Below are 56,193 nucleotides of genomic sequence, written 5' to 3' on the forward strand. Positions count from 1 at the left end.
GCAGCCCGTCTGCCATGGAACAAGGATCAACTACGTTATCGCGGGCGCGTATCTTATCTGCGCGAGACGGCAGGCAAGGAATGGCCGGATCTGAGTGACAAGGGTCTGGATGCTGACTTTGAATGGCTGCGTCCGTTCCTTGCAGGGAAGACGGCTTTGTCTCAAGTGAGTGCGGGGACGTTGGGGGACGCGCTTGCAACGCTGGTTCCCTGGGAGTTGAGTTCGGAACTGGACAATCTGGCGCCATCGCACTTTGTCGTACCCACCGGGTCACGCATTCCGATTGATTATGACGGCGAACAAGGGCCGATGCTTTCCGTTCGTGTACAGGAACTGTTTGGCCTTGCCGATCACCCAAGCATTTGCGGTGGAAGAGTTCAGTTGGTGCTGCAACTGCTCTCCCCTGCCCAGCGGCCTATTCAGATCACCAAGGACCTACCTGGGTTCTGGCAAGGATCCTGGGCGGATGTGAAGGCTGATATGAAGGGGCAGTATCCTAAACACCCGTGGCCGGATAATCCGCTGGATGCGGAAGCCACGCGCCGGGTGAAGCCGCGCAAATAAAAAGCCGAAGAGCAAAATGCTCTCCGGCCTTCTAAAACTCATACGTGAAAAGCTTATTCGCCTTCGTTTGCAGGAGTTGCCTGCAACAAGCCGTAGCGCTCGACGCCGATCTTTTCCAGAAGTTCCAGCTGGGTTTCGAGGAAGTCGATGTGACCTTCTTCGTCTGCCATCAGGTCTTCAAAAAGCTTCATGGTGACGTAATCACCTTCGTCGCGGCAAACTTCGCGTGCTTCTTTGTAAAGTGCACGAGCGGAGTATTCACCTGCCAGATCGCATTCAAGGCATTCCTTGAGGTCCTGACCGATGCGCAGCGGATCGAGTGTCTGCAGATTCGGGTGGCCTTCGAGGAAAATGATACGCTCGATAAGCTTATCGGCGTGTTCCATTTCCTCAATGGATTCTTCACGTTCTTTCTTTGCAAGCTTTGTGAAGCCCCAGTCTTCAAGGAGACGGAAGTGCAGCCAGTATTGATTTACTGCGGTCAGCTCATGGCGTAGAGCCTTGTTGAGATATTCCAGTACTTTAGGTTCACCCTTCATGTCACTCTCTCCTTGACAAATTGAGGTATTGACCTTTTTTAGAATAATTCCAAGTTACTGTCCAGAGTCATCTTTAACTTGTTCAGCCTCAGCGTATACAACTTCGATGATGCTTTTAAAGCAACCACCACATTTTGGCCTGTACCCAAGGTGACGAAATACCGCGCCCGGAGTGGGGACTCCCCCCTCAGGATTCTCGCAAAGCTCACGTGCAGCTTGTTTTATTTGTTTGTCATTAATGACGTTGCAGTGACAAATGATCATTGTTGGTTGCTTTCGGGCTCCCAATTTCGCTTGCAAAGCATTATATAAACAGTAGATCTTTTAAAACTAGAGAATAATACTCCAGTTTCCTGCAGTCCTATCACGAGCAAAGCCCCTATGAACACCAACCAAACGACGAAGGATCTCCGCAAGACAATCGTCTTAACGGGCGCAAGCCGTGGAATCGGCCACGCAACCGTAAAGAAATTTTCTTCAGCGGGTTATCGGGTCATTAGCTGTTCCAGACAACCGTTTTCTGACAAATGCCCTTGGCCATCCGGGCCGGAAGACCACATTGAAGTGGATTTGGGCGATGCAGATAATCTGGAAAACGCCGTTCTCCAGATCAAAGAGCGTCTGAAAGACAATGGCTCCATGCTTCATGCCCTCGTTAACAATGCGGGTATCAGCCCGAAGGACGAGGAAGGCCAACGCCTCGATTCCCTAACGACCCCAATGCAAACATGGCGAGATGTGTTTCAGGTAAACTTCTTCGCGCCAATTATGCTGGCCCGTGGTTTGTTTGAAGAGCTGAAGGCTGCCAGAGGCTCCGTTGTGAATGTCACGTCTATCGCTGGTAGTCGTGTGCACCCGTTCGCCGGAACAGCTTATGCGACCTCCAAGGCGGCTCTTGCTTCCCTGACGCGCGAGATGGCTGCTGACTTTGGGCCGCACGGCGTTCGTGTGAATGCGATTGCTCCGGGTGAAATCGATACTTCGATTCTCTCACCTGGTACCGAGAAAATCGTCGAGACCATTCCGATGCGCCGTCTGGGCAGCACCACAGAAGTTGCAGACACCATCTACTTCCTGTGCTCTGCTCCATCTTCTTACGTGACAGGCGCTGAAATACATATCAACGGCGGTCAGCACGTATAAACGCGTTCTTATGTGAAACGTGAAAGGGGCGCTTTGGGCGCCCTTTTTTGTTGCCAGCTTGCGTGCTGAAGAGCGCCAATCATTGGCAATATTCCTTAGCTCTTTTTTATTGATCCTCTGATTTAATTAGCTGGTTGCATCAAGAAGTGTTGGGGGATCAAACACATGCCAGCGGTCAACTTAAAGAGGGTGCCCGTCGTTTTGTACGGCATGGTATTTCTGATTGTGCTGCTCGGCATTGTTCAGCAGGTGTTCGTTGATACCATTGGCATTGAAACGCCTTTGAAAGACCTGCGGCATATTTCTCTCGATGAAGAACTCAACCTCGGCGCATGGTTCTCTTCCATGGTGATGGTTTGTATTGCTGGTCTAACTGCTGTGATCGGCATCATTGAACGACATTCCAAGAAACCACAAAATTGGCCCTACTGGATGGTGCTCGCCTTTGGTTTTCTCTACATGTCCGTTGATGAGAACATCGCAATCCATGAAGTCACAATCGATCCACTACGCAATGCGTTTGACCTGAGTGGTGCCTTTTACTTTGCGTGGGTGCTGCCTGCTGTGGTTCTGGTTGGAACGCTAGGCCTCGTTTATCTGCGCTTTCTCATAAGGTTACCACAACGGTTCGCTGTTCTGTTTGTTGTGTCAGGCAGCGTTTATCTTGCAGGCGCGATTGGCTTTGAGATGCTGGGAGCCATGTTTGCTGGCAGCGAAGGCTATGATGCGCTTGGCTACAAGATCTTCTACATTTTGGAAGAGACGTTTGAACTGATCGGTCTGACGACTTTTCTCTCTGCCCTGCTCGCCTATCTAGGTGAGATTCACCAGTATGCAGCGATTACATTCCAGCGGACGATCCAGGCTGGTTATGTAAAAGCAGGGGAATGAGGAGAAGGGACAAAGCCCCTTCTCCCAATGCGTTAGCTGGATGCCGCGACAGCACGCTTTGCCATGACCGTCACCAGATTGGCGCGATAGGCAGCGGTGCCATGAAGGTCTGAGAGCATGTTGTCAGCAGATGGTGCCATGCCAGCAACAGCATCAGCAGACCAGTTGCCATCCAGAGCTTTTTCCATGTCAGGCATGCGGAAAACACCATCCTGACCTGCACCTGTCACAGCTACGCGAGCACCCGCTCCCGTCTTTGCTACAAAGACGCCAGCCATTGCATAGCGAGAGGCTGGATTTGGGAACTTCGCGTATGCAGTGTTCGATGCGACCGGGAAAACAACTGCTGTCACGATCTCATCTTCATCCAGCGCTGTTTCGAACATACCGGTGAAGAAGTCCTGCGCAGAAAACTCACGCTTGTTGGTCTCAATGGTAGCCCCAAGAGCCAGCAAAGCTGCGGGATAATCCGCTGCCGGGTCATTGTTGGCGACGGAGCCACCAATGGTGCCCATATGGCGGACATGCGGATCACCGATGGTGCCTGCCAGATCAGCCAGTCCAGGAAGGACAGCCTTGATATCCTCACTGGCAGCGACATCTGCATGACAAGTTGCTGCACCGATGCGGATTGAACCATCAGCCTGCTTCACAATACCGGAGATCTCCCCGATATGGCGCAGATCGATCAGATCACTTGGTGCAGCAAGACGTTGCTTCATGGTTGGGATCAAGGTCTGACCACCAGAGAGCAATTTGCCGTCATCAGCGTTTTTCAGCATTGCCGCTGCATCTGACACCGTCGATGCGCGATGATATTTGGTCTCGTACATTTTTAGCCTCCCATCCCCTAAAAGGGTCTTTGGCAGAGTTGCTATGAGTTTAATTCGGATAATTCAGTTTTCGGGTACGGAATAGCTTCCAGATCAGAAAAGAAAATCTTGCGATTTTGCTCACCGTGGATCAGTTGGCCAAGCCTTGCAGCTCTTTCAAACAGAACTGAGGCTTCACCCTCTTCCCCTGCCAGTAGTGTGGCGCGTGCCAGAAGTTCAGAGGCATAGGCGTGGTCAAAGTCTGCCATATCCTCTTGATGAACCTCTGTCAGATCCATGGTCTGCCGAGCGTAACGCATTGCTGCTTCACGGTTTCCGAGCAGAACATGGACACGACCCACGAGCCACAAGCCACGTTGGTGATGGACTTTAGTTCCGGCCTGGAGCCAGTGCCATAGGCTGGCGTGCGCAACATGGAGCATCTCGTCATTTTCCTCGGGCGAGCGGCTCTCATTTTCCAAGAGAGCCCATGCACGCTGATTGAGTTCGATGGCGATGAACTTGTGATCCAATGTCGATTTAGCGCCAGCCTGTGCCATTGACTACTCCGCTGCCTCCTTCATGCCGTTGTCCTGAATGAGCTGCCAGACGCGGTTTGGCGAGGCAGGCATATTCATGTCACGAATGCCAAGGGCGTCCGTCACGGCGTTGATGACAGCAGGTGGAGACCCGATCGCGCCAGCCTCACCGCACCCCTTCATGCCGAGCGGATTGCCCGGGCATTCCGTGACTGTGGTTTCCAACGTGAAGGATGGTACATCATCCGCACGCGGCATGGTGTAATCCATGTAGGATGCTGTAAGCAGCTGACCATCTTCGTCATACTGGGTGTGTTCCAGCATGGCCTGACCAATGCCCTGTACCAAACCACCGTGCACCTGACCTTCCACAATCATCGGGTTGATGATGGTGCCGAAGTCATCAGCTGCAACAAAGTTCTCAATGGAAACAACGCCCGTATCCGGATCAACTTCGACCTCACAGATGTAACACCCTGCAGGGAACGTGAAGTTGGTTGGATCGTAGAACGCGCCTTCTTTCAGGCCCGGCTCCATGCCTTCTGGCAGGTTGTGGGCTGTGTAAGCTGCCAGAGAAACTTCGGTGAAGGTGAGTTTCTTATCGGTTCCGGTGACTTTCAGTTCACCGTTCTCGATTTCAATATCGCCTTCCGACGCTTCCATCAGGTGTGCAGCGATCTTCTTTGCCTTGGCTTCGACCTTGTCGAGTGCCTTAGCAATTGCGGACATGCCAACGGCGCCAGAGCGGGAGCCATATGTACCCATGCCCATCTGCACTTTGTCGGTGTCACCATGCACAATGGAGATGCTCTCCGTTGGCAAGCCAAGACGGTCGGAGACCAATTGAGCAAATGTGGTTTCGTGACCCTGACCATGGCTGTGCGACCCAGTCAGAACCTCAATGGTTCCAACGGCATTCACACGAACCTCGGCAGATTCCCAAAGCCCCACACCAGCGCCAAGTGAGCCGACAGCCTGAGATGGCGCGATACCGCAAGCCTCAATATAACAAGACATGCCTATGCCGCGAAGCTTGCCAGCAGCTTCAGACTGAGTGCGACGCTGAGCAAAACCGTCATAATCAATGGCCTTCATGGCTGCATCAAGAGAGGCTTCGTAATCACCTGCATCATAAGCCATGATCACTGGTGTTTGATGCGGGAACTCACGCACAAAGTTGATGCGGCGGAATTCAGCTGGCGCCATGCCAACTTCTTTCGCAGCCGTTTCCATCATGCGTTCAACCACATAGGTTGCTTCTGGACGCCCTGCACCGCGATACGCATCCACCGGAGTGGTGTTGGTGTAGACCGCTTTCACATTCGCGTAGATGTTTGGAATGTTGTACTGACCCGACAATAGCGTCGCGTACAGATAGGTTGGTACAGAAGATGAGAACAGAGACATGTAAGCGCCAAGGTTGGCGACTGTCTTCACGCGGAAACCGGTGATTTTGTTGTTCGCATCAAGAGCCAGTTCTGCGGTGCTGTGGTGATCACGACCATGGGCATCTGTCAGGAAGGCTTCTGTGCGGTCAGAGGTCCACTTGACTGGACGGCCAACACGCTTTGTTGCCCAAAGACAAGCGATCTCTTCTGGGTAGATGAAGATCTTGGAGCCAAAGCCGCCGCCAACATCCGGCGCAATCACACGTAGCTTGTTCTCAGGAGCCACGTTGTAAAACGCGGAGAGTACCAAGCGTGCCACATGCGGGTTCTGAGATGTGGTGTAAAGCGTGTAATGCTCTTCTGACGGGTCAAAATGCGCCAGAGCAGAGCGTGGTTCCATCGGATTTGGAACAAGACGGTTGTTGTCAATGTCCATCCGAGTGACGTGCGCAGCGTTTGCAAACGCTTCGTCCGTCGGAGCTTCCTCACCGATCTCCCAATCGTAGATGAGGTTGCCAGCGGCTTCCGGATGGAGCTGTGGTGCGCCATCTTTCAGAGCATCAAGGCTGTCAACGACAGCTGGCAGGTCTTCATATTCCACCACAACAGCTTCTGCTGCATCACGGGCCTGCTGCTGAGTATCAGCAACAACAACTGCGATGGCCTGACCGACATAACGGACTGTTTCCGACTCCAAAGCACGGTAGGCGCCCATGTTCATTGGAGAGCCATCTTTGGAATGGATCATCCATCCGCAAATGATGTTACCGATGCCGTCTGCAACCAGCTGATGTCCATTCAAAACCGCATCAACACCCGGCATTTTCATCGCATCATCTGTGTTGATGGACTTGATACGAGCATGAGCGTGTGTTGAGCGGACGAACGCAGCGTGACCCATGCGTTGCATGGTCATGTCATCTGTGTAGCGGCCATTTCCGGTAATAAATCTTTTGTCTTCTTTGCGCAGCACTCGTGCGCCGATTCCTTCTGCTGTCATTTCCATCCCCTCTCGGAAGGTTGACTTCAGCAACTGTTCATAGGCTCCAGCAGTGCAACGCACCTGAAATAAGGTGCAGCTGGATCAATGATCAGTTGAATTTCCGAATTATTCTGCGGCTTCGAGAACTTCGGCCATTTCGTCAGCAGCAGCTTTGATTGCCTTGACGATGTTGTGGTAGCCGGTGCAGCGACAGATGTTGCCTTCCAGCTCATGGCGGATTGTTTTCTCGTCCAGATCTGTACCCAGGCGATCAATCATATCGATTGCAGACATGATCATGCCAGGGGTGCAGAAACCGCACTGAAGGCCGTGGTTTTCCTTGAAGGCTTTCTGCATGATGTGCAGTTGGCCATTTTGGGAAACGCCTTCAATTGTGGTGACAGCAGAACCAGTTGCCTGAACAGCAAGCATACTGCAGGACTTAACCGCTTTACCGTCCATGTGCACAAGACATGCACCACACTGTGAGGTGTCACAGCCTACGTGTGTTCCGGTCAGTCCCTGATTTTCGCGCAGAAATGTAGACAAAAGAGTGCGGTCTTCGACCTCACCAGAAATCTGCTTTCCATTCACCGTCATAGAGACAGTCGTCATGGTTTTCCTCCCTCAAGAAAGCCTGCAATTTCGCGTCCGCAGACTATGAAGCCAACAGCCTTGGTCAGGATCTCCCGTCCTATCAAGGCAGTTGGTTGTAATTTAGGCCGTTGGCCTTGTTATTCGGCGGGGCCGTTAGCTTACAAAACGCCCTCTCGCACCTTGCAATCTCCGGCCGCCAAATTTCTAGTTTCAAAGCAACCAATAAAGAGCAATCAAAACAACCAGAGCCAGAAGGCCCCAACCCAGCGGACCACCTAAGAATCCTTTGCCCGCTGCAACTTCTACCTTCTCCTCAACGTCTTTGACCGCATCTTCCAACGCATGTTCAGCATCAGCCATGGCTTCAACTGATCCTTCGATGGCGTGCTCGTTTGCGATAGACTTGGCTTCCTCAATCAGTCCCTGATCCAGCTCGACAGCTTCTAGTGGCTCGTCCGTACCTGCCACTGGAGTCCCGCCTAATTCACGGTTCAGATTCGAGAAGAATTCCTCAGCCATCTTTTTGGCAGTCGAGTCGATCAACCGGTTTCCCAATTGGGCAAGTTTACCGCCGACCTTTGCATTAACCTCATAACTCAGAAGAGTGCCATCCCCACTCTCTGACAGGGTTACATCTGCTGAGCCCTTCGCAAACCCTGCAACACCACCCTTGCCTTCGCCGGAGATTTTGTAGGAGTTTGGCGGGTTCAGTTCGGAGAGAGTTACTTCTCCTTTGAACTTGGCTTTAACTGGTCCCACTTTCGCTGTGACCGTGGCATTCATCTCAGTGTCGGAGGTTTTTTCCAGACTATCGCAACCGGGAATACACTTTTTCAGCAATTCAGGATCATTGAGAGCTTCCCAAACCTTTTCCTGACTCGCAGGTATTTGCTGCTCTCCAGACATTTCCATGGATTGGCCCCCTCGTTCTTTTCAGTGCTTCCTTTAGGTAGGCTCCACGCCTTAAAGTCACTTTTGCATTCCACATCATGTAGATTGGACTTAAATCGAGGGAAAAGACAAGTACCTCTCGTGTTAAAATTGTCATGGATGCTCAAAACTTCTTTTCAGAACACAACGACGTTTTATACGTCCTGCGTTATGCTGGTGTTTCCACGCTGTGGATACTCACTTAACGGTAAAGAGCTTGTTTTGCGCTAAAGCGTTGACCCGAGGCCCGCATCGCCTTAATGCCTTTTCATTAAATAAACGAATTCAGCGTGAGGCATTGTCTCGCGTTTGTGCGCAGAAAATCAAAGGCAACATCCTTGAGCAAATCACCCAAAGGCGGTGCTCCACGAGCCCGCAATGCGCAATCCAAAAAAGGCGGGGCACGGAAGGACAATGGTCCAAAGCGTGGTTTTTCTGCCAAACGCGATACCCGAGATAATCGGGACCAGAGAGAGGCGCGTAACCCCCGCGACACTCGTGGTGGCAAGAAAGACAGCGTAGCTGCAGCTCGCCCGAACCGACGCGAGCAAATGCGCAGTGCTCCAGCCACGACAGTTGTTGAGCCAATCGTGCGCGAACACAAGCCAACATCTGCCCGCTTTACAACACCTGCCAGCGTTCTGCCTGTGATGGTGGAAATGAACGGTTGGGACGATTATGCCCTACTGGATATGGGACATGGACAAAAGCTTGAACGCTATGGCCGCTATAAGCTTATCCGTCCTGAAGCACAGGCCATGGGCGCTCCTCGCCTGCCTGAAAGCGAATGGAAAAGCGCGGACGCGATCTTTACTGGTGATGTAGAGGAAGAAGGTCCGGGTCGCTGGAAGTTTGCCAATCAGGTTGATGAGATCTGGCAGATGAAATACGGCCCTGCCACGTTTAACGGGCAGTTCATGTCTTTCCGTCATGTGGGCGTGTTCCCTGAACAGGCTGCACACTGGGACTGGGTTGGTGAGCAGATCAAAAAAGTAGATCGCCCGCTCAAAATTCTCAACCTGTTTGGATACACAGGAATGGCTTCGCTGCTGCCTGCTGCTCTTGGCGCACAAGTCACTCATGTCGATGCTTCTAAAAAGGCCATCGTCTGGGCACGTGAGAACCAGGAATTATCCGGTCTGGAAGATAAGCCAATTCGCTGGATCTGTGACGACGCCATGAAGTTTGTGGAGCGGGAAGTGCGCCGCGGAAACACCTATGACGGCATTATCCTCGATCCGCCGAAATATGGCCGCGGCCCGAATGGAGAGGTCTGGGACTTCTTTGAGAGCGTGCCGCACATGTTGGCGTGCGTGCGAAAGCTGCTCTCACCCAATGCACAGTTTCTGCTGATGTCTAGCTATGCTATTCGCGCCAGCTTCCTGTCTTCTCATGAGTTGATGAGGGAATGCCTTGACGGCCTGCCGGGCACGATTGAATCTGGCGAACTGGCTATTCGCGAACTTGATGGACCACGATTGCTCTCAACCTCCCTATTCAGCCGGTGGAGCGCACCTGATAACAATAAGGCTGAGGGAGCATAACCCGATGGAAACCAGAGAAAATCACCGTGCCGGTGCAGTAAAACAGATCACTTCGCATTCAAATCCGATTGTGAAGGAGATCAAGGGTCTTGTTGCTCAGCGTAAGAATCGCAAACAGTCCGGGTTGTTCGTCGCCGAAGGCCTGAAGCTGGCAACTGATGCTTTGGAAGCAGGCTGGGGTGTACGTTATCTGGCACTTGGCCCTGAAGCTCGCGAAAACAAGATTGCGTTAGAAGCGGCTGCAAAAGCAAAAGCCCGCGGCGCCCTCATTCTTGAGGTGAACACGGCTGTGCTTGGAGCGATCACCCGCCGTGATAATCCGCAAATGGTTGTTGGTGTTTATGAGCAGCAGACACTGAAGCTCAGTGACATTGACCCAAGAAGTGCCACCACATGGATCGCGCTTGATCGTGTGCGAGATCCCGGCAATCTGGGAACCATCATCCGCACTGGCGATGCGGTTGGTGCAACTGGCGTCATTCTGATTGACGAAACGACTGATCCATTTGCCGTTGAGACTGTGCGTGCGACAATGGGCTCTCTGTTCCATATGCCACTTGTGCGTTGTACTGCTGATGAGTTCATTGAATTCCGCAAGAAGTGGTCCGGACCTGTAGTTGGTACCCATTTGCGGGGCACAAAGGACTATCGTGCTGTAGATTATAAAGAACCTGTCATTTTGCTGATGGGCAATGAGCAGGCTGGCCTGAGTGATAAACTGGCTGATACTTGCTCTGATCTGGTGAAGATTCCGCAGGCGGGTCAGGCTGATTCAATGAATTTGGCCGTTGCAACGGCTGTGATGCTTTATGAAGTGCGCAGGAACTATCTGAAGCTGTAAACGTAAGCCGGGGGGCTTGGAATGCGCTTGTTGATTTTGGGGGCTGGATATTCAGCTCGCCACTTTGTGAAAATGTACGGGACCGAATTTTCCTGGATTGGCGGAACGACCCGCTCACCTGAGAAAATGGAGGAACTGCAATCCAAAGGGGTTCAGCCGATCCTGTTTGACGGACAAACAGCAAGCGATGAGTTGTTGGAGGCGATTGCCACTGCAACTCATATTCTGGTTTCTGCCGCGCCAACGGACGATGGTGACCCTCTGCTGAATGCTGCGCGTGACGCAGTTGCGAAAGCAAAGCCAACGGCAATCTGCTATCTCTCTACCATCGGGGTATATGGCGACCACGAAGGTCGCTGGGTAACAGAAACAGCAGAGTGCAATCCAACCTCCAAGCGCTCCAAACAGCGTCTGGAAGCCGAGCGCGAGTGGCTTGCATTCTCAAAAGAAACCAGCATCCCAGTCAGCATTTTACGTCTTGCAGGCATTTATGGCCGTGGCCAGAATGCACTTTGCAATCTGGACAAGGGTAAAGCTCGTCGGATTATCAAGGAAGGTCAGGTCTTCAACCGGATTCACGTGAGTGATATTGCTGGGGCTGTACAGCATGCATTTGAAGACAACGCGTCCGGTATTTTCAACGTGTGTGATGATGCACCGTGTCCGCCAGAAGACGTGGTGGAATATGCAGCACGCCTGATGGGTGTGGAGCCACCGCCAGCAGTCGCTTTTGAAGATGCTGATCTTTCGCCTATGGCAATTTCGTTTTACGGCGAAGTGAAGCGCGCGAGCAATGCCAAGCTGAAAGGCGCTTTGGGGTATAAGTTCAAGTTCCCGAACTACCGGGAAGCGTTGGATTATATGTGGGAGAACGGCTGGAGCTAAAGCGTGTGAAGAACACGCCCTGATCCAACCGCTCACCTTGCACCGGTTTTGACCGCAGAGCGGATTTTTATACTGTTTCGTGTTGAGGCAGGTCTCCTTCTATCTCGTAGTAATCGCCTTTGCTGGCGCAGAAGATGTGACCTGCCAGTTTCGAGCCTGTCGGTTCTTCCAAAAGCCCAGCGCTGAAGTAAACCTCATGAGAAATCTCGGGGATTTTGTCTCCATGATAAAACAGGCTACTGCCGCAATTCTTGCAAAATGCGCGCTTGGCATAGTCGGAGGAACGGTAATAAGAGATGTTCTCTTCACCGCTCTCAACCTTCAAAGCATCAAATGGAATCGCGATTGCATGGAACGGCCCGCTGTTACAACGGCGGCACATTGTGCAGTGGCATAAACCAATATCTTTTTGGGGCGCTTCAGCCTTGAATGAGACTTCGCCACAAAGGCATTTCGCTTTATAAATTCTTAAATCTGACATTTCTTTCTCCCTAAGAGCTTATTGCGCAACCTTAGCCGAGGGCCACGGTTCGGGATAAGATCAATTTTCTCATTAATCTTCGTGAGCGTATTGAGGGCGGCCATCCTCAATCTCGTAGTAGTCTCCCTTCGTGGCACAAAAGATATGATTGCCTGCTGTGAGACCGGTTGGTTGCTCCAACGTACCAACGGCAATCGCAATTCGGTCTTTCCATTGAGGATGGCGATCAGCATGCCAAAACAGGTTTGAACCGCATTTTGAACAGAAACCGCGCCGGGCAAACTCAGAGGATTCATAGTATTTGACGGTGTCTTCGCCTGAGGTGAACATCAGATCTGCCAGCGGCACACTATACGCCTCAAACGGGCCACTGCCCCATTGGCGACATTGCTTGCAATGGCAGCTACTGACCGGTTCATTTGGCGCTTCACCTTCAAAAGTGACCGCTCCACACAGGCAACACCCTTTAAATTCTATGGTCTTCGTCATCTGACTTTCCAATACCTACTGCAATGAGATGGCCTCTCGAATCGAGGGCTATGCGATTCCTTAAAAAAGAACATATAGCGAACATTTGTATTCAGCAAGCGTTCAGGTTAAGTCTCGTATCTGGGTTTCATAGATTCAATTTTTGTCCAATCAGATGTGCGGGGCACTACAAGGTGATTGGATTTCAGGGAAGGCATGTTGGGGATGCGGGTACTTTTTACTGTTGTGGGGTTGGGGCTGGCGCTTAGCGGTTGCGCCTCTCTCTCCGAGGAAGATTGCAAGGTCGGCGACTGGCAAGGCATTGGCGTTGTTGATGGCCGTGCTGGTTACACCTCTGACAAGCTGAATGAACATACTAAAGCTTGCGGCAAGTACGGCGTCACACCGGATGTGGGGGCCTATATGGCTGGGCGAACCATTGGCCTGCAAAGCTACTGCACGCCAATTTCTGGCTTTGAGCAGGGCCGCGAGGGCAAGAGCTACCGTGGTGTATGCCCAATCGCCACAGAAGAGAGCTTCAAAGTCGGCTACTCTCTGGGCAACCAGCTTTATTCGGCAAACGAGTCTGCCAGTGAAGCTCAGGAAGCTGTCTGGGAGATTCAACGCCGCATTGACCGGCTTGAAGAAGAGGCACGTGGTGAGGATTGCAAGTCTGGCAAGGAAGGCAAGGCCTGCCGGAAAGCTGCAGATGCCGCCCGTACAGACTCGTATCTGGCACGTGCAGACTTGTTGCTTGCACAAAATCGGTTATTCTCGCGCGAACGCCAGCGCGATCGTGTCCGAAAAGAAGTCACCAATAAGCTGCTTGACCTTGAACCGAGCTACAACCCCTCCTAAAATTTGTAGGCAAATGCAGATTCTTAGGGGAAGGCGAGCCGATGAAAACGTGGCGTGTTTATCTTTCAGGTGAAATCCACACCGACTGGAGAGAGCGTATTGAACATGGTGCGGCTGATGCAGGCCTACCTGTTCATTTCGACAGTGCTGTGACTGATCACGAAGCCAGTGATGATTGCGGTGTCGAAATTCTAGGTCCAGAAGAAAACAACTTCTGGCGAGATCACAAGGGAGCAAAAGTGAACGCTATGCGCACCCGCACATTGCTCTCCGAGGCAGATATCGTTGTGGTTCGCTTTGGCGACAAATACCGGCAATGGAATGCAGCATTCGATGCAGGTTTCGCCTCGGCACTAGGCAAAAGCATCATCGTGTTGCACGAACCAGCTCTGACGCATCCACTGAAGGAAGTGGATGCCGCGGCTCTGGCTGTTGCAGAAGACCCAGACCAGGTGGTTGACCTGCTTCGTTACGTGATCCGCGGCGAGCTGTAAGCCCCTCCCAATTCAAGGGAAGACGCTGTTTCACCACGGCCCTACACTCTCACCTCGTTATGAGGGATGAGTGTAGGGCCTTTTGTTTTTTGGGGCTTTAATATCAAGCAAGGTGGCAACCTTGAACTGGGCTGCCTGCTTCCGGTCAAGCATTGAATGCGATGAGGGTGTTGCCCCAGTGGCGGCCTTGGACCCAGATTGGGGCCGAAACCAGTTTGATCATCATTACTTTGCCACCACCCATATCTCGGCGATACGTTTGCAGGCTGTATTCCTTGGTGTTCTTGCTTGCATTTAGGCCAGCATGGTCATCGAACATTCTGCGGTTACGACAGTTTGCTGCATTCCAGACCGGATCATTGCCTTGCGGTTTGGAATAGTCTTTGCTGTGTGTTGGCAGATAAGCGTTCTTGTCCAGTGCTGCGCAGAAGACGATGTGGTCATCAAGATCTTTGACTGGCTCTTGAATAGCTGGAAGCACCCGATCAGTCATTTGGGTGAAAAGTGCCATGAACTGCGCTGGATTGGAGCCTTCAATTGGCGTGTAGTTGAAATCGAAGAGGTCATTCACTGAGATCCGGCCTGCGTCCACTTCAGCTTCAAACGCTTCCATGGTCTTTCCAGCGGTCTCTTTTGCCACCTCGATCATCTGCTGATTGAGGTTATCGCCATGTTCGACAGCCACTTCGGCGAGAAGCGCGTCGGCAGTTTGAGAGGTGCCCAGCATCTGGCCCGAAACCTGTTCGATGCTTTCCGCATTTGTTGAGACAACACCGATCATTTCATCACGGTTGCGCAAAAGCTCTTCGGTATCGGCATCGTTGTTTGCACAAGCGGTTCGTATGGAGTCCGTATTTGCGGATATGTTGTCAACCATCGCTTCCAACTCATGGAAGAGGTCGTTGATGGATTGAGTGCTGCTTTCAGCGGTTCCGACGGTACCAAGCGCGCTCTTACCCAAGTCAACCAAGGTGTCAGCTTCTTTGCCGAGTTGGAGAATGGTCTGGTCGATCTGCTCCGTTGCAACAGTCGTTTGTGTTGCAAGGGCTTTCACTTCACTGGCAACAACCGCAAAGCCCTTCCCTGCTTCACCGGCACGGGCTGCTTCAATGGTTGCGTTGAGCGCCAGCAGGTTAGTTTGGCGGGCAATGGCATCGATAGAGCTGGAGAATTGGCGGACGTTGGCAAATGAAGCCTGAAGACCTTCCAGTTGTCGGTTGATACTGCTGATGGCTGTTGACAGGCTGTTGATGTTGGCAAGCGCGTCGGTCACCACCTCCTGAGACTTAGACATGGTATCACGGGCGTTAGACGTCTGCTCAGCAGTTTGTTCAACCGCTGCACTCACTTCCCGGTTACTTTCGACAACGCGCCCAGACGCGTCCTGGAGGCTTTCCATGGCCACTTTCAAAGCGCCTGCGGTGTTATTCACGGCGTCCAGCTCTCCCGCAGCTGATGCCATGTCCAACGCGAGCGCATCCAATTCGCCAAACAAGCGTGCACTATCAATGGAATTCTTAGGTTCTGTAAATTCCACCACTGCAGACTGACCGATTACTTCTCCTTGGTCGTTTGCAGCGGCTTCAGCAAGCATTTGTGTATTACGCTTAAAAAAAGCCATGTCGAAAACCTCTCAATCGCGCAAAGATTTTCATATTTTTACTTATAGATTATTAACCCTGTTATTATTCCTATTCTCAATTGCAAGTTACTGTATTAAAAAGGATAATCACAAAACATCCTGTGATTACTTTTCTATTTTCAAACTACTATGTGCGGTGCATATGATTTATCGTGAAATGTGCTTATCAGATCAGGATGCAGTTATTGCTCTCTGGAAAGCTGCCGGGGTCTTCCGTGAATGGAATAATCCGGTTCGGGATATCGAGAAAGCACTCGAGGGCGAACACTCTACGATTTTGATTGGTGAGCTGGATGGGATTGTTGTTGCCAGCATTATGTGCGGTGAAGACGGGCATCGCGGTTGGTTTTATTATGTCAGCACACACCCGAACCATCGGGGAAAAGGGCTTGGTAAGGCAATTACAGCAGCAGCAGAGGATTGGTTGCGAGCACGAGGCATCTGGAAAGTTAACCTGCTTGTACGCGGAGATAACGCGCAGGCTGTTAGCTTCTATGAGGGACAAGGATACATGGATACCCACTCCGTCTGTTTGCAAAAGGTGATTGAACCAGTGTGAGGTGACGTTTTTGCGCAGATTTCACAGGGGCCTTGGAAACAGTTGAAAGCTTACAAGTACAATCCGAGGCATTCTGAAATTTTGCTAGCAGTACCACCTTGTTAGGCGTCAACTCTTATTTCCTCATGAGCAATATGTTGTTATCATAGCATTTATTGAATAAATTTAAGTAATCCACAAAGCCGCACCAGGCGAAATAGACAATAACAATGAACTACAACAGTTTAATGTGACGTCCAGAAGATATTCTTATTCTCGTATGCGGCAGATTATAACTTGAATACATTACTCATATTACATTTGCAGATTTTTTATACCCCAATTGCTTCGTGAAGATGTCATGTTAGCACCGTAGTATGCATTCACCTTCTTCTACGGGATATTTCCAATGACGAACGAATTTATGAATGAACTCACAGCAGATGAGTGGGATGAGCAGAATTTCCCTCGTGCTGAAGAAAATGAATTTGACCGCGTTGTTGAGCGTGCGATTTCACGCCGCGGATTTCTGGGTGGCGTGTTGGCATTTGGTTCCGGCGCTGCTGTGATGGGTACTGGTGTACTTGGCCTCTCCATGTCTGAAGCCAAGGCGTCTACTTCACGCTTTGCGTTCAAACCTATTCCAACTTACACAGATGCGACCGTGCATGTGCCTGAAGGCTACAGCTGGGAAATTCTGGCGCGCTGGGGCGATGCTCTGGTGGATGGTGCTGAAGCTTTCAACCATGAGACGGGTGGTTCAGCTGCTGGTGCTGATAAGGTGTTTGGCGAGAACACTGATGGCATGGAGAGCTTTCAGTTTCAGGGCAAGCAGCTGCTGGCGATCAACCATGAATACGCTAACCGCAAGATCAACCTGCCTCAAAACGAAGATGGCGCACCGAAGAGCGCTGACGATGTTCTGAAACTGCAACATCTGCAAGGTGTGGTTGTTATTGAAGTGGAAGACAGGGACGATGGCTGGGCTATCGTGAAGAACAGTCCGTTCAACCGCCGCCTCACACACAACACACCGATGACGCTGGCAGGACCTGCTGCTGGTCATCCCTTGCTACAGACGGCTGCTGATCCTTCTGGCACGCAGTCACTTGGAACCTTCAACAACTGCGGATCTGGCAAAACGCCCTGGGGCACGTATCTGACTTGCGAAGAGAACTTCAACGGGTACTTTGGCGCGACTGAAGCGGCTCCAACTGCACGTCTGGACGGTGTTGATGCTGGCTATCAGCGTTATGGCATCAACGAGACAGGCTTCAATTATGACTACCACAAGTTCGATGAGCGCTTTGACATCGCGAAGAACCCAAACGAGCCACACCGCGCCGGCTGGATTGTAGAGATCGACCCGACAGATCCGACTTCTACGCCTGTGAAACACACCGCCCTCGGTCGCTTCAAGCATGAGAATGCGGAAGCTGTTCTGGCACCAGATGGCCGCGTGGTCGTTTACATGGGGGATGATGAGCGCGGCGAGTTCATGTACCGCTTTGTCTCCAATGGCGTTTACGCTCCAGGGCAGTCGACTGATGGCTTATTGGATGAGGGTACGCTCTATGTTGCCAAGTTCAACGATGACCAGACCGGTGAGTGGCTGGCACTGACTCCAGAGACTACTGGCATGGATGCCGCGAGCATCGCGATCTTCAGCCGTATTGCTGGCTCCGTTGTTGGTGCGACCACCATGGATCGTCCTGAATGGATTTCAGCCAATCCGAATGCAGTGGAAGCCTATTGCTGTTTGACCAACAATAAGAACCGCGGTGTGAAGCCAAACGCTGGTGGTGATGACACTTCGATCAACGGCCCGAACCCACGCGAAACCAACAAGTATGGTCAGATTGTACGTTGGCGCCCTCATAATGAGGATCATGCGGCTGCCACGTTCGACTGGGATCTTTACGTGATGGCTGGCAATCCGGCTGTTCACGAAGGCCCGAAGGCCGGGTCTGCAAACGTCAATACTGGCAACATGTTCAACTCACCGGATGGCATGGCATTTGATGAGCGCGGTCTTATCTGGATCCAGACAGATGGCAGTGACAGCAACGAAGGCGACTTTGCTGGCATGGGCAATAATCAGATGCTGGTTGGTGACCCTGTAACCGGAGAAATCCAACGCTTCATGACCGGGCCAACCGGTAGTGAAGTCACTGGCCTGACCTGGTCTGCTGATCGCCGCAGTATGTTTGTGGGCATTCAGCACCCGGGCGGCAACTGGCCAGACGGTGGCAAGCTGCCACGCTCTTCCGTCATCGTCATTAAGCGTGATGATAATGGTGTGATTGGGTAAGTCTCAAGCCATTGTTAAATGCAAGATTCGCTCCTCCGGGCTCCACCCGGGGGAGTTTACATCACTCCAAAGAGCATCGTGGATCAGAACTTTTCAATCTGTGGAGCGCCATCGGTGATCTCGTAGTAGTCACCTTTGTCTTTCACAAAGATATGCTTGCCGATTCCGAGGTTTGTTGGTGCATCAATGCAGCCTGCAGCGATAGCGATACTGTTCTTGTCATTCATTTTGTAGAACAAACTGGAGCCGCAGAATTTGCAAAAACCTCGCTTTGCGAAGTCTGAAGAACCATACAGGTCAGCCCCTCATCCGATGTGAAAGTCAGGTTTTCGTAGGAAGCGTACGTCGAGGCCCAAACGTGACCACTTGTGCGCCTGCATTGGCTGCAGTGGCAGACTGTAACGGTGTCTCTCACCTCTTCCACCTGAAAGCTCACTTTACCGCAGTCGCATTTCCCATTGACCATGCTCACCCCCCAATACAGCAAAGCGCTGAATGCAAATTTTCTGTCGTTTTGCTATTTCTTCACATACTGCAGCAGAAGAACAGGCCTCTTTCGTCGAGTATGGGAGCGAACACAAAAAAAGCAGGCTCCTTGCGGAACCTGCCTTTTTCAAAAAAGCTTCTGCTTTCTACTATAGCAATTAAGCTACAGCAGCCTGCGCCTTTTCAACCAATGCTTTGAATGCATCTGGCTGATTGATCGCGAGGTCAGAAAGAACCTTACGGTCAACTTCGATGCCAGCTTTGTTCAAGCCATCGATGAAGCGGCCGTAGGTCATGCCGTGTTCACGGGTCGCTGCGTTGATACGCTGGATCCAGAGTGCACGGAAGTTCCGCTTGCGAGCTTTACGGTCGCGGTAAGCGTACTGTGCCGCTTTCTCGACTGCCTGCTTAGCAACGCGGATGGTGTTCTTACGACGGCCATAGTAACCTTTGGCTGCCTTAATAACTTTTTTGTGACGAGCGTGGGCGGTGACGCCTCTTTTTACACGTGACATGGTAGTCTCCTAGTGTCAGGTTTTAAGGCTTAGCCGTAAGGCAGATATTTTTTCACGATACGTGCATCTGCATCGCACAGAGTGGTCGTACCACGTGCGTTACGGATGAACTTAGTCGTGCGTTTAATCATGCCGTGGCGTTTGCCAGCCTGGCCACACTTAACTTTGCCAGTCGCGGTCAGTTTGAAGCGCTTTTTGGCTCCAGACTTCGTCTTCAACTTGGGCATTTTGCGTCCTTTCTTGTGATGATCAGTAAACTGATCAAAAATTTGCAATGGATGCATCAGAAGCCGCCACGGCATGCCCTGTAATTCCTGCCTGATTTCCTATAAATTCATAGGAGGCAAACTACAGCCGGGCGACTTTGAACGAGGCCTTATAAAACTGCCAGCATGGGAATGCAAGCAGATTTCAAGAGAACTTGCTGACTGAAACCCTGTGTCTGGTGATAGCCAAGAATATCAACATCTGACCACAATAATATAGTGTCCAAAGTGCCACCGAAACCGGTAGCTGGAGAGGGCTGATGTCGTCCAGACGGAAGAGTTGGATTGCTAGCAGAGTGTCAGACATCATGAAGGCGAGAGCGCCTACCAAAACCCATCCACCAACCTGTGCTGCCATTCCTCCCATAGTTGCTATCAAAATAATATAGATCGCAACTGGAATCATCAGATCACCTGAAAAGGGAAGCAACCACCAACCGGTCGAAAGCACCAGAACTGAGAGAGCCGCTCCTGACAATACGAATATCCTGGAATCGAAATGCCTGATTTTTCGAGAGAACAAGACGATATAAAAAACATGTGCGATCGCAAAACTGCAAAGCCCAACAAGGAACCGAATGTCACCCGGCACAGCCAGAGCTGCATCTCCTACTGAGGACGTCGTCAGGGCCAATGCAAGCAATAGCGGAGCTTGCGTTACAAAAGCCCAAAGAGCGATAACTCCGAGAGCAGTTGTTTTCACAACGGTTTTCAGTAGTGACGGGTCTTGCCAGCAAAAATACACTCCATAGGCAAGCGCAAGACTAAAGCTAATTAAGAAAATGACCTGTCGCATTATCATCGCCCAATTTCAAAACATATTGAATCAGGCTAAGGCGCATTTTGATCGAATGAAATAGCCTATACGGCAAATAATTTTCGTCAAAAAAGTTTGCCGGGCCAGGAAGTGCTTTAAATTTCAATCCCAAGCTTTTGCATCACGCTTTCCCACTGAGCAAAAAGCGTTTTACAGGCTTCACGCTCAACCCCTTCAATCACCGCAATCTGAGGGCGTTGCACCATATGACCTATCAAATCCTGCGCCCTCAGGTCCATTTCCTGGGGCCAGAAGCGTGTCGCGTCTTCATTGGTATAGGCACCAAAGACAATCTGGTCGATTCCAGCCCATATGGTTGCGGCGGTACACATGGCGCAGGGTTCGCAAGTGCTGTATAAGGTGCAACCAGCAAGCCAGCGAGATCCCTGCACTTTACTCGCCTGCCGAATGGCATTGACTTCTCCATGACAGGTCGGGTCACACTCCCGGATCACACTGTCGTAGGCCTGAGCCAACAACCTTCCTTCAGCGGTATAAACCGCCCCACCGAATGGAGAGGGATACGAGGTTTGAAAGGAGGAAGCAGTGAAGGTAACAAGCGCTTGCATGCGCTCGTGATGCAGTTTCATCTCATCATTCATCATCTGGCCTCCACTCTCAGATACAAACGAAAATACCCGACACAATGTGCCGGGTAATCTCAAAATTCTCTGGGGCTACGGTTGAGTAGCTACACGGAAACAAAGCCGGAGCGCTTCAACCTGCCCGTATTAACGAGCGATAGGTGAGAGCACCATCATCATCTGGCGGCCTTCAAGCTTCGGATGGGACTCGACTTTAGCGATGTCCGCAGTCTCTGCTTTAACCTTCAGGAGCAACTTCATGCCGAGATCCTGGTGAGCCATTTCACGGCCACGGAAGCGAAGTGTCACCTTCACTTTATCACCATCTTCAAAGAAGCGCTTCATGTTCCGCATCTTCACTTCATAATCATGAGTGTCGATGTTCGGACGCATTTTGATTTCTTTGATCTCAACGATCTTCTGTTTTTTGCGTGCTTCTGCAGCTTTCTTCTGAGCTTGGTACTTATAGCGACCATAGTCCAGAATCTTACAAACAGGTGGCTGACTGTTCGGAGCAATTTCGACCAGATCCAAACCTTGTTCCACCGCCATTGCGAGGGCTTCTTCGGTTGGAGTCGGGCCGAGGTTGTCACCCTCGGTGTTGATCAGCTGCACTTCGCGAACGCGAATCTCTTTATTGGTGCGCGGCCCTTCCTTAGTGGGTGGCGGTGCGCGAAACGGACGGCGAATGTGAGTATCTCCTCTTTAGACTGCCGAACTTGCGAATATTTGATAACAGTTCAATGACTGGTTCCGACTGTTTCGTCAAGTCGAGAAACGCGTGGGAAGGGCATCAATTGCGCTGCTTTGCTAGAATCAGGAAAAATGCCACGTAAGTCAACACTAGTTTTGTAGGTTCTGACGCGACATTTACAACCAGTTAGCTTCCTGTTGGTAACAGCTCGCGGTAAACGTTTAGTGTGGCATCACACATAGCCTGCTTGGTGAAAGACCGTTCCACATGGTCATGAGCGCGTTTGGTGAGTTTTGCTCGCTCTTCAGCACTCATATCCAAGGCCTGCGCCATCAGCTCGCAGAGTTCTTCTGCATCGCCATTTTCAAAATGCCAGCCGGTACGCTCTTCAGCCTTCACAACAGGTGGCACAAGAACCGTTTCCGGAACAGCACCGATGTTGGAGACAATAATCGGCACGCCAGCTGCCTGTGCTTCCACTGCGGCACGGCCAAAGGCTTCCGCCTCAATAGAGGCCACGACAGAAACATCTGCGATAGCGAGGGCTGCCGGAACATCTGAGCAGTGGCCAACAATGCGCACGCGTTCTGTCAGGTCCGATTCAGCAATCTGAAGTTCCAAAGACTGGCGGTAGGCCTCGCGGCCCTGATCATCGCCTGCCAGAACCACTAGCACATCGTCATAGCCGCCACGTTCAATCAGCTGGCGCGTTGCTTCAATCAGCACGCGCTGGCCTTTCCACTCTGTCAGGCGAGCAAGGTTGATCACCACACGACGGCTGTCGGAGACGCCCCAGCGCGCACGTAAGTCTGTGATACGCTCGTCGCTGATGTTGTCGGGGTTGAAGGATTCCACATCCGGGCCGCGATAAATAACCGAGGTTTTGCCTTTGGTGCGCGGGTCACGCTTTTCCACCAGATCCGCTGTGAACCTGGAGTTGGCGATCACTATATCCGCGCGGGTCATGGAGGAGTTGTAGAACGCCTTGAACTTGTTCGTTTCCTTATAGATGCCGTGATAGGTGGTGACATAAGGAATGTTGAGACGGTGAGCCGCCCACAAAGCCGACCATGCAGGTGCACGGGATCTGGCATGCACCAGATCAACCCTGTTCTGCTGGCAGATACGCTCAATCAAATAAGAGTTTCGCCACATGGTCCAAGGGTTCTTGGACTTCACTGGCAGTTCAAAGTGCACCGCCCCTGTTGCTTCCAACTCGGGGACCATGCGTCCGCCCTGCGAAATCACGAGGCTATTCCAGCCTTCGTTGACGATCGCCTCTGCGACATCCACTGTGGTGCGCTCAGCTCCGCCGGTTTGAAGGTCGGGGACAATTTGCAAAATGGTCGGCACTTTGGACATTTCTCTATGTTTTTTGAGAGTGATCCAACTATGCTCGCCAAAATGTCCGGCGGGCAACTGTGGAGGCTCTGTAATCAGGTTTCCGAACAATTGCCGGCCAGTATAAGCCGATAAGTGTTTGGAGGTTATGAATGAGTGCTGACTTACCGCAATTCATCAGCGTTGGCAAAGGAGACAGTGCACGGAAGATCGCAGTGCGACATGATGAACGCGGTGCACCGGGTGTTCTGTGGCTTTCCGGTTTCAAATCCGACATGCTGGGCACCAAAGCCGAAGTGCTTTGTGAGTGGGCTGAGAAGCAAGGCCTGACCTGCACACGTATGGATTACTCCGGTCACGGTGAATCCGGCGGTGAGTTTGTTGATGGCACCATCTCTCTTTGGCTGGAAGAAGCCGTTGCTGTGTTCAAGCAGTTCTGTAAAGGACCGACCATTGTTGTTGGCTCGTCTATGGGCGGCTGGATGGCACTGTTGCTGGCGAAAGCATTGCATGACGCCTCTGAGACACTTGAGGGCACCCTCTCCGGCATGGTGCTGATTGCTCCTGCCCCGGATTTCACCGAGGAGCTGATGTGGAAGCATGAGTTTACTGATGAGATCAAGCAGGAGATCATGGAGAAAGGTCGCTTTGAGCGCCCATCCGAGTATGAAGACAGTCCATACATCATCACCCGCGATCTGATCGAGGATGGCAGAAAGAACCTTTTGCTTGGTGAGCCAATCATCACCAACTGCAAGACCATCATTTTGCAAGGCCAGAAAGACGATGCTGTGCCGTGGCAGCATGCGCTACGTATTGTTGAGGGCATGGCCCATGATGATGTGGTGCTGACACTTGTGAAAGACGGCGACCACCGCCTGTCTCGTCCGGAAGATCTGGACCGTATGATTGCTGCTGTAGCGGAACTGGCCCAGCGCTAATCTGACTTCGTGGTTAGGCTTTTATAACGGAAGCCTAACCGCTGCTCATCTGCCCACACAATTCCGCGATTTGCTTGCTGAACCAATCATAACGCGCTGCCAGTGTGCGATGCTTTTTTACCGTCAGGTAGAGCGGGTCACTGACGGGTTCTTTCAGCTCGAGAATTCTGATTTTCTCTTGCGCCTCGAAACTGCGAACAGCGGTTTCTGGTAAGACCGTGTACCCGAGCCCCTGTGCGACAGGCACAAGGATCTGACTGAGCTGGTTGATGTAACCGGTTGCTCTGAGGTCAACGCCCACAGCATTTATCTCCGGAAAGTTTGGCGTGAGCAGGCGCTCCGCATAGTGTTGACCGTCCGGGTGATCGATGAAGCCCAGCGCCTCCAGGTCTACAAAGGCCGATGGTTTTTCTTCAAAATCGGCAGGTACCACAAGGCACAGCGGTTCGTTGCCGATGTGGTGTTGCGCAAGTGAAGACTGAACAGTCTGTTGGGTGACGATGCAGAGATCTACCTCATTGCTTTGCAACAATTGCAGGCTGCGATGGTTGGGAGCCACTTCAACTTTCAGCAGCAAACCGGGATGGGAGCTCTGTTGCTTGAGAAGCTTTGGATAGAGGTAAAGCGCCATAGACCCGGAACAAGCAATGCGGATTTCACCGGTATTGGGGTCATCTTGCTGGATGGCTGCGCGCAGGTCTACCTCCTGCTTTTCTGCAGTCAGCGCAAAACCCAGTAGAAGCTCCCCTTCCCGCGTCAGCTCAAAGCCCTTGCCGATTTTCGTGATCAGAGGCGCACCTATTTGCTGCTCCAGCTTTTTCAGATGCTGGCTCACGCCTGGCTGCGTCATGCCAAGTTGATTGGCTGTCTGGGTAAAATGACCGGTTTCGGTGAGTTTAACGAAGGTCTTGAGCCACAGGGAATTCAACATGGCCTTAGCATACATAACATTAAATTATCATAAAACTAATAAATGATAATTTTTGATTTTCTCACAGACTTGCTACATCCAACGTACCCAAGGCACTCCGCCTATAAAGTTTAGCTTAGTGAGGTCTGTAATGTCCGTCCCTTATCCAAGACGCTTCTCCCATATCGGCCTTTCCGTTCCTGATGTGGAAGCCGCAGTCAAATTCTATCGTGATGTGATGGGCTGGTACATCATCATGGAACCAAGCGAGATTGTTGAAGATGACAGTCCGATTGGCGAGATGTGCAGCGATGTGTTTGGTAAAGGCTGGAAGAGCTTCAAAATCGCTCATCTTTCCACCAGTGATGGCATCGGCGTTGAGCTGTTTGAGTTTGTGCAGAATGAGACCCCGGAAAACAACTTTGAATATTGGAAGACCGGTATCTTCCATTACTGTGTTCAGGACCCGGATGTGGAAGGTCTGGCTGCCAAGATTGAAGCAGCTGGCGGCAAACGTCGCATGAAGGAGCCACGCTATTATTATCCGGGTGAGAAGCCATATCGCATGATCTACATGGAAGACCCGTTCGGCAACATTCTGGAAATCTACAGCCACTCCTATGAGCTGCATTATTCCAGCGGGGCCTATAAGGAATCCTAGGCAAACAGGGATGTGCTCGAAGAATTTTAATCGAGCACATCTAAATCTGCCCATGTCATCTTAGAGTAGCTGAAAGGCGTTTGCCCCCAAATAGACCGGAGTTCTGACAGGCTTGAAGAGTAGCGGTCCATGTCAAAAGACATTCTGGTAGCAATCGCCTTTTTTTCTGCCAACGGGCATACCGAAGCGCTGGCGCATGCAGTTGCTCGTGGCGCAAGTGAAAACGGTGCCACGGTTACTTATGTGCCTGTCAGCGATTATGAGGACACAGACTGGGAGGCGTTGGAAGCCGCTGACGCCATCATTTTTGGAAGCCCGACCTACATGGGCGGTGTAGCCGCTCCCTTCAAATTCTTCATGGATGCGTCTGCAACCGTTTGGTACAAGCAGGGCTGGATCAACAAGATTGCCGGTGGTTTCAGCGTATCAGGTTCCATGAGTGGTGACCGACACAACGTATTCCTTCAAATGGCGACCTTTGCAGCCCAGCATGGCATGATCTGGGTAAGTCTTGGCATGCCACCGGGCAATAACTACAGCTTTGGCAGCAACGAAGATCTCAACCGCCTTGGTGTGTATTATGGCGCGGCAGCGCAGGCCAATATGGATGAAGGACCAGAAGTGGCTCCCCCTCAATCAGACAGAGACACAGCCTTTGCCTATGGTGCCCGCATTGCAAAAGCGACACGTCGATGGGTGGAAGGTGGAGAAAATCATCCTTCTCAGGGAAAGAGCCCCTTACATTGAGAGCTTAAAACGCGTTTCATGTAAGTGACTGAATTTCGAGCAGCTCACTCAAACGGTGATAAGCTTTTGTTTCATCGCGTATTCTCTAAGATGCTCCTTTGATGGAACTCTGAGATTACGCCGTAAACGTTGCGTTGGAGGCAACTGAATGGCATGGATCTGGCTCATCATCGCTGGCCTGTTTGAAATGACCTTTGCCGTCTGCCTCAAGCTGTCTGACGGCTTTACCAAGCCTTTTTATACGATAGCCTTCATCATCACGGCCTTGCTGTCACTTTACTTCCTGACCAAAGCCATGGTGTCCATACCGCTTGGCACGGCCTATGCCGTGTGGACAGGGATCGGCGCCTCCGGCATTGCCATCCTTGGTATCTTCCTCTTTGGAGAACCAGCCACCTTCCTCCGCCTCTTCTTCATAACCATGCTCATCGCCGCAATCGTGGGGCTGAAGTTTGTTTCGAATGGATAGATCAATAAAGGGGCGAGGACTTTAGTTACGCTCAAAGTGAGCATCAAACATGTCAGCTAACTCTTGCGAAGCTCGGATCGAACCGGGCAATCCCTCACCAAAGCTCCCACCAACACAGAGCAGGTTGTTTTCCAAGATTGCGGTGCGTAGCGTTTCCGTTTCCAAAAGCGTGAACTTCGGCCTGTAGCACACTACTCCTTGCACCTCATGCGTCTCTTTCAAATGCCTGATACGCTGCGAATACTCTTGCAAGTCATGCAAAAGCAGAACCCTAACCTCAGGCATATCTCCGGCGCCTAAATCTGTTTTCCTTCGATACCGTAACAGTTCCATGTTTGTATGAATGCGTTCGCGGTAACCAACATACCTGCAATTTTTCAGGCTACTTATTCTCCTGAATTGCGGCGAACTCGCCTCTTCATTATTAGCCGCAATCAGATTGAAGCTGGCAAGATTTGGCAGTTCACGCGGCTGCACCTCGTTCAACTCATCCAAACAAACACCCTGATCAGCAAACTGATGATAATCGGTGATATTTAGGTTTGAGAAGAACAACTCGAACTGAGCAGCAAATTCGTTGCCCGGCTCTGTCGAGTGCAGAATGTTTTTGAGCTTATCCGTTGAATGCTGTTTTCTAAACTGGAACTTATAGCTCCTTCCGAAACCCACAGCAGAATGCCCGCGATAGAGTATTGCTGCGATTGGGCCACTGGTCATGTATGCTAGATGCTGGCTATTCTTGCAAATAAAGTGGTCTTCGAACTCCTTAGAGCTCAGCTGTTTATATCTGACTGCAACAATCTCGTATCCGCTCTCTAACAGATCAGTACTGATGGCCTCGACATATCTCTCCTGATTAGACACGTCTGGCTTAACGAGGATCATGTTGTGTTCCATCAAGGCCCCTCCCACTAGCAAGTTGCCTAACCGCCTAGATTGTCGCCAGATTGTTATCCAGAGTTTCAACAATCTCCACACGCGCCGGATCTCGCAGAATCTTTGCGAACTTATATTTGAAACTGCCACTGGAGAGTTCGACAATCTGTTGTGATACCCAGGAAGGACACAGCATTGTGTCTGTATCTTCATCGGCATTGGCCCAGAATGCAGTTCGGATACCTGAAGGAGCTGCGACCAGAACCTTACCAAGATCTTTGTCGCGCACGAGCGATGCGCCCAACATTCCCAGTGCAGATTTGGTCGCACAGTATGCAGGCTCCAACTCACGAGGCGTATATTGCGAACTTGAGGTAATCAGCATAATCTTGAGAGGATGATCTGATCTCCTTTTCAGGCGTTGTATCAGCATCATAGGTGCCAGCAAGCCGACATTGACCATAGTCCCAAGTTCAGCATCAGCAAGCTCATCAATATGCCCGCGCTGAAGAAAACCTGCGGCATAGATAAGCGTGTGAACATTCTTGAAGCCATCCAGTACCCGATCAATATTTTGCGCTAACTGAACGGGATCATCCGTTATCGAGAGGCTATGAAAGGTGGCCCCTTCAAGTTCAGGGTTTTGACGTCCAGTCAGCCCAACATTATGGCCTTCTTTTGCGTAGTGCCTTGCAAGCTCAAGACCCACGCCAGACGTACCTCCAACAATCAGAATATTCTTCTTCACGAAATGATGCTTTCTCAGGTTTGCTAGGTCGCTGACAGCTTATATATTGAGGCAGGCAGCCTATTGGAATTTTCGCAACGATAGAGTGGCCTGTTTTTCCGTGTCAATATGAACGCCTGTCCACTTTTCGTAGGTTTCGTCAGGCCGCTACAGTTCCAGCAAGGCACCTTACCTCACTCACCTGCCCTATATTGCTTGGTGGTCTCTTTCATCAGATTGCGGGTCCATTTGATCATGGGGTCGTGGTGGTAGCGTTCGTGCCAGTAGAGGAAGAATTCCTGGTGGTGGTCCTTGAGGAAGTCGGGCACTGGAGAGGGAACGGTGTTGTGACCGGTGTAGATTTGGGTGTCAAAAATGGAGGGCACCAAAAAGAGCATGTCGGATTGGCCACAGAAATGCATGGCGGCGAAGAAACTGCCGATTTTTACAGCAACGTTTCTTTTGTGGCCCAGCACTGCCAGTTTCTCATCAATTATGCTGTGCCCCGCCCCGGTGATCATGACCGAGATATGATCCTGACTGAGGTAATCCTCCAATGAGACGGGCTTGCCTGCAAGTGGATGGTTCCTGCTCATCAAACACACATAGCTGAAGCGGCCCAGCGAAAAGCGATGAAGCTGGCTTGTTGCTGTGGTTGGGGTTTGGCCTGACAAGACGAAGTGGGCTTTTCCATTTTCCAGCGGTTCGAACTGATTACGGATGTCGCTCTTCATCTCCAGTTTCATGGCGGGTGCTTCACGCTTCATCCGTCGTAGAAGTGGAGGGCCATACAGATTCAACTCCAACTCCGGCCCAGAGAAACGAATGGTTTCTTCTGCAGTTGTGGGGTCAAACTCCGGTTTAGCGATCACATCCTTGATGGTTGCCAGAGCGGACGGGAGCAGCCTTTGGATCTCCATAGCTCTTTCCGTCAACTCATAATCTCCGGCAATGCGTACCAACAAGGGATCTTGCAGAGCATCACGGAGACGCTGCAAGGCACGGCTCACTGCAGGCTGGCTCATGTGCAATTGTGTAGCAGCAACAGATACATGCCGCGTTTCCAGCAGCTTCTCCAAAACGACGAGGAGGTTCAGATCTACACTGCGTAAATTCACCTGACGCATAATAACTATACCTTACATGCATTAGACGAATGATACTTAGCTGAATAGACAGGGGCTGTCGATCTCACAGTGCAGGAAAAGGAAGTTGCAATGAGCGTGCAGAGCAAGGTCATCGTCGTTTATCATAGTGGGTATGGTCACACTCAGGTGCTGGCGGAAGCCGTGCTTCAGGGTGCCTTGGATGTGGGTGCGGATGCTGAACTGATGTCTGTTGCCACATTGGATGATGTGAACTGGGACAAGCTGGCCGCGGCTGATGCCCTTATCTTTGGTTCGCCGACATATATGGGCAGTGCGAGTGCACCGTTCAAAGCCTTTATGGATGCTAGTTCCAAAATTTGGATGGAGCGCGGTTGGGTGGACAAAGTCGCTGGGGCGTTTACAGTTTCCGCTTCTCGCAGCGGCGATAAACTTGGCACGCTGACACAGTTGAGTGTGTTTGCTGCGCAGCATGGCATGATTTGGGTTGGGCTGGATCTTATGCCCGGCAACAACAGCAGCAAAGGCTCTGAGGACGATCTCAACCGTTTGGGCAGCACGCTGGGTGTTATGGCACAGGCCAATGCAGATGAAGGGCCGGAGGTTGTTCCGCCAACAGCTGATAAGGATACAGCTAAAGCACTTGGTGGCAGAATTGCGAAGGTTGCAGCCTCCCTCACCCTTGTGAGCGAAGCGGCTTAACCCTTAATTCACTGCAATTGCAAGTGCTTGTATTTCTGCAAGTACAGGTGCCATCTCTTCACCTCATTTTTGGACAAACTCGATACGTATAAGAGCAAATTAAAACACAAGATCACTGTATCGGGTTTGTCTATGAAAAAAAGAAAACGCATTATTCTTTCCATTGACGGTGGCGGTGCGCGCGGCCTTATTCCAATTCGTCTGCTGCGCGGCCTTGAGACCAAATTGTATGAGCGCGGCAAGACCGCTCCTCTTTGTCGATACTTTGATTTGATTTGCGGAACATCCAGCGGCGGCTTGATTGCAGCAGGACTGACGGCACCTAACCCAGACCGCGACAAGCCCGGCCAACCCGCTATGACGCCCAGCGAGCTGCAAGAGTTTTTTGAGATTGAAGCCCGCGAGCTTTACATGAACAATCGCAGGCACTGGCTGCCGCGGCGCCTCTACCATACCTTTGGGCAGTTCAATAAAGGCATTCAGGAGCGTCCGATTGAGCAAGCCATCAAGCAGCATATTGGATGGAGCGCGCTTTCCTGCAGTATGACGGCTATTTTGCTGACCGCATATGACCTGAAAAACCGCCGTGTTGTTTCCATGAGCAACAACACAACTGGACGGGATGACTATTACTTCTGGCAGGCTGTGCGGGCCACAACGTCCTCCCCATCGTGGTTTGAGCCAGCCCGCGTTGAGAACCTGACGACTGGCGATGAAGAGATCATGATCGACGCTGCTGGCTTCCTGAACGATCCGGTGCTTGCAGCCTATGCAGAGGCGCGTCGTCATGGTTGGGCACCAAAAGACATTATTATTCTATCGCTTGGTTCAGGCAATCCGGTTGAAGAAAAACACAGCTTTAACCAGGCAGTGAACTGGGGCACAAGCGGTTGGCTTTCTCCTGAAGAAGGTACCCCCCTACTCTCCAGCTACATGCATGGGCAAACGGCCTCCACGGGTCAGTATGCTGATGTGCTGTTTAAAGACATGCCGGGGATTGAGTACATTCGCCTCAACGCTGACCTTCCACACTTTGGCAGTGACATTTACAGCGTGCGCCCGGGCGAGGTGCTTCAGCTCAATCGCATTGCAGATGACCTCCTTTCCGGCCACGGAGATGAGCTAGACAAACTGGCAGACATCATGGAAGAAAGGCAGGATGGCCCCGGCTTTTAGGCTTCACAATCCTTCCGCCCCTGCTACAACCACTAGGATGAATAGTGAAAGTGATTCACGTTAGAGCCGTGGGTACGTCGGAGGAAACATGTTTGGGTTGAGAGGTCATCAGCGCACGATTGCCTTAATGGCTGGTGGAATTGTCGTGAACCTGCTTTCTGCTGGTGCTCATGCTGTGCCTCTTCCTGACACAAAGCCTCCTCTTTCTGCTGAGGATTACCGCGAGGCGCTGAAAAAGCAGCCCGAATTTCCAGGCGCTGCCAAGTATCACTTCGGACACAAGAAAACGCCTGCCAAAACAAAGCCTCTCTCCTTTGGCAGCTATGCAAGAGGCTGTGTCGCAGGAGCTGTTTCCATCCCAAAAGACGGTGAGAACTGGCAGGTCATGCGCCTGTCTCGTAACCGCAATTGGGGGCATCCTGTTCTCATTGACTTTCTAAAGCGTCTGGCTGCTGATGCGCCTGATCTGGGCTGGAATGGCCTGCTGGTTGGCGACCTTTCTCAGCCACGTGGTGGCCCGATGCTGACGGGTCATGCTTCTCATCAGATTGGGTTGGATGCTGATATCTGGCTGCGCCAAATGCCAAACACGCGCTTCAGCGCCAAGCAGCGTGAGTCTGAGAGTGCGATTTCTATGCTGAACGGTAACTTGAGCAAACCGGGAGCAGACCGCCGCGTCAACCCGAAGCGCTGGACGGATGCTCATGCAAAGTTGATCCGCCGCGCCGCACAAGACGATGGTGTTGCACGTATCTTCGTAAATCCAACGATCAAGAAAGCGCTGTGTGAATTCGAGACTGGTGATCGCGACTGGTTGCGGAAAGTACGACCTTGGTGGGGACACCACTATCACTTCCACGTGCGTATGGCCTGCCCAGAAGGTGGCGCACAATGTAAGAACCAAGCTGTACCACCTGCTGGCGATGGCTGTGGCAAAGAGCTAACCTATTGGCTTTCTGATGCACCCTGGGTTCCTAAAAAGCCTAAGCCGGGTGAAAAACCAAAACCCCGCAAGCCCAAGCCTCCGCTCGCGGTTGCAGATCTTCCCAACAGCTGTGCGACAGTGCTGCGGACGGAGTAGTACGGTATTCTGCTGGTGCGAGCGAGCCAATCAGTAAAGTATTCATAATCGGCACTTCATGGCATAGATGAGTTATGATCATCTATAGTTAGCCCTATACCAAGACGGAGATAGCTTCCAGCTCATCAGAATACACTTGCAATGTTAAAATTGTAGTAAAATCAAGTAGACTCAGGTATTTGACTCTACATGCAAACAAGCTTACTTATCAATCAGCACATGTAAGAGCTCAAATTTGCTACCTACAGATATGATGTCTGTTGTTTCAGTGTACGTGCTGATTTCAATAGCAATTTATTGATATTCTGTAGAGGTATTCGTTATGGATGTTAGCGGCGCACGCCTATCTTTTTCATTTACCAATTTTGCTGGGAATAATGATCCTGCTCCGGTTATGACGCAGGATGAGATCGCAATTGGTCTGCTTCAAGACATTGTTCGCTTTACGCCAGACAATGAGTTGCGTAACGCAAGCCAGGGTGCAAAGACTGCGGCTGAAAACAGCAATGATCCTGCGAAGAAAGCCATAAGCAAAATCTTTGAAGTCCTTGTTGGTCTTAATCTTGACGCAATGGACAACGTCATACAATCATATCTATCGCAGCAAGACCGTAAGGCTAAAGCTATTCAGAAATTCTTTGATGTATCCAAAGATTGGACAGACCCGAATAGTGAAGTTGTTTTCCAAGAGGTTATGAGCGCAATCAATGCCAGCGCAAGGACCGGCGATCCCATTGCAATCGAGATAAAAAAAGCTATGCAAGACGGCACGCTCCAGATGGAAGATATGGCGGATTATGGGTTTGAGACAAAATCTGATTACATCGTCTATCTCAATCCTGACGGAGAGTATGTCGTAGGAATGTCTTCGATTACTCACGTTGGAGAGTATGCGAGTGCTGATAGTCTGTTCGCAGATCTCACCTATGTAAATGACGAAGGTCGCTCAATTGATAAGAAAACAGGCCATAACGCCTACTACGTGCAAGTAGCCAAGAATCTAGCCTTCTACTTCACATGGCCTTAAGATTGTTCGGCAAATATTTTCTTCAATATCCGGGGATGCAAGGGAGCGATATCGCTCCCTTTTTTATTTGTCATGCACGTAAGCAGCTGGAGCGGCGTTGTTGTTCAGGATGAGTGTCATCAAAGTAAGATCCAGCCAGCGGCCGAATTTGAAGCCGACTTGTGGGAGCTCTCCGCTGACTTTGAAGCCGTAGCGTTCGTGTAAACGGATTGAGCCTTTGTTGTCGCTATCAATGGCACCGATTAAGACGTGGTGCTGGTCTTGCTTTGCAAGTTCAACCAGTTTTGCGAGCAGCACGGTTCCTGCCCCTTTTCCCCGAGATTGCGGTGTTACATAAACGGAGTGTTCCATGGTTTTGCTATAGCCAGACTTCTCACGGAACGGGCCATAGCTGCCGTAACCCAGCACATCACCGTTGTCGTCTTCAGCTACAATGATCGGATATCCGCCAGCAATCCGGCTCTCAAACCAGTTCTTACGATCTTCCAAAGTCTCTAATGAATCGGTCCAAATGGCAGCTAGAGTTTTGACTGCATCATTGTGAATTCCCAGGATGGCGGGAAGATCAGGTTTGGTTGCATGACGCAGTTTCATGGAAGCCCCTTTAAAGCACCGAAGCAACTCACGCTCAAATAAAGCCACGCACGCTGCCCGGGAAACCTACTTTTTTGCGTATCTTCGAGAGATACGCCTTAACTTTCTTACGAATTGTCATATTTTGCCGTGCATCTCAAGAACTTGCGGTCTCCAAATACTTGAGTTTATTGCAGGATAATCTGGTACCTTGGCTCAACATCCAAGGAATCCAAGATAGATGAAAATTGCTAATTGTGAGATTATTTTACGTAAATTTAACCATAGTTTTTGATCATTACATCAAATTTCAATGGTTGATTTTAAGGTTAGCACTTAATTACTGCACCTACAGGTCGTCGTTACTTAACAGTGAGTAAACGCCCTACTGAACGGCAATTATCTTACTCCTTAAACATCATCCTGCTTACACTTTCATATCTGGAGTATTCGAAGTGAAACAGGTTCTGTGTATTTCCACCCTTCTTGCAGGTGTTGGATTAATAATTGCCGGAGCATCCTCCGCACACGCTCAAGATGGTGGTATGTACATCTCGCTCAAAGGTGCAAAGGCATTTTCACTTCGCAGCACCTTTGATCCAATCGGGGGTGCGCCAACTGATAGCTATGATTTTGACTATAAAAGCGAATGGTCAGCAAGCACTAGCCTTGGATATAGGTTGAATGAATATCTGCGTCTTGAAGGTGAACTAGGATACCTTGTCAACTCAGTCAAAAATATGAGCAGTGACACCATTCCAATCGATTACAGCTCGAGAGGAAAAATCTTTGCCAGATATACAATGGCAAACATCCTTGCTGATTTTGCTCTTACCGATCAGCTGACCGCCTTTGCGGGAGGTGGTATCGGCATTGCAAAGCCAGATATGGATAAAACAATCCTCTCAAATGCGCTTTTGGGTCAAACACGGCAAATCGAGATCGAAGATCAATATGTTTTTGCATGGAAACTCACTGGCGGCCTTTCTTATGAGGCATATGAAAACACTCACCTTTTTGCAGATTATACTTACTTTCAAACAGCCGATTTTGACATCAAGCAAAAAACAACCCAAAGCGGCGTTTCAGTAGAGAACACATTGGAGTCAGATCTCAGCTCTCACCTCATCGGCGTTGGTCTTCGCTATGATTTTTAGTGGGTAACATACGTAAGTACTTCGCTAATTTTCACGATTGACAGAGGCGGCAGGTTGCCGCCTTGTTTTATGCATAAGGACTACTGGTAATATCATCAAATCTTACAGACACCAGACAAGTTATAGCATTGTTATTCATACCTACATTTTACATGTTCTGTGAATTACATCATTAATTATTTGGTAAGACTTGTCTATTTGCGCGAATCTCCCTTTCAGGACTTCAGGAGATAGTGCGCAATGGGAAAGCTTTCCTCTACTGTGATCATGTTAGTTTCTGCGTTATTGGCGACAGGAGCACTCTCTGCCCGTTCCTATGCTGCGGATTTGGCGGCGGCTGCGCAAGAAGCAGCTGCGGCTGCGGCTGAAAAGGCGGCGATGGGCATGTTTCCACTCAAACCTTATGCAGGTGCAAAGGCCTTTGTTTCTTATGCACCTGACGGTGATTTTTATACACCTGGGACTGGGCGGACAAAATTTTTCGAATACAATATTGGCTGGAATGCCGCCGCTTTTGGCGGGGTAACGGCAGGGGATTTCGTTAAACTGCAGCTGGACACCGGCTACATCAGCAATAGTGTTTCCAACCTTTCCGGGGTGGACGGTGGCAGTGGAACCGTAGCCGCCGCCTATGTGATGGGCGGCGTTATTCTTTCTGCGCCCCTTTCTCCACTCACCAAAAAGGTTATTCCGTTTGCGGGAATCAGCATTGGGGCGGCGTTTCCTGTGATTGGAACCATCAATGGCACAATCAACGGGGATGAGTTCACAATCAAAGGCAGCCAGTCGACGGTGGGGGCCTTATTGGCTCGCGGGGGTGTAACGATTGCGATTAATCCCAAACTTGGAGCAACACTGGAATATGGCTTCTTCCAAACAGCAGATTTTTCGCTGAGCACAACGGACAATATCTCCAGCTCCGGCAACGCGTCGACCGACATGTCAGCCCACTTGTTCGGTCTTGGCTTTGAGTATCACTTTTAGCCAGATAGCAGCGAAAATCTGAGAGAAAGCCAATAACTATTCACTTTATTGGCTGGAAAACGGCAAAAAAGCGCGTGGGCGCTTATTATGTGCTTTGCCATAGAGCAAAGCAGTGGTAATTGAGCGCCCATGACGACCAAAACTTTGTCCAATATTCGCAATTTCTCGATTGTCGCGCACATCGACCACGGTAAGTCCACCCTGGCCGATCGCCTCATCCAGTCTACCGGCACTCTCACTGATCGTGAGATGACGGAGCAGGTTCTCGATTCCATGGATATCGAGAAGGAGCGCGGCATTACCATTAAGGCTCAAACCGTTCGCCTGATCTACAAGGCGGAGGACGGTGAGGAGTACACGCTGAACCTGATCGATACCCCAGGTCACGTGGACTTTGCCTATGAAGTTTCTCGCTCCCTTGCTGCGGTGGAAGGCTCCCTGCTGGTGGTTGATGCCTCCCAAGGCGTGGAAGCGCAGACGCTTGCGAACGTCTATCAGGCAATCGACAACGACCACGATATCGTGACCGTTCTCAATAAAGTTGACCTGCCTGCTGCTGAGCCGGATCGCATCAAAGAGCAGATCGAAGACGTGATCGGCCTTGATACTTCTGACTCCGTGATGATTTCAGCGAAGACCGGACTTGGTATTCCTGATGTTTTGGAAGCGATCGTCAAACAGCTCCCTGCTCCAAAAGGCAATCCGGATGGCCCGCTCAAAGCTATGCTGGTGGACAGCTGGTATGACACCTATCTTGGTGTGATGGTTCTTATTCGCGTGATCGACGGTGAACTGAAAAAAGGCGACACCATCAAAATGATGGGTACTGGCGCTGTGTATCCAGTTGACCGCGTTGGCGTAATGACACCAGCCTTTGTCACAACTGATCGTCTTGGACCGGGTGAAATTGGCGTTCTGACGGCTTCCATCAAAGAAGTTGCTGACACCCGCGTGGGTGACACGATCACTCATGACAAGAAGGGCTGCACGGAAGCGCTGCCGGGCTTTAAGCCTGCTCAGCCTGTTGTGTTCTGTGGCCTGTTCCCAGTTGATGCCAACGACTTTGAAGACCTGCGCTCTGCCATGGGCAAGCTGCGCCTCAATGATGCGTCTTTCTCTTACGAGATGGAAACATCGGCTGCGCTTGGTTTTGGCTTCCGTTGTGGCTTCCTTGGTCTGCTGCACCTGGAAATTATTCAGGAACGCCTGTCCCGTGAGTTCAACCTTGATCTGATCGCAACAGCACCATCTGTTGTTTATGAGATGGAGATGACAGACGGTTCTCAGTTTGAGATGCACAACCCCGCTGATATGCCGGATGTTGTGAAGATCAAAGAGATCCGTGAACCATGGATCCGCGCGAACATCATGACACCGGATGAGTATCTCGGTGCTATCTTGAAGTTGTGTCAGGATCGCCGTGGTGTGCAGGTCGACCTTTCCTACGTTGGGTCTCGTGCGATGGTCACTTATGACCTGCCGCTCAACGAAGTGGTCTTCGATTTCTACGACCGTCTGAAGTCCATCTCTAAAGGCTACGCTTCGTTTGACTACACCATCAGCGAATATCGTGCTGGTGATTTGGCCAAGATGTCTATTCTGGTGAACGACGAGCCGGTTGATGCGCTCTCTGTGCTGGTGCACCGCTCACAGGCAGATAAACGCGGTCGTGCGATGTGTGAAGTTCTGAAAGAGCTGATCCCACGGCATATGTTCAAGATTCCTATTCAGGCAGCGCTTGGTGGCCGCGTGATTGCGCGTGAGACCCTCTCGGCTCTGCGTAAGGATGTGACCGCGAAATGTTATGGCGGTGATGCTTCCCGTAAACGCAAGCTGCTGGATAAGCAGAAGGCGGGTAAGAAGAAGATGCGCCAGTTCGGTAAGGTTGAGATCCCTCAGGAAGCGTTTATTCAAGCGCTGAAGATGGATGACTGAGCACCGATTAGAGCTGCAGTGATACTAAGATTCAAGACCGGCCCATATGAGGCCGGTCTTTGTTTTTGGCAAATGCGACTATGAAAAGGTACGTAGATATGTCCCTTGAGAATGACCTGCGCAGCCGTGCAGACGATAAATGTGAGCTTTGCGGTGCGACAGAGGACCTTGCTGCAGTTGCGGTTGGTCCTGATAGCGATGGCAGTGCTGAGAAATCCATTCTGGCCTGCGGCACGTGCTCCGCACAGTTGGAGAGCGAAGCAGAGCTGGATGTGAACCATTGGCGCTGCCTGAATGAAAGCGCATGGAGCACTGAGCCAGCAGTTCAGGTGAGTGCATGGCGTCTACTGGGCCGTCTTTCTGGCGAAGCCTGGGCACGAGACTTGCTGGATACGCTGTATCTGGACGAGGAAACGCTTGAGTGGGCTCAGTCCGGTATGCCAGCGGCAGAGGACGAAGATGCCATCGTGCACAAAGACACGCACGGCGCTGTGCTTTCTGCTGGTGACACCGTGACTTTGGTTAAAGACCTCAAAGTCAAAGGTGCTGGCTTCACTGCCAAGCGCGGCACAGCGGTGCGGAACATTACTCTGGTGCAGGACAATGCAGAGCACATTGAAGGCCGTGTTAACGATCAGCGTATTGTTATTCTGACGGAATTCGTGAAGAAATCCTGAGGTTTGGCACTGAAAACTTGAGACGTAGAAAGCGGCCTTAAGGGTCGCTTTTTTTTATGACTACTTCAACTCAGAGCTACGTCCTGCTTATCTTTCCTCTGTCCTTCATAGCTTCCAATACATGAGAGAGGAGACAGTTTGGTTGCTGATCGGGCAAATCACCTCCCCCGCTACTGACGGCATCACCATCTCCGCTAAGACCGCCGATCATATCGCTCGAAGCTCCACTGTCGTCACAAACAGGCTCTGAGACAGCAGGTGCGTCGTTTTTTGTATGGCTCGCTTGCGAGAGTCGCTACGCGTTGACCTTCCCAGCACTGCGATACCCATTAATGCAGGCACGAGTATGAGAACGAACAAGATCTTAGATAAGGGCATAGAGAACGTCTCATTACTCACGAGTTCTTGGCTCCAAGCACTCCAAAGCAAAGCTTTATCGCAAGATGTTACACGTTATAAATCAGAATATTAGCTTAGTTCTCTTCACCATTACGCTGTAGGCGAACCTGCGTGTGCAGGTGGATTTGCTCGGGGGTTAACCGCAGGAGGATTTGGCTGTCTTTCCATTGGTGCAGGGCGGCGCCGGTGTTGGAGGTTTCTATGCGGTAGTGGCGGCCTCCTTGGCGGGCGTACCAATCTATGCGGTCTTTGTTGAACCATTTGTTGGTTTTCACCGGATGCAGCATGGTGAGGTTGCCGGGGTAGTCGGCGAGGAGCAGGTCTATGGCGTTGGCAGCGCTGGTTTCTTCAGCAACGCGATGAACTTCGCAAATCTGCGGTTTTTTAATGGTGGCAAAACGTTTGCCGACGTGGGCATACTCGTTGAAGTGCGCCATGCTTTCATTTTGTGGCAAATAATCGAACACCACGATGGCACCATCACAGATGGATGAGAAGTAGAAGGACTTGTTGGTGTATTGGAGCGTGACCCGTTGCGGTTGGTTGGCAATTTTGCGCTGAACGGTGTTGCCACTTCCTGTCAGATACTCATCACCCCGTTTCTTTTGCAGAGCAAGGCCAAGGCCGATCAGGTAGTCATCATCAAGAAAGCGCGCGGGTATGGACCTGTGCGGCCTCCTGTTTGAAGCGGCTGGCTGGCCAGAAAATACATTCCTCCCGAAGCTGGTATCCATGTCTGTTCCCCGTCACCACAAGTGGTCAATGTTTCAAACGTGGAACAATTCCTAGGCAAAAGCAGTCCTTCAAATGCCTCAGATGGATAGTCTCAGGTCACATCTAATGGGATGGATCTCAGGGTTTCCCTGGATCTCAACCGTCGTCTTCCTCTTTCTGGTTCACGAAGATTAAGCCCAGAAACGCGATGATGCTGATGTTGTAGGAGGTATCTATGGCCCCTCTTCCGACTGGAGATTGCCATGCGAGGAACCATTCTCCCGCTCCTGTTACAAAGATGCCAAACCAGAGCAGGATGGCGATGCAAAAGCTGAAAGAGGTGATGGCTTTTGAGCGGTTGAATGAAGCGGCTGGCCTATGGATGCTAACCAGCATGCGCAGGCTACCCAGAACCAGCAGGAGAGCAATAAACCCTTCAATGGCCAGAATAATGGTGAGGAAAGTTGGTGCCGTTTCCAATGGGAACACAGCGCGGAACTTGGGGCTGGTTGGGAAGGTGTCCACCATGGAAATGACGGTTTCGATATACGCCAGATTGGCTGGCGCATCCTGATAATTATTGAAGCAGACCAAGGCAGCAAAGCCGCCGAACGCCAAGGAGACCAGAACTTTAATCAGTCGAAGAAGCATGGGACTACCCGCTTTTTCGCCAGTAAAGCAGATTGCCGCTAAAGCGCGGTTAGGTGCTCTCTTCAGCTCTGGTCTTTTTCATTTGCTCTCTGTTAATGGCACGGCGTGCTTCAGGTGATATCGAGAATTTCAGGCCAGAGGGCTGCATTTTGTCTGGTGAAGGCTTTCAGGTGCCCCACATCCTTAAGCTCAAAGTCGTCTGGATTGAGCGTCTGGCGCGTGATCTCCGCCTCTTTGTAGAGCGGCTCCATGCGATCAATAGAGGCTTTTGGAGCGGTGTCGTCATCAGTGAAGCCGATGATCTTGATTGGGCCCTTGTAGGGATTTGGATTCATTTGCGGCAGAACGCTGCCGATATCGCTGGTGTAGAAGGTGGGTGATGTACACCACTTGCGCCATTGCCAGTAGACGCCAGCAGGCATATCTGCGCCAAGGCCAAGCGCCTTGCCCGGCAGGTAGCCCTTTACGCGGGTTGCAACAGGCCCAAGCAGGAACCAGAACATAATCACCATGAAGAAGTAGGGCAGATGATGGTCGCGCCAGTAGACCTGACCGCAGGCCACTGTGGTGACCTTGTCAACCTTATCCAGATTGCGATGGAAGGGCAGCATGAAGCCGCCGAGGGAATGTCCAATCACATGGGTCTTGGGTGTGCCTGCCAACTGCAGCAACGCATCAAAGGCGGCTTGCTGATCATAAAATCCCCAATCGGCCATGGTCGCTTTGGAGTTGCGCGGATGGATCTGCTTAGAGGCACCAAAGTCGCGATAGTCATAGGTGAGGCAGAGATGGCCCTGCTCCGCAACCCAGCGGGCAAACTTGGCATAAAACAACTGCGGTACACCGGTTGCCCCGTGAATGATGACTGAGGATTTTGGATCGCCCACAGGCCAGTAGGCTTTGCCAATCAGTGTGGCACCCTCACTGGGAATTGTGATTGTTTCCACGCGCTGCTCACTTTCAGCCATCATTTCTTCCAGTTGCTTCATAGCGGTATCTTTTCCATTCAAGATATCCGCATAGGATCATATATTAACGTATAGGTAAAGCTGGAAGGTAAAATAAACCGCTCTCTTTTAAGAGAAGGTTTCATGAGTTCATTCGCGTAAACACCGTGGTTTCAGAGCATGTTGCGTGGCTTATCAGGCGCTTGGGTCAGGTGAAACCTGCTTTATTGCAGTGCTTTCGCCAGCGCCTGTTGGATTGCCATAATTGATTCCTGCACCGATTTAGGCGGTAAAGTATCGTAGCTGTGTACAGCGTAGATCGGGGTTGGTTCAGGCTCTACCAGAGTAAGGAGAGGCAGGAGCGTTCCAGCCTTCAGATCCTGTGCAATTGCAATATCTGGCAGGAGTGCAACACCCAGAGCGTTTCGGGCAAAAGCTGCAATGGCTTCTATGGTGTTGGCTTTGACGGCAGACCTGAAGCTCACATCAATACTCTCTGCCCCTACCAGAGCCGGAAGGCGATGCCGGACCACGGCAGGTTCTCGTGTATGCGCGATGTATGGCAGAGACTGCACCCACTGCCAGTAGATTGGATCGTCAAAGGCGGGCGCATTTTCCATCACAGCTGGCGCTGCACATAGAATATCGCGCAGGGAACCAATGCGGCGGGCCTGAAGAGTGCTATCAGGCAACTGGCCGACGCTGATGGCGACATCAATCCCTTCCGTAATCAGATTCAAGCGTTTGTCTTCTGCGATCACCGAAGGTTGGAGGTTCGGGAATTTCTCCTCCACAAGAGCCAGCGCGGGCGCGATAACGGGCGTGATGAAAGCATGTGGGGCGGTGATGGTGATTGGACCTGATGGGACCGCACCAAAGCTCTCCATTTCAGTTTCTGCCTGCCGTGAGAGTGCAAGGATCTCTTTGCAGCGCTGGTAGTACCTCTCCCCTGCTGGCGTCAAAGACAAATGGCGCGTGGTGCGGATGGCGAGTTTTACATCCAGCTGTTGTTCCAGCCGTTTCAGGTTTTGACTGACAGCGGACTTGGCTATGTTCAACTCATCCGCTGCACGGGTGATTGAGCCAGTTTCGACAACTGTGACGAAGGAGAGCGGGAGCGTTGAGAGCATTTTGTTCTCACTATATGAATAGTGATTTCAGAAATAGAGTGTTTTTCAAACAATGCAAGTGCGGCAAAAGACAGTCATCAACATCGCATCTGAACGGAGATCACGTGATGACTTTCATTAAATCTATCGCTCTCGCTGCTACTGTCGCAGTTGGATTGAGCGGACAAGCCATCGCTGACGAAGCTGGAAAGCTGGCAGAAGGTGAATACAAGCTCAACACCGCAGTTGCCACAGCAAGCCGTGCCTGGCGTGATGCCTTCAACGCAGGCGATGCAGCCGGTGCCGCAGCGCTTTATGAAGACGATGCTGTGATGGTTGTGAAGCCATTTGGCACGTTCAAAGGACGTGAAGCGATTGAGGGCTTCTGGACAGACATCATCTCCAAGGGATTTGATGATGTGGTTTACAGCAATACCGTCACCACTGTTCTGGACCAGACCTCTGCCCGCGTTGCAGCCAACTGGAAAATGAACAACGCCCATGGCGTCATCACCAATGAGCTTTGGGTTTTGCAGCCAGATGGTCGTGCTTTGCTGCGTGAGGACCACTTCGAAATCGCTCAATAAACAAACGTGTTTGCCTTGTGCCCTGATGAAGGACAGTCTGTTATGACAAAGCTTGATACTCTTCGTTTGCGTGTCCGTGATGTGGCCGCTCTGAAACAGTTTTATTGCGATGTTTTAGGCATGTCCGATCAGGGTGACGGGCGGATCGGGTATTCGGCGGCAGAGGTCGCACTGCAGTTTGTTGAGGCAGACACGCCTTACGCGCCTCAGCCCTCTGATCTTTACTGGAAGATCGCACTCTCAGTTCCCAACATCGAGCTTGCCTGCGCGCAGCTTCGGGCACATGGTGTTTATGTTACAGGACCCCAGCAGTTTCGCGATGTTGGGTACCTTGCCAAATTCACAGATCCGGAAGGGTTTGTGGTTGAGCTGATTGACCATTGGTTTGAAGGCGACCGGCCTGATCTGGAGTTTGATGAGAGCCGTTTAGGCGGTGGCGCGCATCTGAGCCTTGTGACTCTACGCACCGGCGATATTGACGCGATTGAGCCCGATATTCTCAGTTGGGGAATGACCCCGCTCTCAGTTCAGTCCGTCGAGCCTTTTGGCTTCACACTCTACTTTTACGCCTTCACGAAAGAACAGCCTCCAAACCCTGACTTCTCCGCAATTGAGAACCGGACCTGGACTTATCAGCGGCCTTATACGGTTCTGGAAATTCAGCATGTTTCTGCTTTGGAGAGGGAGAGTTTGCCCAAGGTTGGTGCTGCAGGATATGGCGGCCTGATACTTGGCTCAGCCGGAGCACCTGTTCATTCTAAGCGGCTGATGATTACGGCAGGTTGAGGCTGCGGCATCTCCCGTCCCTACGTGCGGACTGCCTGAAAACGAAGAAGGCGGCAGGGCTAGAGTCCCCCTATACCCTAGCTCTAGCCGCCTTATCGTTGTGAGGTGGTGCCGACTTCAAACCGTCCTTTAAAGTCAGCGCCTCACACTTCGACTGGATTTCTGTCTGAGTTATTTCTTGCTGAGATCAGCGTCCAAACCAGCGATCATGCCATCTGCAGGTTTATTTCGCGAAGCAAACTCAGAAACCACAACCATTCCAAGAATCGCCAAGAATACGCAAATGAATAATATCAAGCCGAAAGTCATAGTGCCTCCACTTCAATGACGAATGAAGCGTAGATAGCATTTTGACCTATGTCAATATGAATTTATAATTTGACTAATGTGAAATTTACTCATGGTCAGAAGCGATATTTCTTCACCATTTCATTTCGCATCGCACAACTTAGTATAATTATTTCTTTTATTATTCTTGATCATGAATTTTCTAGACTTGACCCCATCTTTACTCAATGTTGCAGTATATATACGTATATTACCTAAGTTAAATCGATTTAGAAGCCGATTGAAAATCCGTCACTTTTGCAGCGCAGAAACTTGGGTTAAGCTCAGGCATCAGACAATCACCCTATTTTTCGGAGGTACTCTCATGCCCATGCCTCAGGAATATCAACTGGCTTCCCAACAGTACGAATCTTTCCTTCTGGATGCTCTGGAATCGATGGATCTGGTGACACGCAATCGGACGTATACCTGCGTGCAAGCCACCTTGCTGGCCTTTCGACATCGCCTGACTGCGGAGCAGGTTCTGCTCTTTGCGGATACGCTGCCAGCTGTTCTACGCGCGATCTTCACAGCTGGCTGGAGCCGGGACGACTACAAGCCTGAATTCGGAACGATGGAAGATTGGGCAGCCGATGCGATGGCTTTGCGCAGGCTTCACAACTTCTCTGATGAGGAAACACCTGCACGGGTCGCAGAGGTCCTGCGCCGCCATGTTGACCTGCCCCACTTTAAGCAGGTGTTAGGCCAGATCGGCCCTGACGCATTGCAGTTTTGGGGATTTGGTAGCTCGGTTGATGCAGAGACAAAGAAAGCTCTGCTTGCAGACGTTCCATCGCAAACCGGAGCGTTGTAAAATCTGTGCTTTCTTCAGGGGCCCCGTTGACTGAAGGGGCTGGCTCAGGCAGGGAGGGAAAGCTCATGCCTCCTCCCCTTATTTTCCAAGAGGCTATGCACCTCTCTCATTGCCCGCTCATTTTAGAGTGTCGTAAGGCGGAAAGCCGCGAAGGAAGTTCCAGCCATGTTTATGAAGCGTTTCGCACTGTGTTTTGCTGGTTGTGTGTTGGCCACTGCCAGCAATGCGGAAGATGCCGCTAGCCCTGCCTATGACACTGCCTCAACCACAGCGGCTCAGAATGAGGTCGTCTCGACACAGCCGCACCATGTTGCCATCGGTGATATGAGCGTCTCCTGGCAAGAGAGGCCTTCGTTTCAGGATCAAACTGGCAGCACGCTAAGTCTGGTCGCCGTGACTTTTACTGAACTTGATCCTCAGACCCGCGCCCCCATCGCGTCACCAAGCTTGTCCGTGAACGAGAGATTGAAATTAGCAAAGACAGCGATTGAGCTCTGGCCCAGCTGCTCCTATTACGGCTACGATCCTGAAATCAATGTCATTGATGGGTTTCGATGGAAGGACCATGACAACATCATCGTTGTGCTGGCTGGCTGCTAAGCGCCAGCCTGATGCACGTGCTGCTTATTTAAAGACGCAGCGGTTGATGGCCGGATCCTTACCGTCCAACTTTTTCGAGAGCAATGTAGCTACTCCCAGAGGCGCACCCACCATGAGCTCAGTTCCCGTGGAATTGACTGATTTGACCGAACAGAGCTTGTCATGGAACGACTTATCGCAGCATGTGCCATCGGTGTTGCGATCACCGGGTGCACATAACCAGGGGCCTGCCATCTGAAAGCCTGCGGATGGGCTGGGCACTGCCGGACAGGAACAGATAATCTCATCGTCCTTGACCGCTCCGATACCCGGAAAATCCTTGCCTTGCGTGCTGTTAAAGCAGAAGCCACCATCACATTGGGCAGAGTAGCCAGCAGGCTCATCTTCGGTGTTGAGGCAACTGTAGGTTGCCATCGGAGGCCCTAGCTTTTCTGTTTCAGGATCATAATCAGCTTCCATCTGGCGCGGTGTGGTATACGTGCTTACCGTGAACCCATTATCAATACCGGCCTTCAGCAGATCACAGACATCCTTTTTCTCGCCGCCCTCTTCATAATGAAACGGAAGAGAAATACTCTGCTCATTCATCACATCGCATTTGCAATAGGCCACGGTGTCGACGGTCCAGCATTTGGCTGTGGCGCATAGGGCAAACGTGTTGGGATCATCCTGAGATACCGGGCATTCCTTGAACAAGCTTGGATCCGTGCTCGTGTCCGCACTGGTATCGGCCTGAGCTAAGCTGCTGCTGAGCATGGAGAACGTGATTACGAGCCCCAGTGTTGCTAGTTGTGAAAGGGATTTCAGCGGCATTTGTTATCTCCATTTTGCGCTGAACGGTTGCCATTTTACGGGCTAACAGTCAGTCGGGCTTATCTGCTTGCTTATGACGTCATGATTGAACGGTCAGAGTGTTCGTCAGCGCCGTAAAGGTCCGGGGCTGGAACTGTCTTCATTGTTCAAAGTATGGGGAAGCAGACGTTTCTTAAGGCGCTGTTCAACCAGCACTTGCTCCAGTGCGTGGCGGATCTCATCGGGCAAGGCCTTGCCGGCCAATGGCGAGGTCAGGTTATGCTCTTCCAGTGGATCTTCCGTCAGATTGTAACACTCATACTCATCCGGAATGCCACGCGGTGTGGTGATGTTGTCCGGATTACTTGCACCGAGAAGGTTAGATACCGAAGATTGCATAAAACGATGGTTTTGCTGGGTGTAAAAGCGAGGATTGTCGAAGTAGCGCGTGTACTTCCACACAATATCTCCCGTTCGCTCAGGCAGTTTGGTAACGACAGTCTCCAAATGCTTGGGCTCAATGATGCTGTCGAATGCCAGTCCGGTAATCGCATTTGTCATCTGCGAACCTTCTTCGACACTGTCATCTGTCATAAAGTAAACGGGCTCATCAGCCATTCTCTGGCGCTCAGTTATAAACTCTGACAGATCTCGCCCCACCAGAGGGCGCGCTTCACTGTGGGATCTCGCCAGTTCTTTTCTTGTGGCCTCGGCATCAATGTCCGCCAGACTAAGGAGTGTTGGGAGAAGGTCTACATGTGAGGTCAGCAACTCAGACTGACGCGCTTCCGGAAACAGCACGGGGTTGGAAATTATGAAAGGGACATGCACGGTTTCCTGATAGGCATTGTACCACTTCTGATGCAAACCACCGTGAGCCCCCAGCATCTCTCCATGATCAGAGAGAAAAACAACGACCGTGTTTTCCGCAAAACTGGTGTTTTGCAGGGTCTCATAGACCCGATCGATATGCTTGTTCACTTCTGCCATCAGAAAATAATAGAGCTGCCGATAGCTGTCATCATCAGGCTGCGGCAGGTACATGCGCGGATAGGTATAAACATAATCCTTCTGGCAACGAGGCTTGCTTTCTAATGACTCTCCAGCTGTTGGTGCCGGAGCCACAAAGGGCAGTTTGCCTTCGTTCTTTAACGCTTCGAAGTTTGGGAACCAGCTCGGAATGCCCGAAAATACGATGTCGTGCGGGTTCACAAAGGAGGAGACCAGCAAAAAGGGCTGCTCCTCACCCGACTGGGCTTTTTCATCGAGATCCAATAGTAAACGACAAACCTGATCGGCAAAGCCGGGGTCGCGGACAGTGCCATCATTGGCTTGATTTGAACCATGGGGCTCCGGACCAATCCAACCGGAAAAACCGTATTTGTCCAGACATTCGGCTTCTTCATAAAGCGCTATGCGTTCAGGATACGTAGTCCCATCGACAGCATTGCTCATCAATGCTGTTTGTGTACCGGGAACATCGATGTCCTCATTGGAAATATGCCACTTTCCGCGATACCAGGTCTGATAGCCTGCCTGACGGAAGTAGTTGCCGAGGGTTGGCACCGTATCAGGTTCCAGCCAGAACATATTCTGATCATAAGAGGATTTGCCGATCCCCGGCGTCTGGCTGACACCATGTAATGAGGGGTACTGGCCAGTATAGATGCTAGTTCGGCTGGGAGCACAGGCTGTGGTTGCGGTGTGGTGGTTGAGAAACTCCAACCCATGGCGACGCATTTTCCCCAGCGCAACACTGTTTTGCAACCGGTACTGTCTGGCACTGTCATTTTCATAGACCGGCGGAAAGCGCTCTTCATCCGTCGTAATAATCAAGAAGTTGAGAGGCTTACCGTTAATTTTCATGCTGTGTCCTTATCGTTTTGTTCGTTCTGGACATCGATAACTGGAATATATGCACTTAAGTAATTCTGAGAGGACTGAGGCAGACAGGAAGCTGAAGACACTCAGAAAAGCGCGCGGGAAAGTTGTATGCCAGAAACATGAATCACAACATAAAGTTGTTCTGTGATTTCATCTTGAAATATGGGGGAGGTATTTTGATGGGGTGGGGCAGGAGAACATAGGTGGCGTTTAACTCGTTCAACTCATGCAGCAGTATATATAAAATTATCAACTTATGATTGCAAAATACATTTATTGATTTAATGTCTTCTCGTTTGATATTTCTCGAGGATTTTCACTTGCCTAAGCATACTTACTCACTCGTTGCTCTTTCTGGATTATTGATTGCATTGGCAGGGTGCCAAACATCATCGAATAACTCTGTGAAAGAGGAGCCGAAGCTCGAACTGTGTTCGGCCAATAACACTACAAAGAAACTTAGTTATTCTTCCCAAGCCAATGTGCACATCTCAACCGATTCAATCAAAGCCCTCGCATCAGTGGTAAAGTTTATCGCTAATGAAGCCTCTGCTCCAACAACAAAAGATCTCTTGGGTGATTGGACACTTGTTGATCTGAATACAAAGAAATCGTGCCCATTGGAAATGACTTCCAATCCGCAGAATAAAGCGAAGCATGCGATCAATACCAAGTCGGGCTGTGGATTGAGCAAAAGTAAAGCCGCCACATGGAATCTGGAAGGCAAAGAACTTGTACTCAAATCGCAATCAGGAGGAGAAACAGCAAGACTTGTTAAAGTCAACAAGACCTGCTGGGCAAGTTCAAGAACGGCTTCTCAAAACAAACAGTTCGTTTTGAGACGTTAAAGAGCACTTATCTCCATTCGTTCGGAGTTGAGGAAGGCAAGCCCACACATGTGGGCTTGGACTGTTGCCAAACTCCACAACACGGACAGCTTCGTTTGTTTGCTTAACCTTGGTTAGTTTTAGTCGCAAATTACGCGAACACCCCGAAACCTGCCTCCCAGCGGGTTCGAGGTGTTGGTGGGTCAGAACAGACAAAACTTGCCGCAGCGGGAAGGGCTGCGGCAAGTCTTTTACTGACATTTGAGGGTCAGTTGGTTTGATTGCGGGAGCTTGTGGCTTGCGCCCGCAATCAGTATTGCCCCGACTGAATAGTCGTCTTTATTGCATTCTCTTCAAGCGGATTAGCCGAAGATTGGCAGGTTACCAGTCAGTTCGAATGCGGTGATGATGAACACCAGGATACCGAAACCGAATACCATTGCCTGACGGGCGTTGCCGCCTGGGACCTGGTACATGTCTGGATTCCGCTCACGACAGATGCGAACCATTACGATTGGTGCCAGCAATGAGAAGATCACCAGAACCACACCAGCATAACCGATTGCTGCGATGAACCCGTGTGGGTACAGGATAGCAAGGATGATGGTTGGGACGAATGCGATACCTACAGTCTTTGCTTTACCGGCAACGGTAGATGTGTCGAACTTGAACAAGTCAGAGATGTAATCATACAGGCTGAGAGACACACCCAGGAAGGATGTTGCAACAGCCATGTTGCCAAAGATCTGCAGGATTACAGAGATGTTGGCACTGATACCAGACTTACTCAGAGCACCAATGATGTTACCGATGTTACCGCCTTCAGCGATAATTGCAGGGAAGTCATCACGGGAGATGTTTCCGAATACTGCAAACATCCAGAGGAAGTAGAAGAAACCAGCAAGGAAAATCGCAATCAACAGCGCTTTACTTGTCCGTTTCGCATCCAGCCCCAGGTAGTTGGTTACAGTTGGAACTGTAATCTGAAGACCAAAACTCGCTACCAGGAAGGAGATGGTGTAGAACGCATATGGCATGCGATCGCCGAGTGAGATCTCTGGGAACAGGTTCGTTGTAGATGAGTTGCCGATCAATGAGCTCAAGCTGATCATGAATGTGATGATCATGCCGCCGATGAGAACTGTGTTCACACGGTCGACTGCTCGGGTTCCCATCATCACTATCGATAATAGCACGACTGCGAAGATCAAACTCGCAACCCCTGATGACATGTTTACGTCACCAAAAATCGACAGCGAGTACGTGATGATCGAACTACCACCTGAGATGTAGGCGTAGGTGAGAACGTAGCACAGGAAGGCAACGGAGAGACCGTTGACCACCCGGCCCACGTTACCAATGGTGCCCTTGGCAAGGCTGTCGTAGTTGGACCCTTCAGGGAAATGAAGCGTGATTTCCATGATGTACAACGATGCGGTGTGCATGATGTAACCAACGACGATCATCAGAACCAGACAGACAGAGAACCAAACACCACTGTTTGCAACAGGGAGCGAGAACATGCCCGCGCCGACGGCGGTGCCAGCAGCGATCACACTGGCGCCCAGGATAGTGCCCTGACTTTTTTTGGTAGGTTTCGGTTCGGCTGTCTCAGCAGCTGGAACCTGATCAGAAGCGATGGTCATGTTGAGCCTCCCAACTCCGGCATTTGCCGTGACCAAGTGAGAAAACACCTGCCGATTTTGTAAGTGCCCCGTGGCAGAGCTTTCCCGAAAAGCGCACATAGACTTACGATGGGTAAGATTTGTGCTTTGATAACAACAGAGGAGAGCACACAGGCTCTCCTCCAATGCAGTTTAGTCTTTGACTATTGCTAGTCACTTCAATGGCTTAGTTCTTAGATTTCTTCGAAACGGCCAGTGAAGAAGCGAAGTACCTTAGGTTCGAATACGAATTCGAGGCCCTTGATGCTTTCGCGGTTTTTGTAGAGCTCGATGATCGCATCTGCGACGTAATCCATGTGTGCGTATGTGTATACGCGACGTGGGATAGTCAGACGAACGGTTTCGAGCTTAGGAACGTGGTTCTCACCGGTCTTAACGTCGCGGCCTGCGGACACGATACCGCGTTCCATGGTGCGTACACCGGAGGTGCGGTAGATCGCTGCGGCAAGTGCCTGTGCAGGGAGCTGCTGCTGGTCAAGGTGTGGCAGGAATGCGCGTGCATCGAGGAAGATTGCGTGACCGCCGTAAGGTTTAACCATTGGCACGCCAGCTGCATCCAGACGTTCGCCGAGGTAGCGGATCTGGTTTACGCGGTGTGAGATGTAGTCAAACTCAACGGATTCCTTGATGCCGATTGCCATTGCTTCCATGTCGCGGCCTGCGAGACCACCGTAGGAAGGCATGCCTTCGAACTGAACAACCATGCCTTTTGCTTCAGCAAACAGCTCGTCGTCGTTCACACACAGGAAGCCACCGTTGTTTGTCAGGCAGTCTTTTTTGCCGGACATGGTGCAGCCGTCGCCGTAGGAGAACATTTCGAAGAGGATTTCCTTGATGGATTTGTCTTCGAAGCCTGCTTCACGTTCTTTGATGAAGTATGCGTTTTCTACACAACGGGTTGCATCGTACATCACCTGGATGCCGTGCTTGTGGCAGAGTTCGCTTACTGCTTTGATGTTGGCCATGGAAACAGGCTGACCACCAGCCAGGTTCACGGTTACAGCAAGACAGATGTAAGGGATCTTGTCGCCACCAACTTCGTCGATGAGCTTCTGCAGTTTTGCAAGGTCCACGTTGCCTTTGAATGGCACGTCAGCCAGGTCAGGATTGTGTGCTTCGTCGCAGATTACGTCAACAAATGTTGCACCGTTACGTTCCTGGTGGAAACGTGTTGTGGTGAAGTACATGTTGCCTGGAACGTAGTCGCCTGGCTTGATTGTGAGCGTGGACAGGATGTTTTCTGCGCCGCGGCCCTGGTGAGTTGGGATAAGGTGTTTGAAGCCGAAGTGCTCTTTAACAACTTCTTCAAGGTGGTAGAAGTTTTCGGAGCCAGCATAAGCTTCGTCACCAACCATCAGGCCAGCCCACTGCTTGTCGGACATCGCGGATGTACCGGAGTCAGTCAGCAGATCGATGTAGCAATCTTTGGACTTCAGCAGGAATGTGTTGAAGCCAGCTTCCTGGATTGCCGCTTCGCGACGCTCGTCAGAAATGAAGTACATTGGTTCAACAGATTTAATCTTGAACGGCTCTGGCATAAACTTAGTCATAAGAACGTCCTCTTACTTGCTTCTTTACCAATAGGGCGGAGGGAATATGTCTCTCCGAATTCTCAGGGAGTGAAGAAAATTATCGATTTCAAAGTTACTTTACTTACAAATCGAAAACATTTTCGCTTCACCAATCTTCGAAACCATTAGATACTCAAATATTTCATCATAACAATAAGTAACAATATCCATATGTGAATAAATAATCGTTTTTATATACAGATCACAGGCACATATACCTTTATGCAATACACAAGGCGCTGATGTTTACATGAGTATTACTTGATCATACAGATTCATGGCCTGCATAATCTTGGCTGTGCTGTGATCTGTATATTTCCCCGTTGCAAGTCTCAGGCATGGCGGTATCGTTCTTCTGCACCCAGCGCGCTCAACACTTGGGAGACAGGAGTAAAGACAAACGTCATTATCTGAAGCAATCACGACACAACTGCAGCGCAAACCGGAGGTGCCGATGGTATTGCCAATATCCGGACACAGTTCCTCTGCTGCACAGGGGATGCAGTTTTGGAATGAGTGCCTGATATTTACTTGTTTTGGGGGTGTTGCATGTTTGGCTGGCCCCTACGCTCTGCATCTTTGGTGGACTGTAGGAGGCAGGAGGCGGGCTTACATGCGGCCGTGCAGCAGGAGCGACTCCACTGCAGGCGGAGGTCGTCAGACGAGATGCAGGTTATTGGCCATGGAAACATCTTCGATGTGCCAAGGCAGCTTATCTCTCTTTAAGATATTCAAATACAGCTGATACCAGCGCATTTTCCTAGTCCCAATGTAACTTCAAGACCTAATTGATTACACACATCGGAGTTTGGGCGAATTGGCCTGAAAGTCAAAAGGAAAAACTACTTAGAGACAGCGGCTTGACGGGGTTGCTCTGCCGCGGCGCGATGCAGATGCCGTTACAAGCTCCCTGAAATACCAAGGGTTTTCGGGTTTTATAGGGTATGAAACACTCATTTGGGCAAGGTTCTCGATTCGCCAAAACATCCTATTTATTCCACAATAAACTTATATATTAGCAAGTCCTGCCATTATTTTTGAAAAGGTTGGCATGAATCACTTTCACGCTCAGGGAGCTCGCTTGCGCTGCGTTTGAACAGAGTCGCAGCGCTGCGGTGCCCAATTTTGGGATGCTGGCCTGCGGGCGCGTTTGCCCGGCCGCAGACCAGCAGGGTGCTCATATGCGGGGTTGTGCCTCTCACCTGAGGTTGGAGGCCTTGGTGTGGAGGCGTCCCTGTGGCAGTGAACACGGGGTGCGTGTGACACCACCCGAGCACCTGTCACAGTGCGTTAATCCAGAGACACAACATTGGTGTTGACCGGCTGCGGAAGGGCGACCCGCTCCAATAATCCGCAGGACTTTTTCAGTGCCTCCAGGCGGTCACATAAAGCGTGGTGCAAAGTGAGCAAAGCATCCCGCTCGCAACTGTTCTTCACGCGCTCGCTGAGTACAAGCTGTTGCATGTACGCGAGGTTCTGAAGATCAGAGACGACGATCTGGACTTCGTCAATTTCATTCTGAAGAGTGTTTGTGGCGCTGCATGCGCATGCGGAATCGACCATATTCAAAGCCTCGTTGTTGGCTATTGAAGGGCCGCGCGACAAAGGGCTTTTGGAACCCGCTGGCGAGCGGGAGGCCAAAAACCTGACAACGACAGGCGGGTTTATTCCCCTCCGAAGAAGGTATTGTATTCACCGCCCTCCCGCTCATAACGAAGGGTTTGCGCACTTTTGGAAAAAAGGCACAAAAAATCCGCTAGTTAACGGGAGCGGGTACCGCGTTGTTGGAGGTTTTGGGCCTCACCCAAGAGCATGCAACCAGATGCATGCGGTGTCAATGGTCAACGTTTGCAAGCGCGCGTTGTGTGGCGGAGGGGAGACGGTGGTCGACCCGTTGCATATTGGCAACGGTTAGGTAAATCCACATAGTATTACCCTAGGGAATGAAAGAATCGATAAAATTCGTGCTAGTGAATATTTCTAATAATATTCAGAAGCTCTGCCTCAAAATGAGCGAGGCTTCTCTAATAATGCAAAGTTGGGTTGCAATCGTGCTTAAAGCAAAAACAAAATCCTCAAGTGAGACTACTCCTCCTCTTTCAATGCTCAAAACTGCCCTTTTTCTATCGGTTGCAGGGCTCTTTACCAGCCCAGCTTTTGCTGAAGATTCAAGTTTAGACATCCAGAATGTTCGTGACTGGACTGGCCTTTATGGCGGCGTTCACACTGGTGGCTTAATCGGTCGCACCACTCCCCTAGAGTATGGCGGCATTAACGACTATGGTGAATATACAAAAGCAGAAGCTGCCCTGCTTGCTGGCTTACAAGCTGGCTATAACCGCCAGCATGGCAACTTTGTTTATGGTGTAGAGTTTGACCTCTCCAAAACCAACTTCAACGTTTCGCAAAACTACGGTTCAGATGGAAGTAACGAGGCAACATGGAATTGGCTTGCTACGGCTAGAGCACGCGCAGGTTTAGCGGTTGGTGATGGCCTGTTTTATGCGAGTGCAGGCCTCGCATTCGTTGATGCAGACTACAACTTCGTTGAAGGTAGCTCTGAAGCTTCACACTCCGGCATTCATACTGGTCTTGCTGTTGGAGCTGGATATGAGCATGCATTTGACCAAAACTGGTCGCTACGAGCCGATTATCTGTTTGTAGGGTTGCCAAATAAAGGCATCACTGACTTTGGTGGCGGCTATGGCACGTTTACCTCTTCCGCGCATTTTGGTCGCCTTGCTCTAAACTTTGCACCAGGGAGCAATCAGAGAGAAGCAAACTCAGATGCAGGTAGCTCTGGGACGTGGGATGGCCTTTATGTGGGTGCAAATGCTGCTGCACTTCTGGGGCGCTCTGCATCTCTTGAGTACTATGGCCACTGGGACTATAGCGAGTACACTGCCGAGAAATGGGCTGCAGCTGGTGGATTACTCGCAGGTTATAACTTCCAACACGGCAACAGCGTTCTCGGTGTGGAAGCTGATGTGAATCTACCTTCGTTTTCAACTAAACATCAGTTTAGCAATGCCAATTACATCAATTCCTCCAAGTGGAACTGGTACAGTACACTACGTGTTCGCGCGGGCCTGAACGTTGGCAATACATTGGGTTATGTCACCGGCGGTGTTGCTGCGGTCAACGCTGATTATAAATTCGGAGAAGTTAGCGACCCCGACGACCTGACGAAGTCCAAGACGACCCACCTAGGTTTAGCGATTGGTGCTGGCGTAGAGACAGCAATTACCAAGCGCATTTCCGCAAGGCTTGAATACCTTCACATAGCGCTCCCAGAAGACTTCTCTGGTCACAAGATTAATGACGAAGCAGGCTCGTTCACTTCTTCTGCTGACATCGCAAAAGTCTCTGTGAGTTATTCGTTGAGCGATGGCTTAAACACCAGCAAGGAAACCACCCTTCCAAAAACAATCGACTGGTCCGGGCTTTACGTGGGCGCTCTAGTTGACGGCTCGATTAAGTCTGCGACAGCCACCGAATACAGCGGCCCACATGACTATGGCGAGTACACAATCACAGATTGGGCAGCCGGTGCTGGTGGACTTATTGGCTTCAACGCACAAGCTGGCAACTTTGTGTATGG

The 56,193-nt window shown here is 50.8% G+C and carries 58 protein-coding genes and 1 pseudogene (2 of these 59 cut by a window edge); 28 read left to right on the forward strand and 31 right to left on the reverse strand.

From position 1 onward, the window contains the following. Window positions 1-564 carry the 3' portion of an ATP-dependent helicase HrpB gene (gene hrpB / locus BM231_RS09880; RefSeq protein WP_093518905.1) on the forward strand. 1,890 nt of this gene lie to the left of the window's left edge, so the window shows 564 of its 2,454 coding nt (coding positions 1,891-2,454); its start codon lies off the left edge, out of view; its stop codon occupies window positions 562-564. A 53-nt stretch (window positions 565-617) separates the two neighbouring features. Here hrpB and bfr read toward each other — a convergent pair whose 3' ends face one another. Continuing rightward, a complete protein-coding gene (bfr, locus tag BM231_RS09885; protein ID WP_093518907.1) occupies window positions 618-1,103 on the reverse strand; it encodes a bacterioferritin in 486 nt (161 codons plus the stop codon). A gap of 54 nt (window positions 1,104-1,157) precedes the next feature. After that, complete coding sequence (locus tag BM231_RS09890; protein WP_063286750.1) at window positions 1,158-1,367, reverse strand: (2Fe-2S)-binding protein; 210 nt, start codon at window positions 1,365-1,367, stop codon at window positions 1,158-1,160. A 117-nt stretch (window positions 1,368-1,484) separates the two neighbouring features. On the opposite strand from BM231_RS09890, the gene BM231_RS09895 reads away from it, so the two are divergent. Further along, window positions 1,485-2,246, forward strand: a complete 762-nt coding sequence (locus BM231_RS09895; protein WP_063306316.1) for an SDR family NAD(P)-dependent oxidoreductase — start codon at window positions 1,485-1,487, stop codon at window positions 2,244-2,246. Window positions 2,247-2,411: 165 nt separating this feature from the next. Further along, the gene (locus tag BM231_RS09900) at window positions 2,412-3,137 is read left to right on the forward strand and encodes a hypothetical protein (protein WP_208860248.1); all 726 of its coding nucleotides are present in this window, start codon (window positions 2,412-2,414) and stop codon (window positions 3,135-3,137) included. 32 nt (window positions 3,138-3,169) lie between these two features. Here the strand turns inward: BM231_RS09900 and BM231_RS09905 are convergent, their stop codons facing one another. The 5 genes from BM231_RS09905 to BM231_RS09925 form a co-directional block, all read right to left on the reverse strand. Next, window positions 3,170-3,970, reverse strand: coding sequence for an FAD binding domain-containing protein (locus BM231_RS09905; RefSeq protein ID WP_093518909.1), 801 nt, complete (start codon window positions 3,968-3,970; stop codon window positions 3,170-3,172). Between the two features lie 41 nt (window positions 3,971-4,011). After that, entirely contained in the window at window positions 4,012-4,509 is a 498-nt protein-coding gene (locus BM231_RS09910; RefSeq protein WP_093518911.1) for a hypothetical protein, read from the reverse strand. Between the two features lie 3 nt (window positions 4,510-4,512). Continuing rightward, window positions 4,513-6,876, reverse strand: coding sequence for a xanthine dehydrogenase family protein molybdopterin-binding subunit (locus tag BM231_RS09915; protein ID WP_093519170.1), 2,364 nt, complete (start codon window positions 6,874-6,876; stop codon window positions 4,513-4,515). Between the two features lie 108 nt (window positions 6,877-6,984). Then, the gene (locus BM231_RS09920) at window positions 6,985-7,473 is read right to left on the reverse strand and encodes a (2Fe-2S)-binding protein (protein WP_093518913.1); all 489 of its coding nucleotides are present in this window, start codon (window positions 7,471-7,473) and stop codon (window positions 6,985-6,987) included. A 192-nt stretch (window positions 7,474-7,665) separates the two neighbouring features. Further along, the gene (locus BM231_RS09925) at window positions 7,666-8,367 is read right to left on the reverse strand and encodes an SRPBCC family protein (RefSeq protein WP_093518915.1); all 702 of its coding nucleotides are present in this window, start codon (window positions 8,365-8,367) and stop codon (window positions 7,666-7,668) included. Between the two features lie 308 nt (window positions 8,368-8,675). Here BM231_RS09925 and BM231_RS09930 point away from each other — a divergent pair, with 308 nt between their 5' ends. The 3 genes from BM231_RS09930 to BM231_RS09940 are packed head-to-tail and all read left to right on the forward strand — an operon-like array spanning window position 8,676 to window position 11,655. Continuing rightward, window positions 8,676-9,929, forward strand: coding sequence for a class I SAM-dependent methyltransferase (locus BM231_RS09930; RefSeq protein ID WP_093518917.1), 1,254 nt, complete (start codon window positions 8,676-8,678; stop codon window positions 9,927-9,929). 4 nt (window positions 9,930-9,933) lie between these two features. After that, entirely contained in the window at window positions 9,934-10,770 is an 837-nt protein-coding gene (locus tag BM231_RS09935; protein ID WP_093518919.1) for a TrmH family RNA methyltransferase, read from the forward strand. A gap of 21 nt (window positions 10,771-10,791) precedes the next feature. Beyond that, window positions 10,792-11,655: an SDR family oxidoreductase gene (locus BM231_RS09940; RefSeq protein ID WP_093518921.1), complete on the forward strand. Its 864-nt coding sequence runs from the start codon at window positions 10,792-10,794 to the stop codon at window positions 11,653-11,655. 67 nt (window positions 11,656-11,722) lie between these two features. Here BM231_RS09940 and BM231_RS09945 read toward each other — a convergent pair whose 3' ends face one another. Both BM231_RS09945 and BM231_RS09950 read right to left on the reverse strand, forming a co-directional pair. Next, window positions 11,723-12,136, reverse strand: coding sequence for a GFA family protein (locus BM231_RS09945; RefSeq protein ID WP_093518923.1), 414 nt, complete (start codon window positions 12,134-12,136; stop codon window positions 11,723-11,725). Window positions 12,137-12,208: 72 nt separating this feature from the next. After that, a complete protein-coding gene (locus BM231_RS09950; protein ID WP_093518925.1) occupies window positions 12,209-12,625 on the reverse strand; it encodes a GFA family protein in 417 nt (138 codons plus the stop codon). Between the two features lie 204 nt (window positions 12,626-12,829). Between BM231_RS09950 and BM231_RS09955 the strand changes: the two genes are divergently transcribed. Then, window positions 12,830-13,462 (forward strand): DUF2799 domain-containing protein, encoded by a 633-nt coding sequence (locus BM231_RS09955; protein ID WP_063309541.1) that lies wholly within the window; start codon window positions 12,830-12,832, stop codon window positions 13,460-13,462. Window positions 13,463-13,503: 41 nt separating this feature from the next. Next, window positions 13,504-13,956, forward strand: a complete 453-nt coding sequence (locus tag BM231_RS09960; RefSeq protein ID WP_093518927.1) for a YtoQ family protein — start codon at window positions 13,504-13,506, stop codon at window positions 13,954-13,956. A 145-nt stretch (window positions 13,957-14,101) separates the two neighbouring features. Here the strand turns inward: BM231_RS09960 and BM231_RS09965 are convergent, their stop codons facing one another. Further along, the gene (locus BM231_RS09965) at window positions 14,102-15,577 is read right to left on the reverse strand and encodes a methyl-accepting chemotaxis protein (protein ID WP_093518929.1); all 1,476 of its coding nucleotides are present in this window, start codon (window positions 15,575-15,577) and stop codon (window positions 14,102-14,104) included. A 163-nt stretch (window positions 15,578-15,740) separates the two neighbouring features. On the opposite strand from BM231_RS09965, the gene BM231_RS09970 reads away from it, so the two are divergent. Together BM231_RS09970 and BM231_RS09975 are read left to right on the forward strand one after the other, a co-directional pair. After that, window positions 15,741-16,157, forward strand: coding sequence for a GNAT family acetyltransferase (locus BM231_RS09970; protein ID WP_093518932.1), 417 nt, complete (start codon window positions 15,741-15,743; stop codon window positions 16,155-16,157). 388 nt (window positions 16,158-16,545) lie between these two features. Continuing rightward, window positions 16,546-18,447, forward strand: a complete 1,902-nt coding sequence (locus BM231_RS09975) for a PhoX family protein (protein WP_093518934.1) — start codon at window positions 16,546-16,548, stop codon at window positions 18,445-18,447. A gap of 83 nt (window positions 18,448-18,530) precedes the next feature. Here BM231_RS09975 and BM231_RS27590 read toward each other — a convergent pair. The 7 genes and pseudogenes from BM231_RS27590 to BM231_RS10010 all read right to left on the reverse strand — a co-directional run bounded on the left by BM231_RS27590 (window position 18,531) and on the right by BM231_RS10010 (window position 23,171). Further along, window positions 18,531-18,913 (reverse strand): annotated as a pseudogene (locus BM231_RS27590) (GFA family protein). Window positions 18,914-19,091: 178 nt separating this feature from the next. Next, window positions 19,092-19,448: a 50S ribosomal protein L20 gene (rplT, locus tag BM231_RS09985; protein ID WP_008553032.1), complete on the reverse strand. Its 357-nt coding sequence runs from the start codon at window positions 19,446-19,448 to the stop codon at window positions 19,092-19,094. 29 nt (window positions 19,449-19,477) lie between these two features. Then, on the reverse strand, window positions 19,478-19,675 hold the full coding sequence (gene rpmI, locus BM231_RS09990; RefSeq protein WP_057464257.1) for a 50S ribosomal protein L35: 198 nt from the start codon (window positions 19,673-19,675) through the stop codon (window positions 19,478-19,480). A gap of 184 nt (window positions 19,676-19,859) precedes the next feature. Further along, a complete protein-coding gene (locus BM231_RS09995; RefSeq protein WP_159437954.1) occupies window positions 19,860-20,510 on the reverse strand; it encodes a lysoplasmalogenase in 651 nt (216 codons plus the stop codon). A 116-nt stretch (window positions 20,511-20,626) separates the two neighbouring features. Beyond that, window positions 20,627-21,133, reverse strand: coding sequence for a nucleoside deaminase (locus BM231_RS10000; protein ID WP_208860249.1), 507 nt, complete (start codon window positions 21,131-21,133; stop codon window positions 20,627-20,629). A 129-nt stretch (window positions 21,134-21,262) separates the two neighbouring features. Further along, the gene (infC, locus tag BM231_RS10005; protein ID WP_082596985.1) at window positions 21,263-21,805 is read right to left on the reverse strand and encodes a translation initiation factor IF-3; all 543 of its coding nucleotides are present in this window, start codon (window positions 21,803-21,805) and stop codon (window positions 21,263-21,265) included. 190 nt (window positions 21,806-21,995) lie between these two features. Then, window positions 21,996-23,171 (reverse strand): glycosyltransferase family 4 protein, encoded by a 1,176-nt coding sequence (locus BM231_RS10010; RefSeq protein WP_208860250.1) that lies wholly within the window; start codon window positions 23,169-23,171, stop codon window positions 21,996-21,998. A 131-nt stretch (window positions 23,172-23,302) separates the two neighbouring features. On the opposite strand from BM231_RS10010, the gene BM231_RS10015 reads away from it, so the two are divergent. Next, entirely contained in the window at window positions 23,303-24,091 is a 789-nt protein-coding gene (locus tag BM231_RS10015) for an alpha/beta hydrolase (RefSeq protein ID WP_093518940.1), read from the forward strand. A 34-nt stretch (window positions 24,092-24,125) separates the two neighbouring features. Here BM231_RS10015 and BM231_RS10020 read toward each other — a convergent pair whose 3' ends face one another. Next, on the reverse strand, window positions 24,126-25,022 hold the full coding sequence (locus tag BM231_RS10020) for a LysR family transcriptional regulator (RefSeq protein WP_208860251.1): 897 nt from the start codon (window positions 25,020-25,022) through the stop codon (window positions 24,126-24,128). Between the two features lie 130 nt (window positions 25,023-25,152). On the opposite strand from BM231_RS10020, the gene BM231_RS10025 reads away from it, so the two are divergent. From BM231_RS10025 to BM231_RS10035, 3 genes are all read left to right on the forward strand, one after another. After that, window positions 25,153-25,662, forward strand: coding sequence for a lactoylglutathione lyase family protein (locus BM231_RS10025; RefSeq protein WP_093518944.1), 510 nt, complete (start codon window positions 25,153-25,155; stop codon window positions 25,660-25,662). Between the two features lie 129 nt (window positions 25,663-25,791). Next, window positions 25,792-26,409: a flavodoxin family protein gene (locus tag BM231_RS10030; RefSeq protein ID WP_093518946.1), complete on the forward strand. Its 618-nt coding sequence runs from the start codon at window positions 25,792-25,794 to the stop codon at window positions 26,407-26,409. 148 nt (window positions 26,410-26,557) lie between these two features. Next, window positions 26,558-26,878: a DMT family transporter gene (locus BM231_RS10035; RefSeq protein ID WP_063309483.1), complete on the forward strand. Its 321-nt coding sequence runs from the start codon at window positions 26,558-26,560 to the stop codon at window positions 26,876-26,878. 21 nt (window positions 26,879-26,899) lie between these two features. Here the strand turns inward: BM231_RS10035 and BM231_RS10040 are convergent, their stop codons facing one another. The 3 genes from BM231_RS10040 to BM231_RS10050 form a co-directional block, all read right to left on the reverse strand. After that, on the reverse strand, window positions 26,900-27,775 hold the full coding sequence (locus tag BM231_RS10040) for a nucleoside-diphosphate kinase (RefSeq protein ID WP_093518948.1): 876 nt from the start codon (window positions 27,773-27,775) through the stop codon (window positions 26,900-26,902). A 34-nt stretch (window positions 27,776-27,809) separates the two neighbouring features. Further along, on the reverse strand, window positions 27,810-28,502 hold the full coding sequence (locus tag BM231_RS10045; RefSeq protein WP_093518949.1) for an SDR family NAD(P)-dependent oxidoreductase: 693 nt from the start codon (window positions 28,500-28,502) through the stop codon (window positions 27,810-27,812). Between the two features lie 173 nt (window positions 28,503-28,675). After that, window positions 28,676-29,608, reverse strand: a complete 933-nt coding sequence (locus tag BM231_RS10050) for a LysR family transcriptional regulator (RefSeq protein WP_093518951.1) — start codon at window positions 29,606-29,608, stop codon at window positions 28,676-28,678. Window positions 29,609-29,698: 90 nt separating this feature from the next. On the opposite strand from BM231_RS10050, the gene BM231_RS10055 reads away from it, so the two are divergent. From BM231_RS10055 to BM231_RS10070, 4 genes are all read left to right on the forward strand, one after another. Next, the gene (locus BM231_RS10055; protein ID WP_093518953.1) at window positions 29,699-30,289 is read left to right on the forward strand and encodes a flavodoxin family protein; all 591 of its coding nucleotides are present in this window, start codon (window positions 29,699-29,701) and stop codon (window positions 30,287-30,289) included. 132 nt (window positions 30,290-30,421) lie between these two features. Beyond that, window positions 30,422-31,465, forward strand: a complete 1,044-nt coding sequence (locus tag BM231_RS10060; RefSeq protein ID WP_093518955.1) for a patatin-like phospholipase family protein — start codon at window positions 30,422-30,424, stop codon at window positions 31,463-31,465. A gap of 88 nt (window positions 31,466-31,553) precedes the next feature. Continuing rightward, window positions 31,554-32,546: a penicillin-insensitive murein endopeptidase gene (mepA, locus tag BM231_RS10065; RefSeq protein WP_093518957.1), complete on the forward strand. Its 993-nt coding sequence runs from the start codon at window positions 31,554-31,556 to the stop codon at window positions 32,544-32,546. A 322-nt stretch (window positions 32,547-32,868) separates the two neighbouring features. Then, window positions 32,869-33,573 (forward strand): hypothetical protein, encoded by a 705-nt coding sequence (locus BM231_RS10070; RefSeq protein ID WP_093518959.1) that lies wholly within the window; start codon window positions 32,869-32,871, stop codon window positions 33,571-33,573. A 63-nt stretch (window positions 33,574-33,636) separates the two neighbouring features. Here the strand turns inward: BM231_RS10070 and BM231_RS10075 are convergent, their stop codons facing one another. Continuing rightward, window positions 33,637-34,167, reverse strand: coding sequence for a GNAT family N-acetyltransferase (locus tag BM231_RS10075; RefSeq protein WP_093518961.1), 531 nt, complete (start codon window positions 34,165-34,167; stop codon window positions 33,637-33,639). Window positions 34,168-34,601: 434 nt separating this feature from the next. Between BM231_RS10075 and BM231_RS10080 the strand changes: the two genes are divergently transcribed. The 4 genes from BM231_RS10080 to BM231_RS10095 all read left to right on the forward strand — a co-directional run bounded on the left by BM231_RS10080 (window position 34,602) and on the right by BM231_RS10095 (window position 38,899). Next, window positions 34,602-35,303: an outer membrane protein gene (locus tag BM231_RS10080; RefSeq protein ID WP_159437955.1), complete on the forward strand. Its 702-nt coding sequence runs from the start codon at window positions 34,602-34,604 to the stop codon at window positions 35,301-35,303. A 240-nt stretch (window positions 35,304-35,543) separates the two neighbouring features. Then, window positions 35,544-36,287 (forward strand): outer membrane protein, encoded by a 744-nt coding sequence (locus tag BM231_RS10085; RefSeq protein WP_093518965.1) that lies wholly within the window; start codon window positions 35,544-35,546, stop codon window positions 36,285-36,287. Window positions 36,288-36,416: 129 nt separating this feature from the next. After that, window positions 36,417-38,222, forward strand: a complete 1,806-nt coding sequence (lepA, locus tag BM231_RS10090) for a translation elongation factor 4 (protein ID WP_093518967.1) — start codon at window positions 36,417-36,419, stop codon at window positions 38,220-38,222. 98 nt (window positions 38,223-38,320) lie between these two features. Continuing rightward, window positions 38,321-38,899 carry a PhnA domain-containing protein gene (locus BM231_RS10095; protein ID WP_093518969.1) on the forward strand — a complete coding sequence of 193 codons (579 nt, stop codon included), beginning with the start codon at window positions 38,321-38,323 and terminating at the stop codon, window positions 38,897-38,899. Between the two features lie 473 nt (window positions 38,900-39,372). Here the strand turns inward: BM231_RS10095 and BM231_RS10100 are convergent, their stop codons facing one another. From BM231_RS10100 to BM231_RS10115, 4 genes are all read right to left on the reverse strand, one after another. Beyond that, the gene (locus tag BM231_RS10100; RefSeq protein ID WP_093518971.1) at window positions 39,373-40,032 is read right to left on the reverse strand and encodes a hypothetical protein; all 660 of its coding nucleotides are present in this window, start codon (window positions 40,030-40,032) and stop codon (window positions 39,373-39,375) included. Between the two features lie 136 nt (window positions 40,033-40,168). Continuing rightward, entirely contained in the window at window positions 40,169-40,663 is a 495-nt protein-coding gene (locus tag BM231_RS10105) for a DUF2165 domain-containing protein (protein ID WP_093518973.1), read from the reverse strand. A 110-nt stretch (window positions 40,664-40,773) separates the two neighbouring features. Beyond that, the gene (locus BM231_RS10110; RefSeq protein WP_093518975.1) at window positions 40,774-41,652 is read right to left on the reverse strand and encodes an alpha/beta hydrolase family protein; all 879 of its coding nucleotides are present in this window, start codon (window positions 41,650-41,652) and stop codon (window positions 40,774-40,776) included. Window positions 41,653-41,834: 182 nt separating this feature from the next. Then, window positions 41,835-42,740 carry a LysR family transcriptional regulator gene (locus BM231_RS10115; RefSeq protein WP_093518976.1) on the reverse strand — a complete coding sequence of 302 codons (906 nt, stop codon included), beginning with the start codon at window positions 42,738-42,740 and terminating at the stop codon, window positions 41,835-41,837. A gap of 107 nt (window positions 42,741-42,847) precedes the next feature. Between BM231_RS10115 and BM231_RS10120 the strand changes: the two genes are divergently transcribed. The 4 genes from BM231_RS10120 (at window position 42,848) to BM231_RS10135 (ending at window position 45,833) form a co-directional block, all read left to right on the forward strand. Further along, window positions 42,848-43,306, forward strand: a complete 459-nt coding sequence (locus tag BM231_RS10120; RefSeq protein ID WP_181951975.1) for an SgcJ/EcaC family oxidoreductase — start codon at window positions 42,848-42,850, stop codon at window positions 43,304-43,306. Between the two features lie 42 nt (window positions 43,307-43,348). After that, complete coding sequence (locus tag BM231_RS10125) at window positions 43,349-44,092, forward strand: VOC family protein (protein ID WP_093518979.1); 744 nt, start codon at window positions 43,349-43,351, stop codon at window positions 44,090-44,092. 652 nt (window positions 44,093-44,744) lie between these two features. Beyond that, the gene (locus BM231_RS10130) at window positions 44,745-45,233 is read left to right on the forward strand and encodes a DUF2267 domain-containing protein (RefSeq protein ID WP_093518981.1); all 489 of its coding nucleotides are present in this window, start codon (window positions 44,745-44,747) and stop codon (window positions 45,231-45,233) included. 165 nt (window positions 45,234-45,398) lie between these two features. Further along, window positions 45,399-45,833, forward strand: a complete 435-nt coding sequence (locus tag BM231_RS10135; RefSeq protein ID WP_208860252.1) for a hypothetical protein — start codon at window positions 45,399-45,401, stop codon at window positions 45,831-45,833. Window positions 45,834-45,857: 24 nt separating this feature from the next. Here the strand turns inward: BM231_RS10135 and BM231_RS10140 are convergent, their stop codons facing one another. Together BM231_RS10140 and BM231_RS10145 are read right to left on the reverse strand one after the other, a co-directional pair. Then, window positions 45,858-46,646 carry a hypothetical protein gene (locus BM231_RS10140; protein ID WP_093518983.1) on the reverse strand — a complete coding sequence of 263 codons (789 nt, stop codon included), beginning with the start codon at window positions 46,644-46,646 and terminating at the stop codon, window positions 45,858-45,860. 105 nt (window positions 46,647-46,751) lie between these two features. Continuing rightward, on the reverse strand, window positions 46,752-48,491 hold the full coding sequence (locus BM231_RS10145) for a sulfatase family protein (RefSeq protein ID WP_093518985.1): 1,740 nt from the start codon (window positions 48,489-48,491) through the stop codon (window positions 46,752-46,754). A gap of 338 nt (window positions 48,492-48,829) precedes the next feature. Between BM231_RS10145 and BM231_RS10150 the strand changes: the two genes are divergently transcribed. Next, the gene (locus BM231_RS10150; RefSeq protein WP_159437956.1) at window positions 48,830-49,357 is read left to right on the forward strand and encodes an AprI/Inh family metalloprotease inhibitor; all 528 of its coding nucleotides are present in this window, start codon (window positions 48,830-48,832) and stop codon (window positions 49,355-49,357) included. Between the two features lie 341 nt (window positions 49,358-49,698). Here the strand turns inward: BM231_RS10150 and BM231_RS10155 are convergent, their stop codons facing one another. From BM231_RS10155 to BM231_RS10165, 3 genes are all read right to left on the reverse strand, one after another. After that, on the reverse strand, window positions 49,699-50,982 hold the full coding sequence (locus BM231_RS10155) for an amino acid permease (RefSeq protein WP_093518989.1): 1,284 nt from the start codon (window positions 50,980-50,982) through the stop codon (window positions 49,699-49,701). A gap of 212 nt (window positions 50,983-51,194) precedes the next feature. After that, window positions 51,195-52,571, reverse strand: a complete 1,377-nt coding sequence (locus BM231_RS10160; protein ID WP_093518991.1) for a tyrosine phenol-lyase — start codon at window positions 52,569-52,571, stop codon at window positions 51,195-51,197. A gap of 1,311 nt (window positions 52,572-53,882) precedes the next feature. Next, window positions 53,883-54,155 (reverse strand): hypothetical protein, encoded by a 273-nt coding sequence (locus BM231_RS10165; protein ID WP_057463957.1) that lies wholly within the window; start codon window positions 54,153-54,155, stop codon window positions 53,883-53,885. A gap of 488 nt (window positions 54,156-54,643) precedes the next feature. On the opposite strand from BM231_RS10165, the gene BM231_RS10170 reads away from it, so the two are divergent. Further along, window positions 54,644-56,193, forward strand: the 5' portion of a protein-coding gene (locus tag BM231_RS10170; protein ID WP_159437957.1) for an outer membrane protein. 412 nt of this gene lie beyond the right edge of the window; the window shows 1,550 of its 1,962 coding nt (coding positions 1-1,550); the start codon lies at window positions 54,644-54,646; its stop codon lies beyond the right edge, outside the window.

It is taken from the genome of Pseudovibrio ascidiaceicola (assembly GCF_900114245.1).
GTDB lineage: Bacteria > Pseudomonadota > Alphaproteobacteria > Rhizobiales > Stappiaceae > Pseudovibrio > Pseudovibrio ascidiaceicola.

What these genes read in the sequence shown, in the direction of transcription:
- BM231_RS10000 (WP_208860249.1), bottom strand. Translation starts at nt 21,133, where the DNA reads ATGAATGATGAGATGAAACTGCATCACGAGCGCATGCAAGCGCTTGTT.
- BM231_RS10040 (WP_093518948.1), bottom strand. Translation starts at nt 27,775, where the DNA reads ATGGAACACAACATGATCCTCGTTAAGCCAGACGTGTCTAATCAGGAG.
- BM231_RS10050 (WP_093518951.1), bottom strand. Translation starts at nt 29,608, where the DNA reads ATGCGTCAGGTGAATTTACGCAGTGTAGATCTGAACCTCCTCGTCGTT.
- BM231_RS10160 (WP_093518991.1), bottom strand. Translation starts at nt 52,571, where the DNA reads ATGACTAAGTTTATGCCAGAGCCGTTCAAGATTAAATCTGTTGAACCA.
- BM231_RS09920 (WP_093518913.1), bottom strand. Translation starts at nt 7,473, where the DNA reads ATGACGACTGTCTCTATGACGGTGAATGGAAAGCAGATTTCTGGTGAG.
- BM231_RS10060 (WP_093518955.1), top strand. Translation starts at nt 30,422, where the DNA reads ATGAAAAAAAGAAAACGCATTATTCTTTCCATTGACGGTGGCGGTGCG.
- BM231_RS09925 (WP_093518915.1), bottom strand. Translation starts at nt 8,367, where the DNA reads ATGGAAATGTCTGGAGAGCAGCAAATACCTGCGAGTCAGGAAAAGGTT.
- BM231_RS10085 (WP_093518965.1), top strand. Translation starts at nt 35,544, where the DNA reads ATGGGAAAGCTTTCCTCTACTGTGATCATGTTAGTTTCTGCGTTATTG.
- BM231_RS10030 (WP_093518946.1), top strand. Translation starts at nt 25,792, where the DNA reads ATGTCAAAAGACATTCTGGTAGCAATCGCCTTTTTTTCTGCCAACGGG.
- BM231_RS09970 (WP_093518932.1), top strand. Translation starts at nt 15,741, where the DNA reads ATGATTTATCGTGAAATGTGCTTATCAGATCAGGATGCAGTTATTGCT.
- rplT (WP_008553032.1), bottom strand. Translation starts at nt 19,448, where the DNA reads ATGTCACGTGTAAAAAGAGGCGTCACCGCCCACGCTCGTCACAAAAAA.
- BM231_RS10035 (WP_063309483.1), top strand. Translation starts at nt 26,558, where the DNA reads ATGGCATGGATCTGGCTCATCATCGCTGGCCTGTTTGAAATGACCTTT.
- BM231_RS10120 (WP_181951975.1), top strand. Translation starts at nt 42,848, where the DNA reads ATGACTTTCATTAAATCTATCGCTCTCGCTGCTACTGTCGCAGTTGGA.
- BM231_RS09945 (WP_093518923.1), bottom strand. Translation starts at nt 12,136, where the DNA reads ATGTCAGATTTAAGAATTTATAAAGCGAAATGCCTTTGTGGCGAAGTC.
- mepA (WP_093518957.1), top strand. Translation starts at nt 31,554, where the DNA reads ATGTTTGGGTTGAGAGGTCATCAGCGCACGATTGCCTTAATGGCTGGT.
- BM231_RS10110 (WP_093518975.1), bottom strand. Translation starts at nt 41,652, where the DNA reads ATGAAGCAACTGGAAGAAATGATGGCTGAAAGTGAGCAGCGCGTGGAA.
- BM231_RS10010 (WP_208860250.1), bottom strand. Translation starts at nt 23,171, where the DNA reads ATGTCCAAAGTGCCGACCATTTTGCAAATTGTCCCCGACCTTCAAACC.
- BM231_RS10055 (WP_093518953.1), top strand. Translation starts at nt 29,699, where the DNA reads ATGAGCGTGCAGAGCAAGGTCATCGTCGTTTATCATAGTGGGTATGGT.
- BM231_RS09915 (WP_093519170.1), bottom strand. Translation starts at nt 6,876, where the DNA reads ATGACAGCAGAAGGAATCGGCGCACGAGTGCTGCGCAAAGAAGACAAA.
- BM231_RS09950 (WP_093518925.1), bottom strand. Translation starts at nt 12,625, where the DNA reads ATGACGAAGACCATAGAATTTAAAGGGTGTTGCCTGTGTGGAGCGGTC.
- BM231_RS10070 (WP_093518959.1), top strand. Translation starts at nt 32,869, where the DNA reads ATGGATGTTAGCGGCGCACGCCTATCTTTTTCATTTACCAATTTTGCT.
- BM231_RS09895 (WP_063306316.1), top strand. Translation starts at nt 1,485, where the DNA reads ATGAACACCAACCAAACGACGAAGGATCTCCGCAAGACAATCGTCTTA.
- BM231_RS09910 (WP_093518911.1), bottom strand. Translation starts at nt 4,509, where the DNA reads ATGGCACAGGCTGGCGCTAAATCGACATTGGATCACAAGTTCATCGCC.
- BM231_RS09965 (WP_093518929.1), bottom strand. Translation starts at nt 15,577, where the DNA reads ATGGCTTTTTTTAAGCGTAATACACAAATGCTTGCTGAAGCCGCTGCA.
- BM231_RS10145 (WP_093518985.1), bottom strand. Translation starts at nt 48,491, where the DNA reads ATGAAAATTAACGGTAAGCCTCTCAACTTCTTGATTATTACGACGGAT.
- BM231_RS10105 (WP_093518973.1), bottom strand. Translation starts at nt 40,663, where the DNA reads ATGCTTCTTCGACTGATTAAAGTTCTGGTCTCCTTGGCGTTCGGCGGC.
- BM231_RS09960 (WP_093518927.1), top strand. Translation starts at nt 13,504, where the DNA reads ATGAAAACGTGGCGTGTTTATCTTTCAGGTGAAATCCACACCGACTGG.
- BM231_RS09890 (WP_063286750.1), bottom strand. Translation starts at nt 1,367, where the DNA reads ATGATCATTTGTCACTGCAACGTCATTAATGACAAACAAATAAAACAA.
- BM231_RS10020 (WP_208860251.1), bottom strand. Translation starts at nt 25,022, where the DNA reads ATGTTGAATTCCCTGTGGCTCAAGACCTTCGTTAAACTCACCGAAACC.
- BM231_RS09940 (WP_093518921.1), top strand. Translation starts at nt 10,792, where the DNA reads ATGCGCTTGTTGATTTTGGGGGCTGGATATTCAGCTCGCCACTTTGTG.
- BM231_RS10125 (WP_093518979.1), top strand. Translation starts at nt 43,349, where the DNA reads ATGACAAAGCTTGATACTCTTCGTTTGCGTGTCCGTGATGTGGCCGCT.
- BM231_RS10075 (WP_093518961.1), bottom strand. Translation starts at nt 34,167, where the DNA reads ATGAAACTGCGTCATGCAACCAAACCTGATCTTCCCGCCATCCTGGGA.
- BM231_RS09955 (WP_063309541.1), top strand. Translation starts at nt 12,830, where the DNA reads ATGCGGGTACTTTTTACTGTTGTGGGGTTGGGGCTGGCGCTTAGCGGT.
- BM231_RS10025 (WP_093518944.1), top strand. Translation starts at nt 25,153, where the DNA reads ATGTCCGTCCCTTATCCAAGACGCTTCTCCCATATCGGCCTTTCCGTT.
- BM231_RS10100 (WP_093518971.1), bottom strand. Translation starts at nt 40,032, where the DNA reads ATGGATACCAGCTTCGGGAGGAATGTATTTTCTGGCCAGCCAGCCGCT.
- BM231_RS10095 (WP_093518969.1), top strand. Translation starts at nt 38,321, where the DNA reads ATGTCCCTTGAGAATGACCTGCGCAGCCGTGCAGACGATAAATGTGAG.
- BM231_RS10155 (WP_093518989.1), bottom strand. Translation starts at nt 50,982, where the DNA reads ATGACCATCGCTTCTGATCAGGTTCCAGCTGCTGAGACAGCCGAACCG.
- BM231_RS09935 (WP_093518919.1), top strand. Translation starts at nt 9,934, where the DNA reads ATGGAAACCAGAGAAAATCACCGTGCCGGTGCAGTAAAACAGATCACT.
- lepA (WP_093518967.1), top strand. Translation starts at nt 36,417, where the DNA reads ATGACGACCAAAACTTTGTCCAATATTCGCAATTTCTCGATTGTCGCG.
- BM231_RS09905 (WP_093518909.1), bottom strand. Translation starts at nt 3,970, where the DNA reads ATGTACGAGACCAAATATCATCGCGCATCGACGGTGTCAGATGCAGCG.
- BM231_RS09900 (WP_208860248.1), top strand. Translation starts at nt 2,412, where the DNA reads ATGCCAGCGGTCAACTTAAAGAGGGTGCCCGTCGTTTTGTACGGCATG.
- BM231_RS10130 (WP_093518981.1), top strand. Translation starts at nt 44,745, where the DNA reads ATGCCCATGCCTCAGGAATATCAACTGGCTTCCCAACAGTACGAATCT.
- BM231_RS10165 (WP_057463957.1), bottom strand. Translation starts at nt 54,155, where the DNA reads ATGGTCGATTCCGCATGCGCATGCAGCGCCACAAACACTCTTCAGAAT.
- BM231_RS10015 (WP_093518940.1), top strand. Translation starts at nt 23,303, where the DNA reads ATGAGTGCTGACTTACCGCAATTCATCAGCGTTGGCAAAGGAGACAGT.
- BM231_RS09975 (WP_093518934.1), top strand. Translation starts at nt 16,546, where the DNA reads ATGACGAACGAATTTATGAATGAACTCACAGCAGATGAGTGGGATGAG.
- BM231_RS09995 (WP_159437954.1), bottom strand. Translation starts at nt 20,510, where the DNA reads ATGCGACAGGTCATTTTCTTAATTAGCTTTAGTCTTGCGCTTGCCTAT.
- BM231_RS10135 (WP_208860252.1), top strand. Translation starts at nt 45,399, where the DNA reads ATGTTTATGAAGCGTTTCGCACTGTGTTTTGCTGGTTGTGTGTTGGCC.
- rpmI (WP_057464257.1), bottom strand. Translation starts at nt 19,675, where the DNA reads ATGCCCAAGTTGAAGACGAAGTCTGGAGCCAAAAAGCGCTTCAAACTG.
- bfr (WP_093518907.1), bottom strand. Translation starts at nt 1,103, where the DNA reads ATGAAGGGTGAACCTAAAGTACTGGAATATCTCAACAAGGCTCTACGC.
- BM231_RS10140 (WP_093518983.1), bottom strand. Translation starts at nt 46,646, where the DNA reads ATGCCGCTGAAATCCCTTTCACAACTAGCAACACTGGGGCTCGTAATC.
- BM231_RS10115 (WP_093518976.1), bottom strand. Translation starts at nt 42,740, where the DNA reads ATGCTCTCAACGCTCCCGCTCTCCTTCGTCACAGTTGTCGAAACTGGC.